At 57.6% G+C, this 57,671-nt stretch carries 43 protein-coding genes and 3 pseudogenes (1 of these 46 running past the window's edge); 29 read left to right on the top strand and 17 right to left on the bottom strand.

What is annotated here, in order from left to right; translation table 11 throughout:
• Positions 1 to 206 carry the start of an IclR family transcriptional regulator gene (locus G9C82_RS19050; RefSeq protein WP_127015034.1) on the bottom strand. The gene continues 565 nt to the left of window position 1, outside the view, so only the first 206 of its 771 coding nucleotides appear in the window; it begins with the start codon at positions 204 to 206; its stop codon lies beyond the left edge, outside the window.
• A gap of 112 nt (positions 207 to 318) precedes the next feature.
• Here G9C82_RS19050 and G9C82_RS19045 point away from each other — a divergent pair, with 112 nt between their 5' ends.
• Entirely contained in the window at positions 319 to 645 is a 327-nt protein-coding gene (locus tag G9C82_RS19045) for an EthD domain-containing protein (RefSeq protein ID WP_004966576.1), read from the top strand.
• A gap of 58 nt (positions 646 to 703) precedes the next feature.
• On the opposite strand, the gene G9C82_RS19040 is transcribed toward G9C82_RS19045, so the two are convergent.
• Entirely contained in the window at positions 704 to 1,174 is a 471-nt protein-coding gene (locus G9C82_RS19040; RefSeq protein WP_127015033.1) for a VOC family protein, read from the bottom strand.
• Between the two features lie 214 nt (positions 1,175 to 1,388).
• On the opposite strand from G9C82_RS19040, the gene paaK reads away from it, so the two are divergent.
• From paaK to G9C82_RS19010, 6 genes are all read left to right on the top strand, one after another.
• Positions 1,389 to 2,675 (top strand): phenylacetate--CoA ligase PaaK, encoded by a 1,287-nt coding sequence (gene paaK / locus G9C82_RS19035; protein WP_127015032.1) that lies wholly within the window; start codon positions 1,389 to 1,391, stop codon positions 2,673 to 2,675.
• A 207-nt stretch (positions 2,676 to 2,882) separates the two neighbouring features.
• Positions 2,883 to 5,732, top strand: coding sequence for a penicillin acylase family protein (locus tag G9C82_RS19030; protein WP_127015031.1), 2,850 nt, complete (start codon positions 2,883 to 2,885; stop codon positions 5,730 to 5,732).
• Positions 5,733 to 5,861: 129 nt separating this feature from the next.
• Positions 5,862 to 7,109, top strand: a complete 1,248-nt coding sequence (locus G9C82_RS19025; RefSeq protein ID WP_011224934.1) for an ABC transporter substrate-binding protein — start codon at positions 5,862 to 5,864, stop codon at positions 7,107 to 7,109.
• A gap of 8 nt (positions 7,110 to 7,117) precedes the next feature.
• Positions 7,118 to 9,142, top strand: a complete 2,025-nt coding sequence (locus G9C82_RS19020; RefSeq protein ID WP_127015030.1) for an ABC transporter permease — start codon at positions 7,118 to 7,120, stop codon at positions 9,140 to 9,142.
• Entirely contained in the window at positions 9,135 to 9,899 is a 765-nt protein-coding gene (locus G9C82_RS19015; protein WP_127015029.1) for an ABC transporter ATP-binding protein, read from the top strand. Before G9C82_RS19020 ends, G9C82_RS19015 begins: the two co-directional genes overlap by 8 nt.
• Positions 9,896 to 10,618: an ABC transporter ATP-binding protein gene (locus G9C82_RS19010; RefSeq protein WP_127015028.1), complete on the top strand. Its 723-nt coding sequence runs from the start codon at positions 9,896 to 9,898 to the stop codon at positions 10,616 to 10,618. The genes G9C82_RS19015 and G9C82_RS19010 overlap by 4 nt, the downstream gene beginning before the upstream one ends.
• Positions 10,619 to 10,875: 257 nt before the next feature.
• Here the strand turns inward: G9C82_RS19010 and G9C82_RS19005 are convergent, their stop codons facing one another.
• The 3 genes from G9C82_RS19005 to G9C82_RS18995 form a co-directional block, all read right to left on the bottom strand.
• Positions 10,876 to 11,628 (bottom strand): IclR family transcriptional regulator, encoded by a 753-nt coding sequence (locus G9C82_RS19005; protein ID WP_004966567.1) that lies wholly within the window; start codon positions 11,626 to 11,628, stop codon positions 10,876 to 10,878.
• Between the two features lie 1,324 nt (positions 11,629 to 12,952).
• Entirely contained in the window at positions 12,953 to 13,537 is a 585-nt protein-coding gene (locus G9C82_RS19000) for an HD domain-containing protein (RefSeq protein ID WP_011224938.1), read from the bottom strand.
• A 1-nt stretch (position 13,538) separates the two neighbouring features.
• Entirely contained in the window at positions 13,539 to 14,258 is a 720-nt protein-coding gene (locus G9C82_RS18995; protein ID WP_004966565.1) for an EthD family reductase, read from the bottom strand.
• 104 nt (positions 14,259 to 14,362) lie between these two features.
• On the opposite strand from G9C82_RS18995, the gene G9C82_RS18990 reads away from it, so the two are divergent.
• Together G9C82_RS18990 and npdG are read left to right on the top strand one after the other, a co-directional pair.
• The gene (locus G9C82_RS18990) at positions 14,363 to 15,724 is read left to right on the top strand and encodes an NAD-dependent succinate-semialdehyde dehydrogenase (protein WP_127015027.1); all 1,362 of its coding nucleotides are present in this window, start codon (positions 14,363 to 14,365) and stop codon (positions 15,722 to 15,724) included.
• A gap of 134 nt (positions 15,725 to 15,858) precedes the next feature.
• Positions 15,859 to 16,530: an NADPH-dependent F420 reductase gene (npdG, locus tag G9C82_RS18985; RefSeq protein WP_127015026.1), complete on the top strand. Its 672-nt coding sequence runs from the start codon at positions 15,859 to 15,861 to the stop codon at positions 16,528 to 16,530.
• Positions 16,531 to 16,643: 113 nt separating this feature from the next.
• Here the strand turns inward: npdG and G9C82_RS18980 are convergent, their stop codons facing one another.
• The 6 genes from G9C82_RS18980 to G9C82_RS18955 form a co-directional block, all read right to left on the bottom strand.
• Positions 16,644 to 18,644 carry an AMP-binding protein gene (locus tag G9C82_RS18980; RefSeq protein WP_127015025.1) on the bottom strand — a complete coding sequence of 667 codons (2,001 nt, stop codon included), beginning with the start codon at positions 18,642 to 18,644 and terminating at the stop codon, positions 16,644 to 16,646.
• Positions 18,645 to 18,697: 53 nt separating this feature from the next.
• Positions 18,698 to 19,081: a PaaI family thioesterase gene (locus G9C82_RS18975; protein ID WP_007188563.1), complete on the bottom strand. Its 384-nt coding sequence runs from the start codon at positions 19,079 to 19,081 to the stop codon at positions 18,698 to 18,700.
• Between the two features lie 164 nt (positions 19,082 to 19,245).
• A complete protein-coding gene (locus G9C82_RS18970) occupies positions 19,246 to 20,250 on the bottom strand; it encodes an LLM class flavin-dependent oxidoreductase (protein WP_127015024.1) in 1,005 nt (334 codons plus the stop codon).
• 91 nt (positions 20,251 to 20,341) lie between these two features.
• Positions 20,342 to 21,610, bottom strand: a complete 1,269-nt coding sequence (locus G9C82_RS18965) for a M24 family peptidase (RefSeq protein WP_127015023.1) — start codon at positions 21,608 to 21,610, stop codon at positions 20,342 to 20,344.
• Between the two features lie 113 nt (positions 21,611 to 21,723).
• Complete coding sequence (locus G9C82_RS18960) at positions 21,724 to 22,686, bottom strand: NAD(P)-dependent oxidoreductase (protein WP_127015022.1); 963 nt, start codon at positions 22,684 to 22,686, stop codon at positions 21,724 to 21,726.
• A gap of 61 nt (positions 22,687 to 22,747) precedes the next feature.
• Positions 22,748 to 24,451, bottom strand: a complete 1,704-nt coding sequence (locus G9C82_RS18955) for a thiamine pyrophosphate-binding protein (protein ID WP_007188559.1) — start codon at positions 24,449 to 24,451, stop codon at positions 22,748 to 22,750.
• 1,260 nt (positions 24,452 to 25,711) lie between these two features.
• Here G9C82_RS18955 and G9C82_RS18950 point away from each other — a divergent pair.
• The 10 genes from G9C82_RS18950 (at position 25,712) to lpdA (ending at position 38,222) form a co-directional block, all read left to right on the top strand.
• Positions 25,712 to 26,911: an ABC transporter substrate-binding protein gene (locus G9C82_RS18950; protein WP_127015087.1), complete on the top strand. Its 1,200-nt coding sequence runs from the start codon at positions 25,712 to 25,714 to the stop codon at positions 26,909 to 26,911.
• Between the two features lie 184 nt (positions 26,912 to 27,095).
• Positions 27,096 to 28,214, top strand: coding sequence for a pyridoxal phosphate-dependent aminotransferase (locus tag G9C82_RS18945; RefSeq protein WP_127015021.1), 1,119 nt, complete (start codon positions 27,096 to 27,098; stop codon positions 28,212 to 28,214).
• A gap of 293 nt (positions 28,215 to 28,507) precedes the next feature.
• Positions 28,508 to 29,605: a branched-chain amino acid ABC transporter permease gene (locus G9C82_RS18940; RefSeq protein WP_004966553.1), complete on the top strand. Its 1,098-nt coding sequence runs from the start codon at positions 28,508 to 28,510 to the stop codon at positions 29,603 to 29,605.
• Positions 29,602 to 30,909, top strand: coding sequence for a branched-chain amino acid ABC transporter permease (locus tag G9C82_RS18935; RefSeq protein WP_127015020.1), 1,308 nt, complete (start codon positions 29,602 to 29,604; stop codon positions 30,907 to 30,909). Before G9C82_RS18940 ends, G9C82_RS18935 begins: the two co-directional genes overlap by 4 nt.
• On the top strand, positions 30,902 to 31,729 hold the full coding sequence (locus G9C82_RS18930) for an ABC transporter ATP-binding protein (protein WP_127015019.1): 828 nt from the start codon (positions 30,902 to 30,904) through the stop codon (positions 31,727 to 31,729). The genes G9C82_RS18935 and G9C82_RS18930 overlap by 8 nt, the downstream gene beginning before the upstream one ends.
• Positions 31,726 to 32,430, top strand: a complete 705-nt coding sequence (locus tag G9C82_RS18925; RefSeq protein ID WP_127015018.1) for an ABC transporter ATP-binding protein — start codon at positions 31,726 to 31,728, stop codon at positions 32,428 to 32,430. Before G9C82_RS18930 ends, G9C82_RS18925 begins: the two co-directional genes overlap by 4 nt.
• A gap of 666 nt (positions 32,431 to 33,096) precedes the next feature.
• Positions 33,097 to 34,245, top strand: a complete 1,149-nt coding sequence (gene pdhA / locus G9C82_RS18920; RefSeq protein ID WP_127015017.1) for a pyruvate dehydrogenase (acetyl-transferring) E1 component subunit alpha — start codon at positions 33,097 to 33,099, stop codon at positions 34,243 to 34,245.
• Entirely contained in the window at positions 34,242 to 35,258 is a 1,017-nt protein-coding gene (locus tag G9C82_RS18915; RefSeq protein ID WP_004966546.1) for an alpha-ketoacid dehydrogenase subunit beta, read from the top strand. The genes pdhA and G9C82_RS18915 overlap by 4 nt, the downstream gene beginning before the upstream one ends.
• Position 35,259: 1 nt before the next feature.
• Positions 35,260 to 36,789 carry a dihydrolipoamide acetyltransferase family protein gene (locus tag G9C82_RS18910; RefSeq protein WP_127015016.1) on the top strand — a complete coding sequence of 510 codons (1,530 nt, stop codon included), beginning with the start codon at positions 35,260 to 35,262 and terminating at the stop codon, positions 36,787 to 36,789.
• On the top strand, positions 36,789 to 38,222 hold the full coding sequence (gene lpdA / locus G9C82_RS18905; protein ID WP_127015015.1) for a dihydrolipoyl dehydrogenase: 1,434 nt from the start codon (positions 36,789 to 36,791) through the stop codon (positions 38,220 to 38,222). The genes G9C82_RS18910 and lpdA overlap by 1 nt, the downstream gene beginning before the upstream one ends.
• Before the next feature lie 201 nt (positions 38,223 to 38,423).
• On the opposite strand, the gene G9C82_RS20970 is transcribed toward lpdA, so the two are convergent.
• The 3 genes from G9C82_RS20970 to G9C82_RS18885 all read right to left on the bottom strand — a co-directional run bounded on the left by G9C82_RS20970 (position 38,424) and on the right by G9C82_RS18885 (position 41,787).
• On the bottom strand, positions 38,424 to 38,555 hold the full coding sequence (locus tag G9C82_RS20970; protein ID WP_255458705.1) for a hypothetical protein: 132 nt from the start codon (positions 38,553 to 38,555) through the stop codon (positions 38,424 to 38,426).
• 1,607 nt (positions 38,556 to 40,162) lie between these two features.
• Positions 40,163 to 40,777 carry a rod-determining factor RdfA gene (rdfA, locus tag G9C82_RS18890; protein ID WP_127015014.1) on the bottom strand — a complete coding sequence of 205 codons (615 nt, stop codon included), beginning with the start codon at positions 40,775 to 40,777 and terminating at the stop codon, positions 40,163 to 40,165.
• A 125-nt stretch (positions 40,778 to 40,902) separates the two neighbouring features.
• Positions 40,903 to 41,787 carry a universal stress protein gene (locus G9C82_RS18885; RefSeq protein ID WP_127015013.1) on the bottom strand — a complete coding sequence of 295 codons (885 nt, stop codon included), beginning with the start codon at positions 41,785 to 41,787 and terminating at the stop codon, positions 40,903 to 40,905.
• A gap of 340 nt (positions 41,788 to 42,127) precedes the next feature.
• Here G9C82_RS18885 and G9C82_RS20625 point away from each other — a divergent pair, with 340 nt between their 5' ends.
• The 3 genes from G9C82_RS20625 to G9C82_RS18875 all read left to right on the top strand — a co-directional run bounded on the left by G9C82_RS20625 (position 42,128) and on the right by G9C82_RS18875 (position 43,471).
• The gene (locus G9C82_RS20625; RefSeq protein WP_007190508.1) at positions 42,128 to 42,418 is read left to right on the top strand and encodes a DUF211 domain-containing protein; all 291 of its coding nucleotides are present in this window, start codon (positions 42,128 to 42,130) and stop codon (positions 42,416 to 42,418) included.
• Between the two features lie 6 nt (positions 42,419 to 42,424).
• Complete coding sequence (locus G9C82_RS18880; RefSeq protein ID WP_049939229.1) at positions 42,425 to 43,006, top strand: VIT1/CCC1 transporter family protein; 582 nt, start codon at positions 42,425 to 42,427, stop codon at positions 43,004 to 43,006.
• Between the two features lie 75 nt (positions 43,007 to 43,081).
• Complete coding sequence (locus G9C82_RS18875; RefSeq protein ID WP_011224959.1) at positions 43,082 to 43,471, top strand: MauE/DoxX family redox-associated membrane protein; 390 nt, start codon at positions 43,082 to 43,084, stop codon at positions 43,469 to 43,471.
• A gap of 106 nt (positions 43,472 to 43,577) precedes the next feature.
• Here the strand turns inward: G9C82_RS18875 and G9C82_RS18870 are convergent.
• Positions 43,578 to 44,198, bottom strand: a pseudogene (locus G9C82_RS18870) (Tm-1-like ATP-binding domain-containing protein); the annotation flags it as partial.
• An 81-nt stretch (positions 44,199 to 44,279) separates the two neighbouring features.
• Between G9C82_RS18870 and G9C82_RS18865 the strand changes: the two are divergent.
• A complete protein-coding gene (locus tag G9C82_RS18865) occupies positions 44,280 to 44,426 on the top strand; it encodes a hypothetical protein (RefSeq protein WP_164734794.1) in 147 nt (48 codons plus the stop codon).
• Positions 44,423 to 44,791: an ASCH domain-containing protein gene (locus G9C82_RS18860; RefSeq protein ID WP_004966685.1), complete on the top strand. Its 369-nt coding sequence runs from the start codon at positions 44,423 to 44,425 to the stop codon at positions 44,789 to 44,791. The genes G9C82_RS18865 and G9C82_RS18860 overlap by 4 nt, the downstream gene beginning before the upstream one ends.
• 643 nt (positions 44,792 to 45,434) lie before the next feature.
• Here G9C82_RS18860 and G9C82_RS18855 read toward each other — a convergent pair.
• Positions 45,435 to 45,986 (bottom strand): annotated as a pseudogene (locus G9C82_RS18855) (transposase); the annotation flags it as partial.
• A gap of 315 nt (positions 45,987 to 46,301) precedes the next feature.
• Here G9C82_RS18855 and G9C82_RS18850 point away from each other — a divergent pair.
• Positions 46,302 to 53,225, top strand: a complete 6,924-nt coding sequence (locus tag G9C82_RS18850) for a PAS domain S-box protein (protein ID WP_127015012.1) — start codon at positions 46,302 to 46,304, stop codon at positions 53,223 to 53,225.
• Between the two features lie 101 nt (positions 53,226 to 53,326).
• Here the strand turns inward: G9C82_RS18850 and G9C82_RS18845 are convergent, their stop codons facing one another.
• On the bottom strand, positions 53,327 to 53,611 hold the full coding sequence (locus tag G9C82_RS18845; RefSeq protein WP_347237912.1) for an ATP-binding protein: 285 nt from the start codon (positions 53,609 to 53,611) through the stop codon (positions 53,327 to 53,329).
• On the opposite strand from G9C82_RS18845, the pseudogene G9C82_RS18840 reads away from it, so the two are divergent.
• The 4 genes and pseudogenes from G9C82_RS18840 to G9C82_RS18820 all read left to right on the top strand — a co-directional run.
• Positions 53,582 to 54,144: pseudogene (locus G9C82_RS18840) on the top strand (tyrosine-type recombinase/integrase); the annotation flags it as partial. The gene G9C82_RS18845 and the pseudogene G9C82_RS18840 overlap by 30 nt on opposite strands.
• An 807-nt stretch (positions 54,145 to 54,951) precedes the next feature.
• Positions 54,952 to 55,809, top strand: coding sequence for a DUF6498-containing protein (locus G9C82_RS18830; protein ID WP_127015011.1), 858 nt, complete (start codon positions 54,952 to 54,954; stop codon positions 55,807 to 55,809).
• A 137-nt stretch (positions 55,810 to 55,946) separates the two neighbouring features.
• Positions 55,947 to 56,591, top strand: a complete 645-nt coding sequence (locus tag G9C82_RS18825; RefSeq protein ID WP_127015010.1) for a hypothetical protein — start codon at positions 55,947 to 55,949, stop codon at positions 56,589 to 56,591.
• 420 nt (positions 56,592 to 57,011) lie between these two features.
• A partial coding sequence (locus tag G9C82_RS18820; protein WP_174790052.1) for a CNNM domain-containing protein occupies positions 57,012 to 57,671 on the top strand: 660 nt, incomplete at its 3' end.

Here is a 57,671-nt window from a genome sequence, read left to right as displayed (position 1 = left end):
CCGAGCTGATACTCGTTATCGTCCTCGACGAGGAGACTGTTGGCCGCGAGTGTCTTCATGTATCTGTGTGTTGTACTCTTCGCACAGTCGAGGTGGGCTGTCATTTCAGACACCGTGGCCGTGTCGTGTTCCTTGAGATACTCCATGATCTCGATTGCTCTCTCGATCGTTCCGACCGGCCTGTTGACAGCGGGCGGGATTGCCATACGTACACACATGACTAATCGGCTTACAAGTGTTTTGTTCGAGTAGCTTGAATCAGTGGTGGCCCTGCCAGATCGGCAGGTAAAAGCCAATCCGTGACGACATGGCGCACGCATGACAAAAATCGTTGATTTGCTCGTCCGGAGAGATGGCTACACTCACGAGGAGTTCGCCGACCGATGGCAAGGCGACCACTCGGAGCTAGCGAAGGATCTGCCGGGGTTGCAGCGCTACGTGACATCCGTGCCAACAGACCCGGAGCGTGCGGCCTACGACGGCGTGCTTGAGCTGTATTTCGAGGACATGGATGCACTCAGCGACGCGTTTGATTCAGACCTTGCCGAAACAGTGCAGGCCGACGCAGCCGAGTTTATCGATCTGGAGGCCGGTCCCCGGCTTATCGTCGAGGAAACGGTCCAGCTCGACGAAAGAGACGACTGATAGCGCTCCACCTGTTTTACCGACCGATGCGTTTTCCCTGAGCAACCTTCTGCAGATATCACCCATCAAGCCGGCTTCCATCGACGTAGAGTTTGCCGGCAGGTGGCCGGTCAGCGTCGTAGCTATCGTGATACTCGAACAATTGAAACAGCGCCCCGGTCGGGTTCGATGGTGGCACAAATGCCTCTGTCCAGTCCTGATACTCGCGGTACTCAATGACGCTGTATCCGTTGCGCTCCAGTACCGCTTTCACTGCGTCGACAGCGGCCACTTCGAGCGTGACGTGGTGTAGGCCCGGACCGTGGTTGTCGAGATACGACGTAAGGAATGTGTCCGATGCCTCCGGTGCGATGAGTTCTAGCCGCGACGCCTCCTGACCGAAATCGTACTGTGCCCAGCGAAACCGCCCCTCGACGGACTCTTCGATGAGCTTCCGACAGCCGAGTGCGAACAGGAACGGTTCAGCGTCGCCGATGTCCTCGACAGCGATTCCGATGTGGTCGACACGGATCGGGGTCTCCTGAGACATGGCAAAGACTGCGTCAGGCTCCCCATTATATGCTCGGGTCGGGAGTACGAGCCATGATTATGTCCGTCTCCGTGGCCGCCCTCGCAGTGGCAGAAAGCGCTACTGAACTGCGAACCAGCCTTCAGCCGTCCTGTTTTGTGCGGTCACCGTATCAACCGTCATCTGCGCTGCTGGTCCCCGAACTTTTTCCCGGTGCTAGTCGAAGCGGCTGCGTATGTACCACAGTAACGAGTGTCTCGACCGCGCCGAGCTTGGGAGCGTGCAGAGCGAGCGGCTCCGGTCAATCGTGAACTACGTGTACGAAAATGTGCTATTTTACCGAGACCGGCTCGATGCCGCAGGGGTCTCTCCGACGGATATTGACGGGATTGCCGACATCAGTTCGCTCCCGATGACAACCAAGGAGGACTTCGAAGACGAATATCCAGACGGACTCTTCGCCGTCGATGACGACGAGGTCAGCCGCTTTCATGCCTCCTCTGGCACGACCGGGAAACCCAAGATCGTCTCCTACGTCGATGCAGATCTGGAGTTGTGGGGCAAGACGATGGCGCGGTCGCTGTCGGCTGCTGGTGTGGAGCCCGACGATACGGTTCAGAACGCCTACGGCTATGGCTTGTTTACCGGTGGGATGGGTTTTCACGAGGGCGCTGAAGAACTCGGAGCGACCGTCGTTCCGACCAGCAGTGGCGGCACGCAGCGGCAGGTCGAACTCGCCGCTGATCTTGGCACCGACGTGCTGGCCTGTACCCCGTCATACGCACTGTACCTCGCCGAAACGGCCGAGGAGATGGGATATGACCCGCAGGCGCTTCCGATTTCGGTTGTCTCCTACGGCGCTGAGACGTGTACAGAGCCGATGCGAATGGAAATCGAGACCGCACTGAACGCCACCGGGATCAACAACTACGGGCTCTCAGAGATTATCGGCCCCGGTGTGGCTGCGGAATGTCACGAAGCACAGGACGGACTCCACATCTGGGAAGACCACTTCTACCCGGAGGTTATCGATCCACGCACGAAAGAGCCACTCGAGGCGGGCAAAGAGGGCGAACTCGTTCTCACGACGCTTACCAAGCAGGCACAGCCGATGATACGATACCGAACGGGTGACCTGACGACGCTAAATTACGACGAGTGTGCGTGTGGGCGGACAATGGTACGGATGGACAACGTCACCGGTCGAACCGACGACCTTCTCATTGTCCGCGGCGTGAACCTCTATCCAAGCGAAATCGAACACGCAGTGCTTGACATCAACGGCGTCGCGCCATACTACCGGATCGACCTCTACGAGGAGGACAATCTCGACGTCATGGAACTCACTGTTGAGCGCGCTGAAGGGTCCAGCAAAGACCACAGCGAACTCCGTGACGACGTTCTGTCTCGCCTGCAATCCGTGCTTTCGTTCACTCCGGACCAGCTTGACCTCGTCAACCCCGGGACTATCGAGCGAACCGAAGTCGGCAAGATTCAGCGGGTCTACGACCATCGCAATTGATTGGCAGTTGCCGACAGCTATCGTCTCAGCTACCCGCTGTTAGGGTATCTTGATACGGTCATTGGGAGAATGGCAGCCGCTGGGCGAATTTGTCCAGCGCGCCACGGGGAGTGACCGACGTTGATACCAGAACTGGAGAGCCATGCTGTCAGTGTGGCCAGACATGTCCCCAAATATTTATTAAATATCCAGACTGTCAACTACGGGATGTCAGCACAGCACCAGCAGTCGTGGCAGCACCTTTCACGACGAACGCTTCTGAAGACAGGCGCGGCGGTTACCGGCATGACCGGTATCGGAGCCGTTGAGACGGAGTTGGCGTACGCGCAGGAGGACGATGCCACGGTCACGATACGACGAGACGACTACGGCGTCCCACACATCTACGCCCGCGACGCTGACAGCCGCGCGCCGGTGTTCTACGGGTTCGGATATGCAACCGCGGCAGACCGGCTCTATCAGCTAGAACTGTACCGGCGGTACTATCACGGGACTGTCGCGGCGGTCCTCGGTTCAGGTGACGGGGACACCGACTGGGTCCAGTTCGATATCGAGGCGCGGCGTAACACCGCCGGCGAGCCATCACTCGACGAGCAGGCTGCTGAACAGTTGACAGCGGACCAGCGAGCGGTCCTGCAGGCGTTTACCGACGGTATCAACCGGTATATTACTGAAGTCCGCGAGAGCGAGGAACTGGAATTCCATCAGGCGTTTCAGGAACACGGGTTCGAGCCTGAGGAATTTACCACGACGGACGCCGCCGGGATGTTCGTCGCCAGTATGGCGTATTTCAGCGGCTTCCAGCTTGAGACGCTCAGTGCGACTGTTCTCGACGCACTCACGCAGGAAACCGGGAGCGAACAACGTGCGATGGAGTTGTTCGAGGACCTGCAGTGGGGCGACGACCCTGGCTGTCCGACCTCGACGGTCCAGCCATCGGATATCTATGCCCCACCCTATACTGACGTGGGCGCAGGGCCGACACCCAATGTGGCCGGGGGACAGCAGACAGACAGGGTGACGCGCGGGGCCAGCGGTCCGTCTGCGACACCGAGCAACCTGGTGACTGGCGGGGACTACACGCCGGCATCTGATGCCGAAGGGATGCACGACGGAGAGATAGAGCGGATGCGAACGCTTGCGTCCGGACTCGACAGTCTTGGCCTCCCGATCAAGTACGGCAGCAACGCCCTCGCTGTCCAGGGTGATATCACGGCCAGTGGCGATGCGCTACTGATGGGTGGGCCCCAGATGGGGTTCAACACTCCCTCGATAATGTACGAGGCAAGCCTGCATGGCCCGGACTTCGACGTCGCCGGTGTCACCGTTACGGGGTATCCGTTCATTATGTTCGGACACAATCGCAACGGGGCAATGACCTCGACTGCCGGGATCGACAACTGCATCCAGATGTTTACGGAATCGATCACGACCAACTCGTCCGGCCCGGACACGTACACTTTCCGTGGTGAGGAGTACGAGGTTGAAACGGCCGAGCAGACAATCACTGTCGCCAATGGCGAGGACGTAACGTATACAGAGCGGTTCACACGCCACGGTGTTGTGACCCAGTGGGACCCCGACAACGGGGAAGCACTGGCGCAGACGAAGTCATACGCCGGCCGGCACATGAACTGCTGGCGAGCCTTCTATGAGTGTCAGTTCGCGACGGACGCCGAGGAGTTCCGGGAGTCAGCACAACGCTGTGACTATGCGCTGAACTTCATGTGGGCCGACAAGGATGGTGACATCGCGTATGTCCATCTGGGTCGGTACCCGGATAGCGAAGCAGTCGACTGGGACACTCGGTTGCCAGCCGATGGAACACAATACGAACTCACGTCGGCGGACTACCTCCGTGCGGCTGACGGTGATGTCCCCTACGCGATCAATCCCAATCCGGGGTACTCGGCACAGTGGAACAACAAACCTGCGCCCGCGTGGAACAACGGTGACCTGAGCTATTCATGGTCGACCGACCACCGCGTGCAACGGATCATCAATCTGCTTGAGCAGCGGCTAGATAAGGAGGGGACAGTCGATTATGACTTCCTGAAGACTGTTATCTACGACATCTCTTTCACCGACCTGCGTTCGATTCGGTACAGAGACCATCTGCTCGACGCGCTTGCAGACGCAGACCTCTCTAATACCGAACAGCAAGCACGCGACGAACTGGCCTCGTGGGACCACTTCGCGCAGGCCGACGGCGAAGACAACGAAGGCCGACACTCTGCTGGCTACACCATCTGGGATGCGACGTTTCCGTACATCCTGGAGGAGGTTTTCAGCGAGACGTTCGGGAGCGCATACGGGCCAGCATCGTATTTCCTTGGCTACGACTACGGTCGCGGCACCCTGATGCGGGTCCTCAACCCGGCGGAGACAGCACTGGCGACACAGGCCGAGTACGCCGATGGAGATATCACGGACGCGCTAATCAGCGCGTTCCGAACCGCCGTGAGCGAACTCGCCGAGCAATACGACGGTGAGCCGGCGACCTGGCGGCGTAAGGCGGCCCTGCACGAGTTCGATAACCTCGCGCTGTTCGGGATGCCTATTGGCGTCACGTCCGCGGGGAACACGGCGCTGCTGAACCGCGGGACTGAGAATCACGTCGTCCGGCTCAGCGACGACCCGAAGGCAGAGAACATCCTCCCGCCCGGAAACGACGGCTATGTCGCTCCGGACGGCACTACTGGCGAGCATTACGACGACCAGCTGGCGATGTTCGAGAATTTTGAGTACAAGCAGTTGTTGTTCGCCGACGCAGATATCGAGTCCGCCACAGCCGAGACCCGAACGCTGTCGAGGCCAGCAAATACAGCTGGTGCTGCTATCGGTGACACGCCGACGAGTGACGGCACTGAGACAGACGAGAATACTGTGGCGAGCGGCCCGACAGCTACCGAAGAAACAGAGAGCACAAACACAGCGACGGAGGCAAACACCGGGACGGACGCCAGTGGGCCCGGCTTTACGACACTCACTGGGGTCACCGCGGTACTCGGGACTGTGCTTGCGTGGCTGTACAGACAGGACGACAGCACCAGCTAGTCACTACGGCACCGGGAAGCGTGAGCGACAGGACGCGATAGCGCGCGACTGAACGCAGCGAACAGCGTGAGACGCGCCGACAGGGGGCAAGGCTTTAATACGATTTGCTTAACAATAGATAATGAACCTATGTCGAGCGAAGGTACCTCACCAGACAGTAGTGTGGGAATCGACCGTTCACGGAGACAGTTCATTGCCGCTGCCGGGGCAGCCGGCGCGCTTGGGCTCGCCGGCTGTCAAGGCGGGTCAACAGGCGGCGAGGCGGCAGTGACTGTTGCGAGCCTGAACCCAATGACTGGCCCGTTCAGTTCTCTTGGACCGGGCCAGCGTACCGGGGCCGAACTCGCTGTAACGGAGATAAACAACAACGACGACTACGACTTCGAGTTCGAGCTAGTGACGGGCGATACAGAAACCGAGGCCGGCGCTGCACAGTCTGAGGCACAGCGCGTCGTTCAGGAAGACGGGGCGGAGTTCGTATTCGGTGCGATTTCCAGCTCCGTGGCGCTCGGGCTGAATGACTTTGCCGCTCAGTCGGAGCACATCTACTTCCCCGGCGGTGCAGCCGTTCCGATCACTGGGTCTGCCTGCAACGAATGGGTGTTCCGCTTTGAAACGAACACTGCACAGATTGCCGAGGCGATATCGTCGTATTCAGTCAACAATCTGGGGAACAACGTCTGGTTCCACTACGCGGACTACGCGTACGGCGATTCGGTGTACAACCGCACGAGCAGGCGTATGGAAAGTGCCAGCGACGACTACACCGAGGTCGGGACATCAACGTCGGAGCTGGGTGCAAGCAACTACGGCTCGTTCATCACGCAGATCAGCAACTCCGACGCTGACGTGGTCGTACTGGGGATGACTGGTGGTGATCTGGTGAACTTCACCAATCAGGCCGCGGATCAGGGTCTCACCGACCAGATCGCTGTTGTCGGGCCGACCCAGACGTTCCAGAGTGTCCGTGCCGGGACTGGGGCAAACAGCGTCGGCACATTCGGCGGCGCTCGGTACGACCCCTCGCTCGAAACGGGAGACAATCAGGCGTTCGTTGAGGCCTACTCCAGCGAGAACGACAGGCAGCCCGGCAACTTCGCCCGCGTCGGCTACGACTCGATGCGGCTGATGGCCAAGGGAATGCACGAGGCTGGGAGCACCGAACCGGGGGATGTCCGAGACGCTCTGGAAGGTGGCACGTTCACGACAGTACTGGGAGACATTACGCTTCGGGAGAGCGACCATCAGGCCACGAATCCGACGTGGATGGCTGAAATCGTCGAAGGCGATGGTGGTTCAGCGGATGTCGAACTCCTCGAGCAGGTCCCGGGTTCGGAGACGCTGCCACCAGCCAGTGACCTCGGCTGTGAGATGTAGGTAGCACAATGGTTGCTGCCGACTTCATCGAACAACTGCTGAATGGCCTCACCCTGGGGATGGTGTATGTCCTGCTAGCCGCCGGACTGTCAGTCATCTTCGGCGTCATGGACGTGATCAACTTCTCCCATGGCGAACTGTTCGCACTCGGTGCGTATTTCGCGCTGACCATCATTGCGCCGTTCGGAGCTGGGACTGGATTCTGGGTCGCGATAGTGGTTGCCCCGGTCGTCGTCGGTCTCATCGGTGCCGCTATTGAGCGAACGACTGTCCGGCCGCTGTATGGCCGCGACCCGCTGTATCACATTCTCCTGACGTTCGGGCTGGTGCTCGTGATCAACGACGGCATCCGTCTTATCTGGGGGACACAGCAACGGCAGCTAGCTGTCCCGGAGTATCTGAGCCAGCCAATATCCATACTGGGTGTCCAAGTGTCTGTGTATAATTATTTCATGATCGTTTTTGCAGCGTTGCTCGCGGTAGTGACGTGGTACCTGCTGAACCGGACAAAGTACGGGATGATCATCCGTGCCGGGTCGCAGGACCGCGAAATGGTTCGGAACGTCGGCATTGACATCGACCAGTACTACACGCTTGTCTTTGGCGTCGGTGCAGCCCTCGCCGCCGTCGCCGGGATTGTCCTTGGCGGCTATCAGAACGTGAACACCGGGATGGGGAACAGCGTCATTATTCCGGCATTCGTTGTCGTCGTCCTCGGAGGCCTCGGTAGCTTCAGAGGGGCCGTCTTCGGCGGGTTGCTCGTCGGTATCGTCCAGACGCTGATGCGGGCCTACAACGGAACTGTCCTGGCCACGTTCGGTGATACGACGCTGAGCGTCCCCAATCTCGAAGGACTGACTGTGTACCTGCTTATGATTGCAGTGTTGCTCGTGAAACCGCAAGGACTGTTCGGAACGCGAGGTGAAGAGTCGGAAGGCGAGGGCGAGATTCTCGTCGGCGGGTACGGCGGGATACTGGCAGACAGCACACGGGTACGGCTCGGCGGTATCGCTGTTGTCGCGCTCGCACTTGCCCCAGTCGCGATTCTGTTCATGGGCGATCAGTACTACCTCGTCGTTCTCAACGAGATCCTCATCTGGGCCATCTTCGCACTGAGTCTGGATATCGTGATGGGGTACGCCGGACTGGTCCCGCTCGGCCACACGATGTTCTACGGCGTCGGCGCGTACACCGCTGCGCTCGTCATGCTGCACTACTCGCAGTCGGTTTTTATCGTGTTACTCGGGGCGATTCTCCTCTGTGCTATCCTGGCCTGGATCGTCGGCAGCCTCTCTATCCGGGTGTCCGGCGTGTACTTCGCGATGATTACGCTGGCGTTTGCGGAGTTGCTCTACAGCGCTGTGTTCAAGTTCGACTTCACCGGCGGGAGCGACGGCTTGCTCGGCTTTGAGGCGTTCATCGGACTCGGGAGCCTCGGGGCGTCACTCTCGAATATCGAGTTCGGGCTCCTCGGGTACGAAATCGGCCAACAGTTCGTGTTCTACTATCTGGCCCTGCTCATTGCGGTACTCTCGTTCCTGTTCGCTCGGCGCATGATGAACGCGCCCTTCGGCAGCGTCTTGCAGTCGATCCGGGAAAGCGAAGAACGGGCGGAGTTCATCGGGTACGACGTCAACAGATACAAACGCCGAGCGTTTGTCATCAGCGGCGGCATGGCTGGACTGGCCGGCGGCCTCCTCGCCGTCAGTCCATCGACTGTCATCATTTCACCAGACCAGACACTCAACTGGATTCACTCAGGGGAGGTCATCGTCATTGCGCTGTTCGGTGGGATGGGTACACTGTACGGTCCCATGATCGGCTCTGGCGTTTTCTTCGGCGCCGAAGAATTCCTCTCGTCGTACACCGACCAGTGGCGGCTTATTATCGGGACGATGTTCATCCTGTTCGTGCTGTTCGTCCCACGCGGTATCGTATCGATTCCGTCTCTCGTCGCACAGCGACTGAAGACGGCCAACAACGCGGATGGGTCCGTAGATATGGATGAGCCGGAAGTGAGAAGCGATGACTGAGACTGTACTCGAAACGGATGGACTGACGAAGCGGTTCGGCAAGCTCACCGCTGTTGACGACGTGTCACTGTCGGTTGCGGATGGTGAGTTCAGGAGCGTTATCGGGCCAAACGGGGCCGGGAAGACAACGACGTTTAATCTCATCACTGGCGCACTATCGCCGTCAGAAGGCGTCGTTCGGTTCAAGGGTGAAGATATTACTAACGTCGCGCCACACGAACGGGTCGGCCGCGGACTGGGGCGGTCGTTCCAGATTACGAATGTTTTCGGCGGCCTCACCGTTCGAGAAAACGTGCGTCTGGCAGCCCAGTCCGTCCACAGTGACGAGATCAACCCCGGCGAGGCACTGTTCCGTGACAAGAACGGCTTCGACGAGATCACGGAGCAAACTGGGACGGTACTGGAGCAGATCGGCCTTCGAGACCGGGCTGACGAGCACGCAGAGGCACTGGCATACGGCGACCAGCGCCGACTTGAACTAGGTCTCGTACTGGCGACAGACCCTGATCTCATCATGCTTGACGAACCAACTGCCGGAATGAGTAGCGAGGAAACACAGGCCACAATGAAGCTTATCGATGACGTCCTCTCAGACCGGTCGCTGATGCTCATCGAACACGATATCGACCTTGTGATGCGTGTCTCGGACCGGATTACCGTCCTTACTCGCGGTGAAGAACTCGCAAGCGGGACACCCGAAGAGATCGCAAACAACGAGGATGTCCGCGATGCGTACCTCGGTGGTGTTCGAGAATGACCGACCCACTGCTCTCTCTTGAAGATGTCCGGGCCGGGTACGGGATGACTGAGGTACTACAGGGCGTCTCAATGGATGTCGAACGCGGAAGCGTTGTGTCGCTGGTCGGGCGAAACGGGGTCGGCAAGACAACGACGCTCCGGTCGATTGTCGGCAACATCACCCCGAACGGAGGGTCAATAACGTTCAACGGCGAGGACATCACGACACTCACTTCCGAGACGACGATCCGGCGCGGTATCGGGTTCGTTCCCGAAGAGCGGCGGATCTTCCCCGAACTGACCGTCCGAGAGAACATCAGAATGGGTGAGATCGGTTCCGAGTCACCTGACGGGCCGTCAGTTGACGACGTACTGGATATGTTCGAGAACCTTGCAGAGCGCGAACACAGAGACGGGTCGGTCCTTTCGGGTGGCGAACAGCAGATGCTCGCAGTCGGTCGTGCCCTGACTGCCGACCCGGATCTGTTGTTGCTTGATGAACCGACCGAAGGACTCGCACCATATGTCGTCCGGCAGATAGAGGACCTCATCCGTGAGCTGAACGAGCAAGGCATCACAGTACTCGTCGTTGAGCAGAACATCCCGGTTGCACTGGAGGTCTCGGAGTATACGTACATCCTCGAAAAGGGCAAGATAGTCCACGAGGGAACTGCGGCGAAGATCCAGGATGACGAGGAAGTACTCGACAGACACCTCGGCGTCGGTGTCACTGACTGATTGCGGCGACAATCGGCAGATATCGATCCAATCTCCGGTCATTGGATCATATGGCGTAGGACCTCGCTCAACGCAAGGCCTCGACCATCATTCGAGTGCCATGCACCGAGCAGTAGCGACTAGTTTGATGTAAACACACCACATGGAACGTTCTATTCTATTGAATATGGAGTTGTCGTGTCAGCGCCCTATTGGATGGGGGAACAAACGGTCTTGCGGATAGATCGCCCAAATCAGCGGTGTTCGAGTTAGTAGAACTATTGGTATGAGAGATTCACCTGTAGTTCGCCGGAGATCCCACGGATGAGGTCGGTCAGTTCGTTCTCGATGCGTTCCGAGTCCAACCGGTTCGCTGGGCCCGAGACACTGATTGCACCGTACGCGTTGCCAGCGTTGTCCACCAGCGGTGCCCCGACACCGGCTACGCCTTCGAGGAACTGGTCAATGCCGTAGGCGACCCCACGGTCCTGAATCTCGTCGAGCTCCGCTTCGAGTTCTTGCCGATTTCGACCGTCCGGAAGGGGGTAGTCGTAGCTTTCGAGGATTGATTCTCGCCGGTGTTTCGGCAACACTGAGAGGATCGCCATTCCACCAGCCAGCCTGTACAGTTCGGTGTACTGGCCGATCTGTGAGTTTGTCTGGATCGCCCGACTGCCGAGTGCTTTGGCCAGGAAGACTGCCTTGCCGTTCTCTTCGACTATCCACCACGCTTTTTCATCAGTTTCGTTGGCTATTTCGTTCAGTTTCGGAGCGACTTCCTGATACATTTCCTGTCGCTCGCGGACTTTCATCCCGATGTCCAGAAACCGTAAGCTCAGCCGATAGGCCTTGTTCTGGTCCTGTACGACGTAGCCTCGACTCTTGAGAGTTGAGAGATGAACGTGGACTGTACTCTTTGGCATCCCCACCCGCTCTGCCAGTTCGGTGACGCCGAGTGACTGCTCCGTTTTCAGTGCTTCAATAATATCCAGCACTCTCCCGGCGGACTCGATTGTGTCTTGTCCTGTCATACACGTATGTTTGGCTAAGTGTTTATAAAATTATTCAACCACATTGAACTCTGACCTCAAGGTGTTCTGCCCGGTGCATTCTCAGTGGCGTCTCGGTGACTGTACTGCGACACGGCCTCCCAGCCTCGCAGACTACTTTCTTGGACTCAGTTCTTTCTGGTGACGTTGTATAGTCACTGAAAACGGAGGAGGACGGTCTCATAGTAGTGTACTAGCTTCGACTGCTGCAGATATTGAAGGCTGGCACGTTTACTGCTCAGTGTCGTGTTCAATCTGACTGAATCTGAACGCAGCATACGAAATGCAGTGAAACCATGCAAAGGATATCAGCGGCAACCGAGACCAGTCCCGCCACCGTATCCCAGTCCGCTTCGGCTGGCCCTGTGCGTACTCACGCTCTCCTTGCACAACTGCAACCGCTTTCTGTAGCGCCTCGATACTGATGAGTTGCTGCAGTCCAACACTGTCACCCGAAATCGGCGATTCTCAGTCCGATACTCAGTTTGAATAATAGCTGTACACCTGTTATGCTATGACCGATACTCTGGAACTTGCGAGTAGTAGTGTCCCACAGTGCAACCATCAGGATTATACTGTGTTGTTCATATCTATTGAATATCAGGCGGGAATAAGTGTGTCTTCCTGCTCCTCTTGTGCGTCTGGTGAGAGATGGAGACCACTCTAATAATACCTGTACGCCTGTTATCTGAACACTCCGCAGATGTCGCATTACGAAACAAAGCAGCGGTGCTATCTTAACAGCTCTCAGCTATGAGAGTTCATTTAGGAAGTGATTCCGCCTTGTTAGCTACTTCTGGCGGTTGTCAGAATAATTTCATATTATGAAACAAACTCTTGTCCTCGCTCGTGGGGAGAGAATATTGAATACTACGCAAGCGCTCACCGAATAACATCAAATCGTACATTGAGTTTAGCACCTGAGTTACAGCACACCCGTTGTACGTGCATATCTGGTCCAAAGAGTTGTATTTTCCCCAGGTACGCGCATTAAAAATAATTTTAATTGTCTTTGAGACAGGTATGAATGGGTCGACCTGTTGTAGAGATATTTATACCAATGGATATCATTCGGTGAACATACTTTCCGTGCGTTTAGGTGTAAATTGCTGCTAAGCAGGTAGAGATAAGCTGCTGATCGCAAAATACGAGTAGGGGAACCCCGGCGTAGTGTCTTCAGTACTGCCAACCTCGAAGCTACCGGGTGACAACGATGCGTTGGATTACGCAGTTACTATCGGTGGGCTACGAGGGACTAACTCCGCCGACCGATTCTTTCGCGGGGCGTTATCGCTTGCGGCAGTGACTACGTCTGGGAGTACTCATCAACCCATTCCTGCAATGTGATACCCATCGTTGACTGCGTAATCGCGTTCGAGGACGCGGAGTTTGCACTCTTGACGAGTTCGGCCTCCAGTGTCCGCGTCGGAATCTCGCCGATAAAGTGCGGAATCGCTCGCTGGACCGCCAGCGGACAGCCGACTTCGTGAGCAAGCGCATAGCCCGACAGGGAGTGTGGGATCTCTTCGGTTGCGTATCTTGGGTCTGGGTCGAGTAGCTTCTCGTCCTCGACAAAGTCAACGTACTCATAGCACTTTCCGACATCGTGGAGTAATGTCGCCGCGACGATGACGTCGATATCGGGGTCGGCTCCGTGGAACTCCTGCTGTTCGATAGCGGATTCCCGCGCAATTTTGGTGACACCGCGGACGTGCCTGACGTTGGTTACCTCGTGGATATTCCACGCATAGGGAATGTCCATAATGTCGCGCCAGCCGCCTCGGTCGAGCGCGAGTGTCCACGCTTCGACGACTTTGCTACGAAGGTCGTCCGATGAGATGTAATCGAGTTCCGGGAACGCCTGCGTGACCTGCTCCTCGTAATCGGGCATACTACCCCTCGTCCTTGACGAGCTGTTCCTGTCCGATAAACCGGGGCCGCTCGTCGATAGCCAGGAAGTTATTCACGTCCTCGCGGGCCGCTTTCGCTTTGCCTCTGTCCGGTGCGTAGTCCCGTGAGCCTTCGCTACCGAGAGCGTCGTATAGCTTCTCAATGTCGTCGAAATAGAGTTCGGCGACACCGTCGAACTCGGCGTTCTCGGGGTCTGTTGGGATGACCGTGTTGTACTTGACGACGCCCTCGATTTCGCGGGCAATCGGCGTATGGTTGGTCTGCCAGTAGTCGACGAACTCCTCATGGGTCATGTCGTCCTGTCGGACGAGAAACGCCGAGTGCTTGTAGAGACCGTCAGTGTCGCCGTCGACCTCGTCTTTCTGGACGATCTCTTCGCCGATAATACGCGGCCGTTCCTCGACAGCGAGGAAGTTGTTCACGTCCTCGCGGGCCTTTGCGGCGATCTCCTTGGTGGGGTCATAGTCCCGGGAGCCGGGGCTACCCAGTGCCTCGTGCAGGTCCTCAAGCGTCTCGAAGTACAGTTCCGCCAATCCGTCAAACTCGGCGTGTGCTGGTTCTGTTGGCAGGACTTGTTGATAGCGAACCACGCCCTCGATGTCCTTTGCAATCGGCGTGTGATTGGCCTGCCAGTAATCAACGAACTCCTCGTGAGACATATCGTCCTGTCTGACTAACAGGGCTACATGCTTGTACATCATCAACACGTTTCTGACCTATGAGTATAAAAGCTAACGTTGTTGCCTGTCAGAATATTTGGGTCACTAAAGATTAATGTATGCATGACGCTGAATATTAAACTGATATGGATGCAGTCAACCCAGCTACGGGCGAGCGGCTAAACGTGTACGACCCTGATGACGACGAGGCAGTCGAACGGAAACTGGACCGTGCCACGTCGACGTTCGAGGACTGGCGTGAGGTCCCATTGCGCGAGCGCGAGCAATTGCTGGTAAACGCCGGTGAGGTTCTACGAGAGAACAAACAGCGGTACGCTGAACTGATGACCCGGGAGATGGGGAAACCAATCACGCAAGCCGTCGCTGAAGTCGAAAAGTGTGCCTGGGCGTGTGACCATTACGCCGAATACGCACACAAGTATCTCTCCGAGGAGCACCACCCCAGTCCACCGGGGACAGAGGTAAAGACAGTCCATGACCCGCTCGGACCAGTGCTTGCAGTGATGCCCTGGAACTACCCCTTCTGGCAGGTCATTCGCTTTGCTGCACCCTATCTCACTGCCGGCAACGTTGGCCTCCTCAAACACGCCTCAAACGTCCCCGGCTGTGCGCTCGCACTTGAGGAAGTGTTTGCTGAAGCCGGCTATCCTGACGGCGCGTTCCAGACGCTGATGGTTGGCTCCAGTAACGTTGACGGCATCCTCGCAGACGACCGTGTCCGTGCGGCGACGTTGACCGGAAGTGGCCCTGCTGGCCGTGCCGTCGCCGAAACCGCCGGCAAACACCTGAAAAAGACCGTACTGGAACTCGGTGGGTCTGACCCGTTTATCGTCCTTGACGACGCAGACCTCGATGCGGCCCTCGAAACTGGGGTGCAAGCACGGACGCTGAACGGTGGCCAATCGTGTATCGCCGCCAAGCGCTTTATTGTTCACACAGACGTCTACGATGAGTACGTTGATCGACTCGTCGCTGCCTTCGAAGACCTCACTGTCGGCGACCCGATGTCCGACGAAACTGATGTCGGTCCACAGGCCGACCCTGGCCTCATGGCCGAACTCCACGACCAGGTACAGGCCAGCGTCGACGCCGGAGCAACGCTGTTGACCGGGGGCGAGCCGCTTGACCAGACCGGCGCGTTCTACCCACCGACAGTACTGACTGATGTCCCTTCAGGATGCCCTGCCGACACAGAGGAGACATTCGGACCAGTGGCGACCGTCTACGAGGTTGCCGATGCGGAGGAAGCAATCGCAGTCGCAAACGACACCCGGTTTGGCCTTGGTGCAAGCCTCTGGACAGCGGACCGAGAACGCGGCCAGCGGCTGGCACGAGATATTTCCGCGGGCTGTGTCTACATCAACGAGATGACCAAATCCGACCCGCGAGTCCCGTTCGGCGGCATCAAGGACGCCGGCTACGGCCGTGAACTCTCGGAGATGGGAATCAAAGAGTTCGTCAACAAAAAGACGGTCTGGGTCGAATAACCACCGCAGTTGATACTGGACGGTACTTCTATTGCTGGTGTGCCCGGTTTTGACGTGATGGCAGCAACGTACGGTCGGTAGCGATCCGTGTGGCAGGACAAAGCTTCTTGTTTCAAGGGGCGTTATGCAGGTGCATGGAGTTAGCTATCCTAGGCGGAACTGGTGACATTGGTGAGGGACTCGCGATGCGGTTTGCCGCCGATACGGACCATGCGATTACGATCGGCTCGCGGGACGCTGCAAAGGCCGGCGAGCGAGCCAGAGCGTACGAAGAACGATTATCCGATCACGGTGTCGAGACTGAAATCGACGGGACGGATAACAGTAGCGCCGCGGCCAGTGCAGACGTGGTTATCTTGGCCATTCCACCACATCACGTCGGCGATACAGTTGAAGGACTGGCAGAAGATGACGTGCTCTCAGACCAACTGCTCATTAGCCCCGCCGTCGGAATGAACGGCGATGGGGATGGACTTCACTACCGACCACCGTCGACAGGGAGCGTTACTGAGTTTGTCGCGGAGCGAGCCCCTGAATCTGTTCCAGTGGCCGGCGCGTTCCACAACCTTGCAGCGGACCGGCTGGCAGATCTAGAGGCCACGCTCGATGTAGATACGCTGGTGGTCGCGGATGACCCGACGATCAGCGAGCGAGTCGTGGCGCTAACTGCTGACCTCGCAGGTATCCGGCCTATCCCTGCTGGGCCGCTATCGAACGCTACGGAGGTCGAGAGTCTGACGCCCTTGCTCATCAATATCGCCCGATACAACGAGGATATGCACGATGTCGGTGTGAGCTTTACGTAGACTCCGGCAGCGGTTCTGTCCTCCGCCGTGATTCAAGTAGTGTCGTCGTGCGGCTGATTGTGTGCTTGTATTGCCTGTGTCCGCAAACAGTCACAAACAGACAGGGAAGTATTTCACCGCGCGTTGTCGATTTCGTCGATCGCGTCGGGGTTCTCGATACTTGAGAGGTCCCCCAGTTCTGCGCCCTCGTAGACATTCTGAATGATTCGCCGTACAATTTTTCCCGACTGGGTCTCCGGAAATTCATCGACGAAGCGGACTTCACGCGGACGGAACGGCTTGCCAAGCGCTCTCCCGACTTGCGCGCGCAGCGCCTCGCGAAGGTCCGCTGACTCCTCGAACCCCTCGTTGAGGATGACATATGTGACAACTGCAGTCCCCTTCGTTTCGTCGTCCGCACCGATCGCAACAGCAGCGTTGACCGCATCGTGTTCGATAAGTGTACTCTCGACCTCGGCCGGGCCGACCTTCCGACCGGCGACGTTGAGGACATCGTCCGAACGACCGTGCAAGAACCAGAACCCGTCTTCGTCTTTCTGTGCCCAGTCACCGTGGTCCCACATATCGCCGAACCGCGACCAGTACTCCGCAAGATACCGCTCGTCACCACTCCACAGCGACTTTGTCATCGACGGCGCTGACGATTGACAGACCAGATACCCCTTCTCGTTGTCTTCGGCAACGGATTCCCCCTGTGCATCGACAACGTCGATGTCCATGCCGAGCGCCGGGCCACCAAGCGTCCCCGGCTTCAGCGAATGCAGCGGCGTCGGCTGGAGGAAACAGCCGAAGATCTCCGTTCCGCCGGAGATGTTCATAATTGGTGTCGTGCCGTCGCCGACGTTCTCCAGAAACCACTCCCAGGAATCTGGGTCCCACGGCTCACCAGTCGAACCCAGCAGGCGCAACGTCGAAAGGTCGTGGCCCTCCAGCCACTCGTCGCCGTGTTTCTGTAGCGAACGGATCGCTGTCGGTGAAATCCCAAACATCGACAGATTGTGGGTGTCGATCATTTCCCAGAACCGGTCCGGCTCGGGATAGTCGGGGGCCCCTTCATACATGAAGACGGTACCACCGTGGGCGTGATTGCCGATCAGCGTCCACGGCCCCATCATCCAGCCGATGTCCGAGACCCAGAAAAACCGGTCTGCGGGCTTGTGGTCGAACGAAAAGAAGATTTCTTTCGCCGGTTGGACGAGCCCGCCAGCGTGTGTGTGGACGATACCCTTCGGTTTGCCTGTTGTCCCGGATGAGTACAGCAGCATCGACTCGTGGTCGGCGGGGAGCGACTGGGTCTCGTACTCATCAGATTGGGACCCGACTGCGTCTGCCCACCATTCGTCACGGTCTGAGTCCCACGAGAGCCCAGACTCCGTAGAACCAAGCCGATTATAGACGATGGTGTGTTCGACGTGGCCGGCCGCTTCGATAGCCTCGACGGCAGCCGATTTCAGGTTGATTTCGCTGCCCCGGCGGTAGAAGCCATCGCCGGTGAACAGGACCGAACACTCGGCGTCTTCGACGCGGGTTGCTGTCGCGTCGACCCCGAAGCCGGAGAAAATAGGGACAGCAATCGCACCGACTTTGAAACAGCCATACAGCAACGGAACGATTTCCGGGACCATCGGCATATACAGCCCGACGGTGTCACCGGGTCCGATACCGCGCGCTTCGAGTGCATTGGCAACGCGATTGGCTTGCTGGTGGAGCTCGTGGTAGGTTATCTCACGGACTGTCCCGTTTTCACCCTCCCAGATTGTCGCGACGGTATTTTGGGTCTCTGAATCTGGGGCCGCGTGACGGTCGACGACGTTGTGCGCGATGTTGAGTTCCCCACCGACGTACCAGTCCGTGAACTGCGGACCGTCTGTGTCATCGCGGACTTGCTCGTACGCCTCGTAAAACTCCAGGTCGAGATAGTCGACTATCTCGTCCCAGAACCAGTCAAGTCCGGACGCCGGCTCACCGTCGATATCGGTGACCGTCCGCCTGTGGAGTTCTTCGAAGGTCTCGATGCCGTGCGCTTGCATGAACGCGTAGACGTTGCTCTCGGTCACGAACGTCTCGCTCGGTTCGTACCGTACCTCGTCGAGTGCTGTGAGTGAATCTGACATTGGGATTAGTGGCTATGACGATGTCCAGAAGCTGTTCAGTTGCTGCAGTCGAGCTACCCCGTCTTGTAGACGCCGCGTGCATCCGCGACCTGTGTATCGTCTTCGGCGTACACTTCGACACTGACGACGCCAACATCACCACCGTGACGAACCACATCCGCTTCCGCTCGGAGGTCCCCTGTCCCGGCTTCGAGGTAATCGATTCGCATATCGATGGTCGGCACCGGCTGGTCGACGAGCGACACCAGAGCGGCCCCACCAACGGTGTCCGCGAGCGTGAACGTAACGCCGCCGTGGGCCATTATCTGCTCTTCGTTCCACGACAGTTCTTCCCGCATCTCGATATGGCCTTCGGCGTGCCCGTTATCGACAGTGGTTATCTCGATATCGAGCAGGTCGGCAAACGGCATGTTCTCGAAGAATGCTTCGATGTCCATACTCATCAATTCGGTTCTTCACCTGGGGAAATAAATATTGGTGTTCACGGGGTCCGAAACACACGGTCGACACTTAGGGGGTCACTGGTGCTCGTGGTGTCTCAGCCCTTCCGGGTTAGACAGCATTTGACGGTTCAACAGTCACCGACACGACGTGCCAGTCCTTAGCTGACCTTCGGCTGCACCTCTTCTCCAAGGCGTCGGATACACTCGGCCATCTCCTGTGTTCCGGTTCCGGGGTGGTACGTCCGGAAGATGAAGTGAATGTCGTCGCCCAGTGCCTCGCGGTACGATTCAAGTTCCTCCGTGACCTGGTCGGGTGTCCCAAAGATAGCCTGTTCTTTGAGTTCCTGTTTGCGCTCTTCGTCGAGTTCTGCAACCGTCTCGCCGGAGAATATCTCCTCGTACCGGCGCTGGATGTAGAGGTAGCCGTCGCGCATCTGCGCCCATGCGTCTTCGCGGGAGTCACCGATGAACCCGTGCTGGAGGACATACACCTGAAAGTCGCCCTCGATATCCTCGTCGTCACGGACGTTTCGGATGTCTTCGACGCGCTTCCGGACGCCATCGACTGACAGCGACGACGGGGCACACCATGCGTCAGCGGTCCGGGCAGCCCGCCGGACGGCAGGCCGAGAGGCCCCACCGAGCATGAGGGGAACGTCGTGTGCAGGTTTCGGTGTCACAGTGACGTCCGACGAGATGTCGTGGAATTCCGGCTCGTAGTCGAGCGGCCCGTCGGACCAGGCACCGCGAAGCGTGTCGACCGCATCGGCTAGCCGTTCAGCCCGTTCGTCGTCGGGAATTCCGAAGGCGTCAAACTCTGAGACGTTGGACCCGATTGCCATCCCGAGCGTCGTTCGGCCACCGGATATCTGGTCCACGGTTGCGATATCTTCGGCGAGTCGGATTGAATCATACAGCGGCGCGAGTGCGATACAGGAGCCGATTTCGATGTTGTCGGTGACTGCAGCTAACGCCCCGAGCGCCGGTGTGACGCCCGACAGATAGTCGTCGTCGAGGAAGTGATGCTCTGAGACCCAGGCGCTATCGAGCCCCGCGTTGTCGATAACTTCTCCCAGTTCGAGCATTTCGTCGTAAATCTCGCTGGTTTCGCGGTCGTCGTCCGGGCGCTGCTGACAGGTAAACAGGCCTGTTCCCAGTTGCATAAATTCCCGTTACGGCGCGACCGACTTAACGGTAGTGGCACTCCAGCAACCTGACAGTGCGTGAGACCGGCCGCGATGCTCGCCAGCCAGTTCAGTAGTCGATCCGCGTGATCTCCGAAACGGGCCATTCGCTGAGGATCTCAACGCCGTTCTCGCGGACAACGACCATCTCTTCGACGCGGACGCCCTGCCGCTCTGCGGGTTGCATCGTCTCGACAGCCATCGTCATACCCTCCTCGATCTCGATCGGGTGGTCCGGGGAAAGTCCACGCCAGATGAGCGGGGTTTCGTAGAGCTGCAGCCCCAGCCCATGGGCCCAGTGGTTGGTCGTCATCTGCCAGAACTCGTCGGCGTCGTACCAGTCCATATGCTCGCCGTCTCTGTCGGGGAAGCCCTTGCATATCTCGTCGGTCGTGGCCCCTGGCTCGATCCGTTCGAGGACGTCATAGAGGTCGTCACGAGCTTTTTCATAGGCGTCTTTCTGTGCCTGCGTCGGTTCGCCCATGCTGAAGGTCCGGTAGTAACAGGAACGATAGCCCAGATACCCGATGTTGTAGAAATCAGCGTACACGAGGTCGTTCGGTCGAATCATCCGGTCGGTCGTGTTCGCCTGATGCTTCGGCCAGGTGTTCGGGCCGGAGGTGACGTAGCCACCCTGGGCCATTGCGCCGTGTCCCCAGAGTTCGCTGACCGCATCGCCCCACACTTCTGACTCGCGCTTGCCTGGCCTGGCACTCTCTGTAATCTTCTGGAAGCCTGCCTCACAGATGGCAGCGACCTGTCGCAGACACTCTATCTCGTCACGGGTTTTGGTCTTCCGCGCGTCGAGCATGATATCGGTCGCCGCGCTGGTGTCGACATCGACGCCGCGGTTTTCGAACTTCTCAATAAGCGTCCCGTTCCCCACGTCGATGCCCATCGGCTCCCGATCGACACCGTACTCCTCCATGGCCGTATACACCGTCTCCGCCATCTTATCCTTGAGCCAGTCGCGTGCAGACGCGCTGCCTGACGCCCGGGGAACGTTGCCGAGTCCCGGACAGGCATACCGGATGTCGTCGAGCCAGGGACAGTTGAACCGCTGGTTCGATGCGTGGTCTGCGGTGTCCCAGTGGACCACATCGCCGTCTTCGGTCAGGAGTGTGTAGTGGTCTGCCCCGCTCCCGCCAGTCATCGCCAGCCCAGTGACATACCGGACATTCGGGTCATTGATCAGCAGCATCGACCCCAGTTTGGAGTCCTGCAGTCGGTCGAGGGCACGTTCTTTTCGCTCGCGTCGCATCCGCTTGACGTCGATCCGTTCTTCCCAGTCGACGGCCATGGTGCCACGCGTTCCTTCCATGAAGTCGCGCTCGTACATCACATATGCGTACAGGCAGGTCCCTAATCAAACACTGGGTTCACTCTGGCCGAGACGAGACAGACGCGACTCTCACCGTACGCACGTCACACAGCGACGGCGGAACTGCTGTATCAGAGCGAGTCGAGCCCGTTCTCTTCCCGGAGAGTGTTGATGTAGGACCGGAACCCGGATTCGAGGTCGTACTCGACCTCGTAACCGAGGTCCTCCTGTGCGGCGGTCATATCGAGGTTCTGGGTCCAGGGGAGTTCGCCCTCATCAGAGACCGCAAGGTCGGCATCCGGGACGATTTCCCGGACAGCGTTGGCGGCTTCACGGATCGTCGCGAGGACGCCGCGGACGTTGTAGATGCGCTGGCTGAGGTCGTCTTCGTCGACAAACGTTGCCTTCCGGAACGCCTGTGCAATATCGCGTGCGTGTTGCCAGTCGATAACCTGGTCGCCGTACTCGACGCTGAACGGTTCGCCGAGTGCCGGCTTCTCGATGATGTTTGCGAGGAACGCCGACCCACCGGTTTCGCGGTAGGGGCCGTACGCGACTGTCGGACGGAGTCCAACGTGGTCAACACCGTAGTCCTCGTGGTAGACACGGGCCTGATGTTCGTTGTACTCCTTGGTCGCGCCGTAGAGCGTGTCAGGATAGACGAGTTCGCTCTCGTCGACGTACTCGGCGGCGTAGTTGTGTGGCGGCGCGTACACCGCCGCGCTGGAGGCCCAGGTGACACGCTCGATCTGGTCGTCGAGGGTGCGTGCGGCCTCGAAGACGTTGTTCGTCCCCCTGATGTTGACATCGAGGCCAGCCCGCGGGTTGTCCCGTGCTGTGTTCGTCAGCAGTGCCGCGAGGTGAACGATGTGTGTCGTCCCCGTCTCCTTGACGGCACGAATCACATCCGTCGCCTCGGAGACATCCCCACGCCGGATGGTCACATCGTTGGCGACACCCAGCTTCGAGAGGATGTGGTCGTCCGTCGAGAGGTCGTAGGCAACGACGTCGTGTCCGTGTTCGATGAGATCCTCGACGACGTACGAGCCGAGGAAGCCGGTTCCGCCAGTGACGAGTACCGTCGTATCTGTCATTGTTATATCAATGTGTGTTGCGTAGTTGATTTATATTCTTTGCTAAACCGTGTCTGGGAGCTCATTCGTGGAGCCCGCCCACTTCTTTGTAGAACGATGACTGGAGGGACTCGACCATCTCTTCGTCACGGTCGATGCGAACGTCGATAACGAAGGGGACATCGGCGCTGGTCCCTTCTTCGAGTGCAGTCGCAAGTTCAGCAGGCGTCACTGCCCGCGTCGCTTCGGCGCCGAACGCCTCGGCTGCTTTTACGAAGTCGGTGTCGTGGAACTCGACGCCAGCGATGTCGCCCTCCTCGTGTTGCATCTGACGAACCATCCCCAGGCTGGTGTCGTTGAGGACGACGAACGTGGGCGCGACGCCGTTCTCGACGGCTGTCTCCACGCTGGTCATCGTCATCGTGAAGCCACCGTCGCCGGCGACGGCGATGATATCTTTCTCCGTCGTAATAGCGGCTGACACCGCGGCCGGTGTTGCCCATCCCATCGCGCCGACGCCACCACTCCCGTAGTAGGTCCCGGTGCCCGGTGTCTGAAGGTAATTGAGTAACCAGAACCGGTTGTTCCCGGAGTCGGCGGTTACAATCGTTTCCGCATCGACGACAGCCTCGATTTCTTTGACTGCACGCTGTGGCTTGATCGGCGACGCATCCGACTCGCATTTGGGAGCATAGAATGACTCCTGCGCTGCGGCCGCACGGTCACGCGCCCAGTCGTTTCCAGCGCTCTCGGGGAGGTTCGCCGCCAGGTCATCGAGACTGTGTGCCGCATCACCGATGAGTGCCACATCTGCGGGGTAAACCCAGCCGGCGTTGCGTGTGTCGATATCTGCGTGGATGATGGTCTGTTCGTCGGGCCGGATGAACTCTGGGGACTGCCAGTTGGTGTCCATTGGGTTCATGCGACAGCCCACGACGAGGAGTACGTCCGCTTCACTGACGACCTGATTTGCACCCTCGTGGCCGAAGGAGCCGATAACACCCGCAGCCAACTCGTGGGTTTCTGGGAACGTCGACTTGCCGAGATAGGAGGTCGTGACGACGGCATCAGTCGCCTCCGCGACAGTTTCAAGCTGGTCGTAGGCGTCGGCGGCGTGAACCCCGTTGCCGGCGATGATAACCGGCCGGTCAGCCTCGCTCAACGCTGTAATCGCTGTTTTGACATCCTCGCGGGCCGGTCGCGATTCCCAGTTTTGTACCTGATCGTGGCCGTCCCAGACCGGCGGGATCGGATCTTCGGGCATCTCCTCGGTGACGGCGTCGCCATCAAGGATAATTGCCGTTGGCCCCGGCCGGCCAGCAGTCGCGTGTTTGAACGCGAGCTGGAGGCTGCGTACTGTCTCCGTTGGTGAGCGCGGGAACCAGTTTTCCTTGGTGTAAGCATCGAGCGCAGACGGAAGGTCCAATCCCCCGTAATCACCGCGAGCCTGCTGGTACGGCGCGAGCGTGGAATAGTCGCCACGCTCGCTGGCCTCGGTGATAACGACCATCGGTGACGAAGCGAGCTTGCCCTCCATCTGGCCGATTGCGCCGAGGCTGCCGATCCAGGGGCCTTGCCCCGCGAGGACCCCGGGGTTGCCGGTGAGTCGCCCGTGCATTTCGGCCATGACGCTGGCTTCGCGCTCATCGCGTGGTCGGACCATCTCGACATCAGCATCCGGGACGTGGTCAAGGATCTCGATGGCACGACCACCGGGATATCCGAAAACGTACTCGACGCCTTGTTCGTCCAGTTCTTCGACAAGGCGCTTTCCTGTTTCAGTCATGGGTAGTGGATTTGGGTGTCATTATCCATTGTCGCGTTACGTCCCACTGTGGGTAACTCCCAAGATATAGAGTTTGGGGTGCAACGTTGCAGTAGTCACGATTGAATAGGCGGATACTCGGGTCCTGTGAACCCAACGGCCCTACTGTGGCGTTCAAGTAAGTCGATTATGCCACAGTGCCTGTTTCCACTGCTTTCAATCGCTCTACTGTCCGTGTTCTGCAGTGTTCCACACGAGGAGCGTTCTAATAGTTGGGACAAAATATATTCCAGAATTGCAGCTGTAATTCTATATCACTATTACTACAACATTTTGTATAGATGCCCGTTATAACCGCTCTGGATGCCTTTTCGTCTTCTGGGCGGTCAGGCTACATCTCGTAAGTTCGGATACAGTCGATGGTGGATTACAGCGTTACTACTGTAACAGATATCGGTCGTGGGGTCGAAATAATGTTACAACCATATAGATGTAACAGCAGCTGTGCCCACAGAACAACCTTGTGGAATAACTACAGTTTTTTAGCAGATGCAGTTACGAATAGAGCCTATCTGTGGTAGAACTGTCCGTTCTTCAACACTGCAATTACAGTGAGGGTTTCGGGGGAGTCAATGGCAGGTGGCATTCCACGATCGAACTACGTAGGAACGGTCGAAGTGGACGTCGCCGGCCCGCCGTTCTAATAATTCGAACTCTCGGACGTTACAACTGGTTTATATATTAGCGGCATCTGAGTGGTCGCCTACATAGACGGGGGTGACAACGGAATTCCGGATCTGAGACTGTCTCCCGGTACGAGAATCATCCGCCTCACACCCGGTGTCGGCGGTCCAGCACTGGCGATCGATGTGACACTCGAATCAGCATCTGCGTCTCCGATAACCGTGCCGATGAGTGGCAGGAGTACGCTGTAGGGACCAGCGGGTACGGACGACGCCCTGTCCTCGGCGCCGTTCGTATGGTTCGAACGGGAATCGGCACTGGCGCGGCACGGACGCAACTGTGGAGAAAATACAGGCAGTTCAGATGCGAGTGGTCTGAACATCAGTGTGGTCGGTGTCCAATAGGGCTCGCCCGCGGTCAGCGACAGTACAGTGAGGTAAGCGCAGCAGCCGGAGTGTTTTCTGCATCCAACTCAGGCCCTCTCCGAGTTCGCTCCGTCGCTGCGTGGAACCGCTACGGTTCATAATAACGTTTATCACGAAAGATTGTGTCATGGGGAGTGTTGCGATGCACGATACAGTCAGCCGTCGAACTGTCATGAAGAGCATTGGTGCCGCAGGCGCTGTCGGACTTGCAGGCTGTTCGACAGACGGTGGTAGTAGTGGGAACACCATCAGCATGGGCATCCTAATGGGGGTAACGGGTGGGTTGTCCGAAGTGGGCCCCGCAATTCGGGATGCAGCAGAACTAGCTGTAAAACAGGTCCGAGACGCGGACAACGGGTTCTCAGTCGATACGCAGTTTGAGAATACGGAGACCAAACCGAGTCGGGGCGTGAGTGGTGCAGAAGCACTCGTGAATGGTGGCTATCCGATTATTTGCGGGGGACTAGCGTCATCAGTGACGCTGCAGGTCGCAGAGAACGTCGCAATTCCGAATCAGACGGTGATGTGCTCACCATCGGCGACGTCGCCGGATGTCTCCTCACTGGAGGATAACGACTTCGTGTACCGGACGCCGCCAACGGACAAGTTGCAGGGATCACTGCTGGCACAGATCGCGTCCGAACGGCTTGAGAAGGAGAGCGCAGCTATCCTCTTTCTCAACAACGCGTACGGGAACGGCCTATCAAACGGATTCACGAAGACATTTGAGGAGGAGTATGGCGGTGAGGTCCTGAATCAGGTCTCGTACTCGGCAGGTCGCTCTTCATACACGTCACAGTTGCAGAACACGCTTGACGGTGACCCAGAGACGCTCGTGATCATCGGCTACCCCGAGAGCGGGAACAAAATCTTCCGGAACTTCTACGAGAACTTCGACAGAGCGGATATGGATATTCTGGTCCCGGACGGACTCAGGGCCGATGACTTGCCCGGGAACGTGGGCCACGACATGACAAACGTCCGCGGGACCAACCCATCCTCAGCCGGACCGGGAATTGAGTACTTCAAATCTGCGTATCAAGACGAGTATGACTCTGCACCGGGGCCGTTCAATCAGCAGTCGTTCGATGCTGCGGCAGTCCTCATGCTGGCACGCGCGGCGGCCGGTGAAGACGACGGGACTGCAATCCGCGATCAGATGCGGGCGGTTACAGGCTCCGGTGGCGAAGCAGTCGGACCTGAAAATCTGGGCGAAGGCGTTTCGCTGGCGGCCGACGGGAACGAAATCAATTATCAGGGCGTCTCGGGCCCAGTTGAGTTTGACGACAATGGTGACCTGGCCAGCGCCGTGTACAATTACTTCAGGTATACAGAGAACGGCACGGAGAATATCGAGCAGGTGGAAGTGTAACGAGAACACTGCGGGCTTCCACACTCCGGATTACGATTACCCCGCATATACAGCAGACTGAATGGCTTTTGTGCCGTGGCCGTAACTCAGGGACCGTGCGCCATGTTGTCTGGCAGAGCTGGTGTTATACTCACTCACGCACAACCCAAAGACTATAATCAAATACTGTTATACTTATGAACTGATGTCTCAGTACGCAGCACGCGTCGAAGAGATGGATATCAGTGGCATCCGAGAAGTCTTCGAAGCGGCAGGCGAAGACGCAATAAATCTAGGTCTCGGTCAGCCTGATTTCCCAACTCCAGAACACGCTCGGGAGGCAGCGATGAGTGCGATTCAGGACGGGATGGGTGACTCATACACGTCCAACAAGGGGATTCCAGAACTCAGAGAGGCCATCAGTGACCGCTATGCTACCGACAACGGGCAGGACATACCAGCTGAAAATATCATTGCGACCGCCGGCGCAAGCGAGGCGATTCACGTCGCAATCGAAGCCCACGTCCAGCCAGGCGACGAAGTACTCTGCCCTGACCCCGGGTTTCTGGCCTATGAACAACTGGTGTTGCTCGCCGGCGGCGAACCAAAACGGGTCGAACTCAGGGACGACCTGACCCTTGACCCCGCTGCTGTCGAGAATGCTATCACAGATAACACGTCGCTGTTTATTGTTAACAGTCCTGCAAACCCCACCGGTGCAGTGCAATCGAAGCAAGATATGGCAGAGTTCGCGCGGATCGCGGATGAGCATGAAGTCATTTGCCTCTCCGATGAGGTCTACGAGAAGATCGTCTTCGATGGTGAACACCACTCACCGGCGGAATTCGCCAACTCTGATAGGGTCATTCAGGCCAGTGCGTGCTCGAAAACGTACTCGATGACAGGCTGGCGGCTCGGCTGGGTGGCGGCCAGTGCAGAGCGAATCGAACGGATGCTTCGGGTGCATCAGTACGTACAGGCGTGTGCCAGTGCCCCCTCACAGTACGCTGCTGAAGCGGCGCTCACCGGTCCACAGGAACCAGTGAGAGAGATGGTGTCAGCCTTCGAGGAGCGTCGGGACGTCCTTCTCGACGGGTTAGCGGATATCGGCCTTGACACGCCAGTGCCGAAGGGAGCGTTCTATGCGATGCCCCACGTCCCGGACGGATGGACCCAGAAGATGCTGGACAACGATGTTATCGTCGTCCCCGGCGAGGCGTTCGGGCCGAGTGGTAAAGGACAGGCGCGCATTTCGTATGCCACGAGTACGGCTGAGCTGAAAGAGGCGCTGGAAGTAATGCGAACGGTCACGAACTCTCTGTAGCGCACCAGCAAGGACTCGCGACTGACTGTTTCGTCCAGCGAGCGGTTTCATCTTCGTCATCCGATGAGTGGTGTCATATTTCTCGTCGCGGGCGCATGCGTACGGAACTGTGCACCGAATCTTGCATTCGACACCGACAGTTGCAAAACCAGTCTGATTTAGCCGTCACGTCTATCATTGTCAACAGATACCGTGTGTAAGACTAGCATGAAATAGGCGCATATCTTCGGTTTCGCGGTATCTATGACTATTTTACATCAAGATTTTTAAGACTGGGTACAGAGCACCAAAGTATGGCGGCACGAGACTACTACAGCCGTGGACAGAATCTGGTATACAACCGCCCAGTACTCGTTATATTCGCAGTTATCGGCGTGTTTCTCGTATTCGATATTCTTCGACAGGTAGGCACTGGAACAGTTGCCATCACAGACCTCATGAGTTATCTCTGGAACGGACTGGTGCTGGGCATGTCGCTTGGACTGGCCGGTGTCGGCCTCTCGATGACATACAGTATCCTCAATTTCGCGAACTTTGCCCACGGTGACTTGATTACGAGCGGTGCGTTCGCCGGATGGGCGACGGCGTTTCTGATTGCCGGGCTGGGAGAGTTCTCTGTCGAATCGCTCATTCTTATCGGCGGCCCAATCGCAGTCGGTTCGAATGAGCTTGGCATCAATGTTGTCAATACCCCGCTGGCGCTTCTGGCTGGCTTACTCGTCGCTGCGGTCCTGACAGCCGCCCTTTCGCTCTTGCTGGATCGAATCGTGTTCAGACCGATGCGCAGCGCTGACGGTGTGACCTTGATGATTGCCAGCGTCGGCGTCGCGCTGTTCCTCCGGAATTTCCTCACCTATTCGTTTCTGACTGACAGCCGTGGGCTGACAGGCGGCAACGTCCCCCAGTTTACTGTTGCGGGCGTCACGTTCGGGGGACACCAGATTACGCTGGTCGTCGTCGCCGCGCTCCTGATGCTTGGGACTCACATCCTGCTCCAGTACACCAAAATCGGCACCGCGATGCGTGCAATGGCTGCGAACAAGGATCTCGCAAAAGTCACGGGCATCCCAACGGAGCGCGTTGTCAAACTCACGTGGATTATCGGCGGCGGGCTTACCGGGTGTGCAGGCTTTCTTATCGCACTACAGCAGGGGACGCTCACAGTGACAATGGGGTGGGACCTGCTGTTACTGGTGTTCGCAGCGGTCATCCTCGGCGGTGTCGGTTCGATCTACGGCGCAATGGTCGGCGGTGTCATTCTCGGTCTCGCGAGTCGACTCGCGCTCGTCTGGATTCCAGCCAGCTTCCTTCTGGTTGCGGCGTTCGTTATCATGATCGTCATGCTGCTCGTGCGTCCATCGGGGCTGTTCAGTGGGAGGACGACGGCATGAGTACAGGCTCTCTTCAGGCGCGGGCTGAGGGTTGGCTTGGCAACAATGACGTCCGCTTGCTCATCGCTCTGGCACTCGCGATCGGGGGATTGTACGCGCTTTTCAGTGTCGTGCTTGGATTCCAGCTGAATGGCACAGTCAACACGCTCCGTCGTGTCGCGTTCCTCTCCGCGATTTATGCCATGTTAGCGCTTGCACTGAACCTCCAGTGGGGATACGCGGGTCTGTTCAACCTCGGTGCGGCCGGGTTCATGGCCATCGGTGTATACACGATGGGGATACTGACCGCTCCAGTGACGGCCAGTCCGCCCGGCTTCGGGCTGCCACTTCTGGTCGCGATTGTGGGTGCTATCCTCGTGACTGGAATCATTGGCGGCCTTGCAGCGTTGCCTGCGATCCGACTTCGTGCCGATTATCTTGCAATCGTCACTGTCGCGTTCTCGGAAATCGTCCGCCTCACACTCCGTGCGCCGGAGTTCGCGAACACTCGCATTGCCGGCGTTGCATTCGGAACGGGCGGTGCGACGGGGCTGTCGTTGCCATCGAACCCGATCCGGATTCTATTTTACACAGACCCGGCCACAACAGCCCCAGCGACAAATGCTCTAGGTGCGGCGATATTCAGCGCCGTGGAACCGCTGGGAATCGAGGAGACGCTGGTCATCGGCTGGGCGTACGTAATTGTGTTGTGTCTCTGTCTCGGCCTCCTGTACTGGTTGATGATCCGCATCGGGAAGTCACCCTTCGGACGGGTGCTCAAGAGTATTCGCGAGGACCAGCAAGTCACGCAGGCGCTGGGGAAAGATACGCGTCTGTTTAAGATCAAGACGTTCGCGCTTGGCTGTGCGCTCATGGGCCTGATTGCCATCTTCTGGCGTCTCTCCGGGGGCTATGCATCGCCACGGATGTTCAAGCCGATACAGACGTTCTACATCTTCATTGCGCTGTTTATCGGTGGAACTGGCTCGCCAACGGGGAGTATCGTTGGCGGTGCTCTGTTCGCGAGCCTGCTCTTCGAGGGCCCCTCGTTCATCCGCCGGGTGGTGGCGGAGTACCTCCAGCTCAGCAACGCTCCCGATACGCTTGTCAGTGCCCTCGCCGAGTTAGGAACTCTCGATGTCACGCCGCTGCTGGCGTACTCCGTGCAGGACGTGAGTATTTCGGCTCTCAGACTCATGCTGCTCGGTATCGTTCTGGTGTATCTCATGCAACGGCACCCGGATGGGCTGCTTGGCCATCGAAAAGCAATCGCATCGAGCGTTGCACTCTCACAGCAGGCGACTCGCGAGGACGATAATGAGTAAGAACGGACATTCAGCACGGAGCGATCAGACCCGGAACGGACAGCAAGAGCAGATACTCAAAGTGGAAAACCTGCGAAAGACATTTGGTGGTATTACCGCTGTCGCTGACGTCTCTTTCCACGTCGAAAAGGGGTCGATCACTGGTCTGATCGGTCCGAACGGTGCCGGCAAGTCGACGACATTCGACCTGATTACCGGTGTGCAACGCCCAGACGGGGGCGCAGTCGAGTTCAATGACACGGAGATAACGGGGTATCGGTCAGATCAGGTCGCAAATCAGGGCCTCGTCCGGACTTTCCAGATAGCACGAGAGCTATCAGAGATGACCGTGCTGGAAAACCTGATGCTGGCACCACAGAACCAGGCCGGCGAAGCAGTCTGGCGAGCGGTCCTCCCGCGAGCCAGAGCACAGGTCGTCGAACAGGAAGAAGAACTTCGAGAACAGGCCTGGGAGATGCTCGAACTGTTTGAGATTGAGCACGTCGCGCACGAATCCGCCGGGAATCTCTCAGGTGGCCAGCGGAAGCTGCTGGAGATGGCGCGCGTGCTCATGACCGATCCCGAGATGGTGCTGCTGGATGAACCGCTTGCGGGAGTCAACCCAACACTTGAGGAGAAACTCATTGACCGGCTGCATACGCTCAAAGAGCAGGGGTACACCTTCCTCTTCGTCGAACACGACATGGACGTTATTATGAATAACTGCGACACGGTCATCGTGATGCACCAGGGGAGTGTTCTTACAGAGGGGCAACCAGACGCAGTGAAAAACAACGAAAAAGTGCTTGATGCATATCTTGGAGAAGAGGTGAAAATATGAGTCTGCTGTCAGTACAGCAACTGGACGCCGGGTACGGTGACTTGCAGATTCTCACAGATGTCGACATGGAAGTCGGACAGGGTGAGTACATCACCATCGTCGGCCCGAACGGTGCAGGCAAGTCCACGGTGATGAAATCAGTGTTTGGACTGACGACGTACATGGGGGGTGAAATCATATTCGACGACAGAGATATCGCCGGCGAACAACCGGAAGATATCATCTCATATGGATTAAGCTTCGTTCCCCAGAGCAACAACGTGTTCGAGCCACTGACCGTCACAGAGAACCTCAAGATGGGCGCATACACGCTGGATCAGTTCCCTGAGGACCGGCTTCAGGCGGTTTATAACAGGTTCCCAATACTGGAAACGCGGTCGGAGCAGAAGGCTGGGACATTGTCTGGAGGGCAACAACAGATGCTGGCGATGGGCCGTGCGCTCATGCTCGATCCAGATCTGTTACTCCTTGACGAGCCCAGTGCTGGCCTTGCACCCGACCTCGTTGACGAGACGTTTGACCGCATTGACGAGATCAACGACGCCGGTACCGCCGTTCTCCTCGTCGAACAAAACGCAAAGGAGGCACTGCGGCGGTGTGACCGCGGTTATGTCCTTGTGCAGGGGCAGAACCGACACGAGGACAGCGGTGAGGCACTTCTCAACGACCAACAGGTGCGGGAGGACTTCCTCGGCGGGTAGCTCCTGTGCCCCAGCACTGGCTTGGTGACTATGCTCTGCCACGGCCATAAGATCGACACAAGACACTGTACTGGTTGCTGAGTCCGTCGTTGATTTCATAACCGGCGAATAGATTTCCACACTACAGACTTGGCTCCAGTGACGTTACAGATAATTGTACACATACAGTTCTTAGCAGCGGTTCGTGAAAGCCATCTGTTAGTGAGAATGTCTGAGTGGCGTCTGTATCAACACTTTCCCAAGACGTAGTGCATAGATATTCTAGTCAATTATGTGTTACTTCCTGTTGCATCTACGCTTCTTCGGGCCAGCAGCGGTCACCATTCGCACCGGACTAGCTACTGTGGCGTGTGAACGGGTGTCGCACAAACAATAAGTATCTACCATGTTAGACTTCATATATGCATCCGGGTTTGAACCCTATCGCCTGCCCTGCAGGTCAGCTGTCCCGGCAGTTAATGGATTGGGCACTGCCCTCTTCCACAGCTACATTTTTTACATTTTCGACATTTAAGCTGGCGTAGACTGCCAGTGCACAGGTGGGCCCTGTGCTCCGGTGGAAAACGCCAGCCTTGAACGCGCTCGAAGAGCCGTAACCAGCGGCTGTTCGGGTTATCAGGGTCTGTTGAGGGAGCGTCTGTTGAATACAAAACATTATCGAAAACAATGAACATGAAAAACGAAGCAGGAAGCACGGACTTGCCAGCGCCCGTTAGAGAAGACTCGGATCTGGTCCAGGTACTGGATGCCGAGGGCAACGTACTGCCACAGGCGTCTGTCCCGGACATTTCAGACAGGCAGTTACTTGAGATGTATGAGACAATCAAGCTTGCTCGGCACTTTGACCAGCGGGCCATCAGCTTCCAACGACAGGGGCGGCTCGCGACGTATGCACCAATGACCGGGCAAGAAGGATCCCAGGTCGCCACGAGCCTGGCACTTGCCGAGCAGGACTGGTTGTTCCCGACCTACAGAGAGCACGCGGCGAAGTACGCCCATGGGATGGATCTGGTATCCCTGTTCGAGCCACTGAGGGGCTATCGAGACGGATACGCGATCCCGGACGATGTCAACGTGATGCCGGAGTATATTCCGATTGCAACGCAGGTTCCACAGGCCATGGGAATGGCGTGGGGACACAAGCTACAGGGAAAGACCGAGACGGCCGTCCTGTGTCACCTCGGTGACGGTGCGACCTCCGAAGGAGATTTCCACGAAGGACTGAATTTCGCCGGGGTGTTCGACGTCCCTGCTGTATTCGTCTGCAACAACAACCAATGGGCGATATCGGTCCCCCGCGAGCGACAGACCGCGAGCGAAACCATCGCTGAAAAGGCACAGGCATATGGTATCGATGGCATCCGGGTTGACGGGCTGGACCCGCTGGCGGTCTACAAAGTCGCCAGCGAGGCACTGGAGAAAGCCCGGAACCCAGGCCCCGGAGAACTACGCCCAACGCTTATCGAGTCTGTGCAGTATCGCTTCGGTGCACACACGACCGCTGATGACCCGTCTGTCTACAGAGACGAATCGGAAGAAGAGGCCTGGCGAGACCGCGACCCCGTAGACCGCATTGAGGCGTATCTGTACAACGAGGGCATCCTCGACTCCGACCTCGAGAGTGAAATCCAGGACAGTGTCGAACAAGAAGTCAGCGAAGCGATAGAAACGGCGGAGCAGACAGAGGCGAGTCCGGACGACATCGTCGCGTATGTGTACGAGGACGTCCCTGCGAGACTCGAAGAACAGCGGGACGAATTGAACCGACTGCGCGAGAAATATGACGACGGCGCGTTCTCGGAGGTGCTGGAATGAGTTCGACAGCCAGCGCGCAGACGGGGCAAAAAGCACAGAGTCTCACCCTTGTGGAGGCGATACAGGACGGACTGTACACGGAAATGTCGCAAGACGACAGCGTCGTCGTTCTGGGCGAAGACGTCGGGAAGAACGGCGGTGTCTTCAGAGCAACTGACCAGCTATACGAAGAGTTCGGCGAAGACCGCGTCATCGACACGCCACTGGCCGAAGCCGGAATCATCGGGGCTTCGATTGGACTCGCACAGACCGGCATGAAGCCTGTTCCCGAGATGCAGTTCATGGGCTTCATGTATCCTGCCTTCGACCAGATTGTCAGTCACGCTGCACGCCTCCGGAGCCGTAGTCAGGGGCAGTATTCAGTGCCGATGGTGATACGGGCTCCATACGGCGGTGGGATCCGGGCCCCGGAACACCACTCCGAGTCAAAGGAAGCGTTCTTCGTGCACGAGCCCGGGCTCAAGGTCGTCTCACCGAGCACGCCCTACGATGCCAAGGGACTGCTAGCGGCGTCGATTCGTGACCCTGACCCAGTTATATTCCTCGAGCCGAAGTTGATCTACCGCGCCTTCCGTGAGGATGTCCCGACGAAACCATACCAAGTGTCGCTGAATGAGGCCGCTATCCGGCGTGAGGGGAGCGACATCTCAGTCTACACCTGGGGCGCAATGACTCGGCCGGCGCTGATCGCTGCGGAGAATCTTAGCCAGTCACACGGCATCGATGTCGAAGTCATCGACCTGCGAACCCTGTCTCCCCTCGATATAGAGACGATCACTGACTCGTTCAAAAAGACCGGAAGAGCTGCGATTGTCCACGAAGCACCGAAGACTGGCGGATTAGGGGCTGAAATCGCAACGACGATTCAGGAAGAAGCACTCGTGCATCAGGAAGCGCCAATTAAACGAATTGCTGGCTTCGATGCCCCCATGCCGCTCCATTCACTGGAGGATTACTACCTGCCACAGGCGGTCCGTATCCAGGACGGCATCCGCGAAACAGTCGATTTCTAACATGGTACGCGAATTCGAACTCCCCGATGTCGGAGAAGGCGTCGCCGAGGGCGAACTGCTTCGCTGGCGTGTTGAGCCGGGTGACGCAGTTTCCGAGGACCAGCCAGTCGCGGAAGTCGAGACCGACAAAGCCGTCGTTGACGTCCCATCCCCTGTCGACGGTGTTGTCGAAGAACTCCGTGCTGCAGAAGGTGAGATGGTCCCAGTCGGTGATGTGATTATCGTTTTCCGGGTCGACGGTGAAGACGGTCCGAAAGCAACTGAAACAGCGCCTGCAGACGACACCACTGCGGGCAGTGGCCAGCAAACCGAAGTTGGAGCCACAGCACAGCCAGCCGAAGAGACGCCGTCAGAACCAGCGATTACACAGCGCGTCCAGGTCCCCGCCCCGCCGTCTGTGCGGCGTCTCGCCCGCGAACTGGGCGTCGATATTTCCAGCGTTGCGGACTCGTCTTCGGGACGTATAACGGAGCCGGATGTCCGCGCGTACGCGAGTCCGGAATCTTCGACTCAGGAGCGTTCAAGCCAACAGACCACTGCTGCCGAGCAACGAACACAGCAGGCAGCCCCGGCGCAGTCTGTCAGTCCGGCACAGACGAGAGAAGTGGTAGACCGGGAGACGACGGTGGCCGTCCCGAAAACGAGACACATCGCAGCGGAGGAGGGAATTGATCTCGATACTGTCCCCACTGATGAACAAAAAGACGGAGAACCGTTTGTCACGCTCGAAGCGGTCCAAGAGTATGCCGAGGCACAGCAGCAGGCACAGCAGACGGATCGAGACGCGGTAGTTGAGAGGGCAGCGGCAGACGAGCCAGCGCGCCCCGAGTCTCGGAAGCCGTACAAGGGGATCAGGCAGACGATTGGAGCGGCGATGACATCGTCGAAATATACGGCCCCACACGTCACTCATCAGGATGAGGTTGATGTTACTGCGCTGGTCGATGCTCGTTCGACCCTCAGACAGGAGGCCGAGGCGCACGATATCCGACTGACGTATATGCCGTTCGTAATGAAAGCGTGTGCCGCGGCTCTACAAGAGAATCCGCAGGTAAATGTCTCTCTCGACGAAGCAAACGAAGAGATAGTCGAAAAGCAGTATTACAACATCGGTGTCGCAACGGCAACTGATGACGGGCTGCTGGTTCCCGTTGTCGAGAATGTTGATGCGAAAGGCCTGCTGGAGGTCGCATCGGAAACCAACGAAAAAACCCAGAAAGCGAGAGAACGCAGTCTTTCGCCGGAGGAAATGCGCGGCGGGACATTTACTATCTCGAACATCGGCGGGATTGGCGGGGAGTATGGAACACCAATCATCAACCAGCCGGAGAGCGCTATCCTGGCACTGGGTGAAATTAAAAAGAAGCCACGGGTCGTCGAAGTGGATGGTGAAGAGACGATAGAACCTCGTCACATCATGACAGTCTCGCTGTCGTTCGATCATCGAGTGCTTGATGGCGCAGACGCCGCACAATTTACAAACTCCATACAGAAGTACCTGCAAAATCCAAACCTGCTACTACTAGAATAATGGTTGTCGGAGATGTAACTACGTCGACTGACGTACTGGTTATTGGCGCGGGCCCCGGCGGATACGTCGCCGCGATTCGCGCTGCACAGCTTGCCCTTGATGTCACGCTTGTTGAAAAAGGAGAGTATGGGGGCGCCTGTCTCAATCGTGGCTGTATCCCCTCTAAGGCCCTGATACACGGTTCAAAACTGGCATCAGAGGCGGGCCAGGCGGAGGAACTGGGGATTTACGCAGACCCAACAGTTGCGCTCGACGAGATGATTAACTGGAAAGACGGCGTTGTCGACCAGTTAACGAGCGGTATCGAGCAACTGTGTACGGCAGCTGGCGTGAACCTGCTGAAAGGGACTGCCGAATTTGCCGACGAAAACAAGGTCAGAATCATCCATCAGGGTGAGGGCCAGGGGTCTGAATCGCTGAAATTCGAAAACTGTATCATCGCGACGGGGTCCAGACCGATTGAAATTCCAGGGTTCGGTTTTGAGGATGAGCGTATTGTTTCGTCAGATGGCGCGCTGAACTTCGACACAGTGCCCGACGAGCTCGTAATCGTTGGAGCCGGATACATCGGCATGGAGCTAGCGACTGTCTATAGCCGACTTGGAAGCGACGTCTCGGTCATTGAGATGCTAGAGCAGGCACTTCCCAGCTATGAGGAAGACATTGCCTCGATAGTCAGGAAGCGAGCAGAGCGTCTCGGTGTGGATTTCCATTTCGGGTACACCGCAGACAGCTGGGCAGCGTCGGATGGTAAGGCCGTCCTGACTGCTGTCCCTGCGGACGAGGCGGCGCATGATAGCGATATAGAACTCACCGCTGACAGAATACTCGTTGCTGTTGGCAGACGCCCGGTGACTGACACGCTCAACATCGACGACGCCGGCGTCGAGACCAATGCTCAGGGATTCATTCCAACAGATAGCACATGCCGGACGAACAAGGAGCACATTTTCGCGGTCGGTGACGTTGCTGGTGAGCCGATGCTCGCACACAAAGGATCGAAAGAAGGGGAGGTTGCAGCGGAGGTCATTGCTGGTGAACCCGCTGCGGTCGATTATCAGGCACTCCCGGCCGCCGTGTTTACCGACCCGGAAATCGGAACTGTCGGGCTGACAGAGAACGAAGCAGCGAACAAGGGTATGACACCTGTCACAGGCGAGTTCCAGTTCCAGGCGTCTGGACGAGCACTAACAGCAAACCAGGCAGAAGGCTTTGTCCGAATTATCGCCACAAAAGAAACCGAACGTGTGATCGGTGCACAGATTGTCGGTCCAGAGGCATCCGAGTTGATTGCAGAAATAGCAGCCATGATAGAGATGGGTGCAAAGCTTGAGGACATCGGCTCAACTGTTCACACACATCCAACATTAAGTGAAGCGATAATGGAAGCTGCACAGAATGCGAGAGGGAAGGCGATACACAGACGAAACTGACCAGGCCATATTGACACCTCAGTCACGGGATACACAACCAAACCGAGCGGATATCTACCCAGTCATCGGCTATCCGATACTGTTTGCCGGTTTGAAGACGCAGCTCCAGAACAAGTCGTTCTCTGACCGGGCTCTCCGCCTTGTGTGGGTCAGACAGACCGTAGTTTGATTCCAGAGTCGGACGTCCGAGACGATCCAGAGTCAGTCGTTTGCGACCGTCTGGGTTGCGCCAGCGTCACTGGCGCTCAGTTTGTTTTCCTCTTCTTCGGGTCTCGGTGCGTCTGTTGGGAGGTTTTCGTACAGAATTCCCTTGCTTGCGTTGTAGCATGTCATACGATGGCATGGATGACAGACGTATATAAATCCGTCCCTTATTCTGTACCACTGAATATTAACATTCCAGGAATGTTTATATATTGAACGATATCTCAGAACAGTATAATAGCGTATCTGTTTCGATTCGGCGAAGATATAGACACATTCGGACCATTTTCTGCGCTGAACACTTTGTCGTTGCATCGTGTGCCAGTCATTCCCATCATTTGCAGTTCTACAATCCTGAGTGTAATCCGAATATTTTGGATTATATACACTCTCGCTGTAGATTCATGACCGGGTCTGCTCCTCGCCGAAACAGGTATGTTAGATATCGGGGTACTGCGATGTCATGCATTCCTCTTCACAGAAGAAATGCTCTGTTATCCCCCCGTCTGAGTTACGTATCGTAACCCCGCTATACCTCATCTGTTCGCTGATCACCTGTCCACAGTAATCACAGCGGTAGTCCGGTGACCCACCGACCAAGATTCGAGTTGACTTGTTCTGGATATTCAGTTCAGTAGCGACTGCGTTGCTGCTGGCTTCCATAGCGCAACGAGCAGTTGTTAGTGATTGCTCCGCCTCAGCTTGTCCATTCATTGTTTGCCTTGGTTGGTTGTTGACAGCGATTGCACTCGTTCCATCTACTGTTACACACGACTCTGGAACCGCTACGGTCGTTTCACCGACGTTTTCCACCTGTGCCGGGTTACGCCCGGACTGTAGTGGTCTACGCAGGCTATCGGGTAGGCAGTGTAAAAAACGGATATCCGGTCGCTATAGCCACTGGTTCCGTCGTTTTCCGGGGCGCTTTTGCCGTCTGGGTACCCGGCTTCATACCTTCGTATACTAAACTATCGTATTTAATCATTTGGTTGGTCTGGTCAGTGTTTTCACTGAGATGGGGCCGTTCACTAGCTCGATTGAGTGCTGGGTGTGAACACCACTCACAAAATGGTTAAGTGTACATCCGTTAAAGATTACCTCATGAACCCGGGCGTCGACTGTATGGCTTGGAACGCAAGCCCGCTGTCCCGGCAGTTGATCAGTGCAGACCCTTCCACATCCGGTTTTACGTTTTTTACATTTTTCAAATTTTAAACTGACGTAGACCACCACAGTGCGGGCAAACGCCGGCACACAGGTGGAAAACGTCAGTCCTGGCTGGTCCCCAAAGCGCCAGCCGACGGTTTTCGGGTCGTGACGACCCACCTCACGAAGCGCTGCGACACCAACGACGAAATCATAATCAGCGACATCATGAACGCACAAAACACGCAGAAGTACTGTAGCCAACAATCAGCAGACATCGCAAACGCAGACCAAGCGCGGAGGGCGGTCCCTGAAAGCGTTGAGAGCCAATCTATCCGGGTCGTAGTTAGCTCGATTGCAACGCGACACTGCGACCACTGCGGAACGCCGATCGATGAAAACGTCCGGTATCGAAATGTCACGACCAGAGATAGTGCCGGCAACGTCACGGAATACGCGTTCTGCGGTGTCGATTGTAAGACGGCTCGGTTCCCGCGGCTCGGCTGAGCGCTGGCTGTCGTGGGGGAATGTCCGCGTACCGGACCGCTAGCTGGGCTACTAGCTTCTTTTTGACAATACGGACAGATACCTCATTTGGATTGACAGTCACAGCCATCCTGTTCCAGAAACGCGACAATATCGTAGCTACGGCCACAGTCCTCACACAGCACCTGTACTTCGTTGATGATGTTGAAATCGCCGACCGAGATGGCATCGTTTTTGTCCAGACTCTCGATAGTTTGTCTCGTGACAGCGGTGGTTCGGCCCCGGAGGCGCTGTATTGAGTCGATGGCGCTCTCTTTTCGTTCTGCGGGCGTCTGCTCAGGTCGGGCCGCGCCACGGTCGTTCTTGAGATAGCGATACACCGTCTGGTGGGAGATAAAATCAGCCATCACGGATTCGACATCGATCCCGCTCTGTTCAAGCCGAGAGCGTATGAGCGGGGCGTCCGCATCATCTTCGTGCAGTGACTGATAGACCTGCTGGATGTCGCCACTCAATGTCGGAGCGTCACTCCCATCGATGGCGGACTCAAGCACCGACCGGTTGAAGTAGTCAGCAAGGTCGCGAGTACTTTCTTTCTCTCCGTCAGCACCAACCCACCGATTTTCGAGTTCTGCACCCATCCCGACAAGATCGTATTTTTGAATTACGGCATCGACCTTGCTCGTTCCCCCATCGGACTGTGAGTCGTCTGCGGTCATGATCCGATTTAAGAGCCCCATGGTTACTAAACACTCTCGCATATCGAGAGCCCTGCCGGGGCCTTCACACGCAGAGTTGTATCGGGCCTGTACGCTGGTATGCGTTGACCGATTCACAAACCGAACTACTCATCTGACGCAGATTCGGGCTCGCGAACCCACGTCACCGGGACCGGGGACTTTCGGACGAGTTTGGCGCTGACGCCTCCCATGACGTACCTGCTGAAATCAGTCTGCCCGTGTGTCCCCATAACCGCGAGATCGACTTCATTCTCGTCGATGTAGTCACAAATCACCTTCGAGGGGTCACCGTGCTCAATGACACTGGTGACCGTGTCAAGCGAGGTGTCGTCGATCTTCTCGGTCGCCCCGGCCATAATTTCGTTCGCTCGCTCAGTCAGCTCCCCCTCTTTCAGAACGGAGCGTGCATCCGGCCCGAGGCCACCAGTCTCGACAACGTGAAGCAAATGGAGTGTTGCGTCCGTCGCCCTCGCGACAGCAATCCCCTCTGTCAGTGCGAGATCTGCGCCACGGCTCCCATCCGTCGGGACGAGGACGTGCTGTGGCGGATACACGAGTGGCCGATCTCTGTCAGGGTTGACCGCAATGACAGGAACTTCCGCTGTGTTGATGACGCGTTCAGTGACGCTCCCGAGCAGGATTCGCTGGATCCCACGCTGTCCGTGTGTCGGCATAACGATGCAATCACTGTCGGACTGTTGGCTGTAGTCGGCGATCGTCTTGTGCGGGTCACCCTGAAGGACCGCAGAGACAACGGGAACGCCCTCATCTTTCGCATATTGTGTGGCTTCCGCCACGATGCGCTCTCCTTCTGTTTCGAGCACGTCGATGACCTCTCCACGAATCGTAGTGACGCTGTCTCGGCCAGTGTCGGCGACGTTGAGGATGTGCATCGTCGCCTCATGTTCGGATGCGATCTGTAGCGCGTATTCAAGGACCGATTCTGCGGCGTTGCTTCCGTCGGTCGGGAACAGGATGGTGTCGTACATACTGGTAGTCGCGTGTTTGCATGTCAGTCAGCTATCTGGGCAACGGCGGACGTAGCGCGGTACTCGAGGACGGGTCCCTGTTTGTTCCTCGTTGAGCGTGGCTTCTGTGTCGTTGCCTGCGTCTCAAACTGTTGGCCTCGGTGTCTTTTCAGATACATGGTACTTCAGAGACGCTGTTCGAAGAACTACACAGGGGTATCTAATAACATCTCGCCTGCTGCAGTCCTCTGTATCCGGATAGTGAACGGACAGCACCGCCGTTAGACGCCTCAATACGTTTAGCGCGGTAACAGTGTAGTGTTGGCACACATTTTTACCATAACCCCTCACGTGTTGGGATATGGCAGCAGTCCGACGACTGGTCATCGATGTACTGAAACCACACGACCCGCCGCTGCTGACGTTCACCAAGCAACTGGCCGAAATTGAAAGCGTCGAGGGCGTAACATCGTCTCTGATCGAACTAGATCAGGAAGTGCAAAACATCAAGCTCACCTTTGAAAGCGACGATCTGGACTTCGAGGCGATCGATGAAACGATCGAAAACCTCGGTGGGTCGGTACACTCTGTAGATCAGGTTGCCTGCGGTGACTCCGTTGTTACGGATCGACGGACGTTACAGGATGGCTGAGACGCCGTGGCGTCCATTCGACAACTCTTCAGGCGGCTTCTCGGGAAGGAAGATGTCCTTGCGATCTCTCGTCGGTACTTCATCTCGAACGGCTTCGACGGGACGCTCACGAGCATTGGTATCATCGTTGGTGCTGTCCTTTCCGGGGTCCCTGATGGGTACACTGTGATCAAAATCGGACTGGGCGCGGCAGTCGGTCTCGGGACCTCTGCGGTCTGGAGCGTCTGGGAAATCGAACGTGCCGAAACCCGGGCCGAAATCAGACGTATCGAACAAGCGATGCTCACGGACCTTGACGATACCCGCGTTCAGCGGAACCAGCGCGGTGTCCGCTTCGTCCACGCCACGATGAGCGGGCTGGGGCCACTTATCGGGGTTCTGATTCCGCTGACCCCGTTCCTCGTAGCGGGGACCGTCGTCACAATGGCAGAGGCGGCACTCATTGCGGTCGGCCTGGGTATCGGTGTGTTAGGTGTGTTCGGTGCCTACATGGGCTCTATTTCGGACCAGCGGTGGTACGTTGCTGCCGTTCGGATGGGACTTGCCGGATTGGTCGTTGCGATCCTCAACCTCTTTCTTCCAGGGTGAGTGGCCGCTCCTCTGTTTCCGGGCTGGAGCACAAATCCCAACTTGCTTTTCACTGGCCGCCATACCCGATAGTAGATGCGTGTTGGCTTGCGGCAGTTCAAACGGCCCTTGTGCTATGTGATGGCGCTCCTGTACGTCGTTGCTGGAATATTGCATTTCATCGTGCCGGAACTATACGTCCAGATCGTGCCACCGGTCTTGCCGGCGGCACTTGCGCTGGTGTATCTATCCGGCGTCGCCGAGGTCGCAGTCGGGCTCGGCCTGCTGGTACCGCGGACGCGATCGCACGCCGCCTGGGCGACGATCGCATTGCTCGTCGCGATCTTTCCCGCGAACGTCTACATGGCTGTCTCCATGGTCACCATTGAGGGGACGGGTGGCGGCGATCCATCTGCGCTGGTCCGCTGGGCACGGCTGCCAGTTCAGGGCGTGTTGATCCTCTGGGCGTACTGGTACACTGACTGAGTGGGGGAACTCCTCCGAGTGACCGGGCTCGGCCCCTCCTTCGACGGACCGGCCCTATTCCGCTTATCACAAGTCTCGAACGTCGAGCACATGGTATCGGGTTCGTTCAGGGACCGACGCCGGCGGCACGCATGTACTCGTCCAGTTTCTCCGCCAGCGCCCGTGCGAACGCTTCGTCGTTGATTGGGGCCTCCATTTCGAACAGTTCGACCGCCGGGTCGATGTGCTTGTGGATGGCGTCGAACAGCGCTGCATCCGCCTCGGGGTCGTAGAAGTCTTCACCCTCGACATCTAGCACCGAGACCCCGCCGAGCGGAAGTGCCACTGCCGCTGGGCCAGTCGCGGCATTCAGCTTTGTTGCGAGGATTTCGCCCAGCTCCGCACATTCCTCGGGCGTGGTTCGCATCAGCGTCACCTGCGGGTTGTGGACGTGGAACTGTCGCCCCTCGAACTCATCGGGGACCGAATCACGCGGGCCGAAGTTTACCATGTCGAGCGCCCCCGTCGAGACAACCTGCGGAACGCCCGTCTGGGCTGCGGCGTCCAGTCGCTCTGGCCCGGCGTTGAGCACACCGCCGACGAGTTCGTCCGCCCACTCCGTCGTCGTTATGTCGAGCACGCCGTCGATGATACCTTCCCGGATCAGCCGCTCCATCGCCTGCCCGCCAGTGCCGGTGGCGTGGAAGACGATGGTCTCGTATCCCCATTCTTCGAGGTGTTCTCTGGCCCGGTAATATCTAATCGGGCTGAGGACCAGACACGTAAACTGACCAGGTCTTTTTTAGGTAGACGTGGCAGACGTAGCATAATGGTCCGCAAAATTCTCTTTGCCGGCCTGATCGGATTCGTGTTTGTCTGCAAGATCGACGTGCTCAAAGCCATCATTCTGGCCGCTAACGACGAATCCCGAACTGTTGTGGACAAGCGGCAGAAGATGAGAACCGGGATGAAATGACACTTCTGTTCAAACCCCGCCACATTGCGGCGATTCGAGACGGCACGAAGACGGCGACCCGCCGTGACTGGGCTGACAACTACCCGCGACCGTCCGAGGGCGACATCCGAATGGCTGTGACAGAGATGTTCACCAGCGACGAAGCGTGTGACTGCTATCTTCGTATCACTAACCTGTATCAAGAACCGCTCGGCGAGATGAGCCACGAGGACGCTCGAAAGGAAGGTGGCTATGACATGGCCGAGTTCCGCAAGGCATGGACGCAGATCAACGGCGACTGGGACCCGGAACTTGTCGTTGACGTCGTTGAGTTCGAATACGTCGGCAGAGAGCGGCCGAGCAAGTCCGCAGCAAGTGGTGCCTGAACCTTTCCGGCAGTAGCAAACCGCCTGCTTTTGGTTTCAGACACTCTCTGGGCCCATATTTGTTCGAGAGAAAGTACGGACAGATTTGAGACTGAGGAACGCAACGTATCAACGTCGACTGCCGGTTGGAGGTGTCGTGGTCTGGAGCGCATCCACACCAGTTCTCATATCTCCTCCTATGACCAATACTTTCGAGAAAAGTACGCTATAACGTTCACCAGAGACAAGGTGTGTGCTTGGTTTGACTCAGAAGCGGTTCACCAGCCAATTAACGGTGGAACGTATTTTTGAGAAGGTACTTATGAAAACAAACACACACACACACACATCATCTCAGTGCTCCGAAGGAACCTTCTCATACTATGCGCCTCCACCTGTGGTTGTCTGGCAGGCTGTGCTTCGTCGCCGGGCAGTACAAGCACCCCTCTACGATGACTGGCGACCCTGAAGACTTTGACGAACAGTATCTTGAAATTCGTAATCGGGCCGAAAATAAAGAGAGTATCTCTCTCATCGTACAGGGGTCGGATTCAGTTATAACGCAGGGAGAATATGAGGTAGCGGCTGACCAAACAATATCTGTCCCACTCCAGATCACTGAGAAGGGCAATTACGAATTGACAGTTTCCCGTTCAGGGGGTATTGAGTCCGCAGGAACACCTACCTCTTCTTCCAGTTCCGTGACCATCTCCCGGGAAAGATCGTACTTCGTCTCGTCTGCGTCATCCTGATCCTCGTCGTCAGCTTTCTTGTACTGGCGAAACACGAGCGGATAGGACGTTTTGTCGTCGGTATAGAACGAGTAAACGAGATCCTGCCCCCAGACGGGTTCGCCTTCGGTGTGATCGTAGAACTTGCCAGCACCGGGAAGTTCCTTCCCGGTTCGCTGGAACACCGAATCGTCGATGACGATGTAGCCGTCCTGTGACCACCGCGTTTCACCGTGTTTTTGCAGCTCCTCTAACCGCTCATGGTTGAGCTGGTCTTCGTCCCAGTCATACTCGGTGGGGAACTTGTTGAGTGTTCGGTCACTCCCTGCCGGAAGGACCTCTCGTGCGATCCCAGTCACGGTCCTGCTGCGGGCTGCAGCAAGACCTGTCACGTACGTCTTGGCGTGACGTGTCTGGTGATACGACAACGAATCGAACTCGTCCAGTGGGTCAGTACACGAGAGGAAGTCCGTTATTGGCAGCATCGGCCGTTAGACGGCATACATCGTGCGCCGAATTAAACGTGCAGAGCCGAGCAGATAGTAGAACCAGTGGAATCACCGGGCAGCTCGAAGAGAGAATCTAGTCGTCAGGTACAACGGATATCGCGGCCGGTATCGTGTTGTGTCAAAAGCGACAATGGGGTGGACGAATCGCAAACTGCGGGCTGTCGGATGTGCACTTACCTGGAAGTGTGTTTCACCGCTACTGCGCGGTTAGGTAGAATATAAATAGCTATTACACTTACTTAATTGGTATGTTAGACGCGAGTTCGACTGATTCTGGGGTGGGCTGCTCGTATGAATGGTAGCGCACGCGGAGGCCTGTGCCCGGACCCTGACGACGACGAAGGGTTGATTGTGAGTGACTCTGATGGCATGATTGTCGACGTAACCGAACCCCTTCCCCGGGTGACCGGCTACTCGAAATCGGAGTTACTTGGGATGGAGACGGCTGCCCTGTTCTGGCTTCGAGACGGTGACAACCACAGCGGACATACCCGGGCTCCGGTATCTGAGACGGAGGGCCGCTCTCACGGACTTCTCGAGTGCGCAGATGGATCACGAATCACCGTCGAACAACGGAGCTACACGGTTCGCCCGGAGGCAGAAACACACGTCTGCACGACGGTGCTGTTTCCGGGTGACGGCGAGGCGGCGGCGTCAGCGACGAGCCGTGACGAGCCGCCGATGTCTACAGTGGACGCCCTCAGCCGACTACAACGAACGGCCATGGACGACGACAGCGTCGAAGACACTGTGGAGCGACTGCTCGCGCTGGGCTGTGAGTACCTCGGAGCGAGCGCCGGTGCGGTCGCACGTGTCGACGACGACACGTACGTTGTCGAGCACACCACCGGCGAGACTGACGTGTACGAGCAGGGACGGGCCGTGCCATTTGAAGAAACTATTATTGACGAGCACGTCACCGGGGGTGCATCTGAGCGGCGCGCGTTCACCGTCGCCAAGGGCCAGCGTGAGTCCCCCGATTCGGACGTGCGTGGAGCGACTATGTGTGTGCCCGTCATCGTCGGAGATGACAACTATGGCGTCGTCGAGTTCACCGGACCGGCCACACGCGAGCGGCCGTTCGGCCAGCGGGAACGGGAGTTCGTCGAACTCCTCGCGCAGTGGCTCGGAAACGAACTCGGGCGTCGTCGCCGAGTCGAGGACTTGGAGCGGTACGAAAGCATTGTCGAGGCTGTCGACGACCCCATGTACGCGCTCGACACCGACGGGTGCTTCACCTTCGTCAACGACGCCGCGAAACGCGAGTTCGGCTACGGCGAGGAGATCATCGGCGAACACGTTTCCATCGGGATGGAAGCAGCGGACATCGAACGGATTCAGGGACAGATCAAGAAACTGCTTGGCACGGATGAGCGGTCGGCCACTGCCGAGTTCGAACTGCAGGTAGAAGACGGAGAGCGCCGTATCGTGGAGAACCGCCTCGCCCTGATCGGGGACGACGAGTTCCGCGGGACTGCAGGGGTCCTCCGGGATGTCACTGCTCGACAGGAGCGCAAGCGCGAACTCGAACAGTACGAGACGGTCGCGCAAACTGCTTCGGACGTAATCATCACAATCGACACGGACAGCGTCGTCCAGAACGTGAACCCCGCCGTGTCGGCCGTCTTCGGGTACGAACCCGAAGAACTGATTGGTCAGCCGATGACAGCCCTGATTCCCGAGCGGTTACGGGCCGGCCACGCCGCCGGCATCAGTCGCTATCTCAGTACCGGCGAGCGGGCGCTGGACTGGGAGTACATCGAAATTCCTGGCTGCCGCGCCGACGGGACGGAAGTCCCCCTCGGTGTCTCCTTCAGCGAATACGAGTTCCAGGGCGAGCAGTACTTCACCGGTATCATCAGGGACATCAGCGAGCGAAAGGAGAGCGAGCGCGAACTCGAATCATTCCAGCGGGCGATCGAGGAGGCGGCCGACGGCGTGGCGATTCTGGCGGACGGCGAGTACGAGTACGTCGACCAGACCCACGTCGACATGTACGGCTTCGACGAAAAAGACCAGTTGCTCGGCGAGTCGTGGCGGAAACTGTACGACGACGAGGAGACGGCCCGCCTCGAAGCGGAGGCCTTCCCGGCGCTCGAAGCCGACGGCCACTGGCAGGGAATGGTAACTGGAACACGGCCGGACGAGTCGACGTTCCCGGCCGAACTATCTCTGACCATCATCGACGATGGCAGGCTCGTCTGTACGGTCCGTGACGAGACTGAGCGCAAGGCTCGGGAACGCGAACTCGCATTGAAAAACCGAGCGATGGACGAGGCTACCGTCGGCATCCAGATCACCGACCCGACACAGGCAGACAACCCGCTGGTCTACGTCAACGACGGCTTTGAGCGGATGACCGGCTACACTGCTGAGGACGCCCTCGGTCGGAATCCACGATTCCTCCAGGGTGCGGACACCGACCCCGAGCAGGTGGCACGACTCCGGGAGGCAATCGATGCAGACGAGCCGGTCTCGGTCGAACTGAAGAACTACCGCAAGGACGGGACGCCATACTGGGCACGGCTCTCTATTACGCCGGTGACTGGCGAGAACGGAACGGTGACGAACTACGTCGGCATTCAACAGGATGTCACCGAGCGGAGAGAGCGAAAACGGCAGGCAGATGCGCGGGTCGACTTCCTCGAACGCATGTACGAAGTGACGACTGATCCGGAGACGGGATTCGAAGAGAAGATTTCCGGTCTGTTGGAAGCAGGGTGTGAGCATCTGGACCTTTCGTACGGGTACTTGAGCCGCATCGACATGGACGACGACCCAACCCCCGGAATCCATGTTATCAGCGCAGTCGGCTCTCACGAACGCATCCAGCCGGGCGAATCGGGGCTGCTCTCGGAGTCGTACTGTCATCGGACAATCGACCATGAGGGTGCGCTGGCACTCACAGACGCTGCCGAGAGCGAGTTGATAAGCGACGTAGCGTACGAGACCTTCGGACTCGATACGTATATCGGGGGGAACGTCGTTGCCGGCGACGAACTGTACGGGACATTATGTTTCGCCTCGAACGAGTCACGAGACGCTTTGTTCGGGCAGTTTGAGCGCTCGCTCGTCAGTCTGCTCGGCCGATGGGTGGGCTACGAAATCGAGCAGCGTGACGCTCGCGAGAAACTGCGTCAACAGCAGGAGCGACTCGAACTGACGCTGTCGGGAACGAACACCGGAATCACGGAGTGGAACTTGGAGACGGACGCGTTGAACTCGGACGATACCTTCATCGACCTTGTCGGCCAAGACGTAGACACTGCCGAGGAGTATTTCGAGTGCGTCATCCACCCTGACGACAGAAAACACGTCCGGGAGACGCTGGAAGCGAACCTTGCTGCGAGAGCGCCGACCAAAATCGAGTACCGCGTACAAACCGACGACGACGACACGCGATGGCTGCAGAGCCGGGCGGTCCCGACCTACGACGACGACGACGGGAATCAGGAGAGCGTGCTCGCTATCGTAACGGACATTTCGACGCGAAAAGCCAAAGAATGCGAGCGGCAACGCAACGAGCGACGGTTCAAGTCGTTGTTCGCGGACCCAGGGATGCTCGTCGGGTTGCTCGACACCGACGGCACGCTCTTGGAGATAAACGAGACGGCACTGGAGTACGTCGAGCAGACGGCAGCGGAACTGGCGGGCCAACCGTTCCCGGAGACCCCGTGGTGGAGCCACTCCGAAGCGCTGCAGCAAGACCTCCGCGAGTGGATTCGGCGCGCCGCCGACGGGGAGTACGTCGAGTACAGTGCGATTCACCCCGGACCCGATGGGGACCGAAGCCACATCGAGGGAGTAATCCGTCCAGTGACCGATACCGACGGGACAGTCACGTCACTGCTCATCTCCGGACGGGACGTGACAGAGCGCGAGCGACAGCGGAGCGAACTCCGGGACCGACAGCGAAAGCTCGACCTCGTCTTATCGAACACCGACACGACGTTTGCCGAATTTGATTTCGCCGCCGGGTCAGTCCAGTGGGACGAGGCGATGGGCAGCAGCGAGTTCGGCTCGCCGGAGACGCTCGACGAGTTTTTCGAAACGATTCACCCTGATGACCGCGAGCGCATCCGTTCCGAAATCGAGACCGCTGGAGACAGCGGCGAACCGAACAGCGTCGAATTCCGCTTCGTCGAACCGGACGGCACGGTCGTATGGGTCGTTGGACAGGCTGTACCGGTCACGGACGACGAAGGTAACCTGACAGAGAGAGTCGTGGGAATCGCGACGGACATCACCGACCTCAAGCAGCGTGAGCAAGCACTCGAAGACAGCCGGCAACGGTACCAGACGCTCCTGCAGGCCGCCCCGGACCCGATATTCGTCGCGGACGCCGAGACCGGCGAGATAGTCGAAGCGAATGCGGCCGCCGAGGAGCTACGGGGACAGCCACGGGACGACATCATCGGACGACACCAGACCGAGCTCCATCCCGAAGAGGCCGGGGGCCTGTACGAGGACGTCTTCGAGCAAGCCTTCGACGATGCGTCGACAATCACGGAACTCCCAGACGGGACCCAACCGGAGTTAGCTACTCCCGACGGCGAGACCGTTCCCATCGAAATCAGCGCCGCCGCCGTCTCACTTCCCGACGGCCCCGTTCTGTTCGGTGTGTTCCGCGACGTGTCCGACCGGGAAGAGCGAAAACGCGAACTCGAACTGAAAGAGCGAGCGATGGACGAGGCGAACGTCGGAATCACCATCAGCGACCCCGACCGGGAGGGCAACCCGTTGGTGTATGTAAACGACGGGTTCGTCGACCAGACCGGCTACTCCCGCGAAGAAGCACTCGGACGGAACTGTCGGTTCCTGCAACGCGACGACAGGGATCAGTCGGCACTCGATGAGCTTCGGAAGGCGATTGCCAGCGAGGAGCCATCCATCGTCGAGCTACGGAACTATCGGAAGGACGGCGAGCAGTTCTGGAACCGCCTCTCTGTGACCCCCATCTACGACGATGTCGGCACGCTGGCGAACTACATCGGCATCCAGCAGGACGTGTCCGACGAGAAGACCAGAGAGCAACGGATACGAGCGCTCCACGGAACGACGAGGGAACTCCTCGAAGCCGACGACAAGGACGAGGCAGTGGCGAAGGCGCTCGACACTCTGTCGGAGGAGCTCGACTTCCAACTCGCTGGCGTCTACCTGCGCGAAGGGGACGAACTCGTCCACGCAGGGACAGTCGGTGCGACTCCGGACGCAACGCCTAATCGAATCGAACGCGGACGAACGCCTCTGTGGGACGCTATAGAGAGCGGCGAATCAATGATGATTGAGGACTACGGGTCACTTTGGGGCGATATCGAGCGCGGGGATGTGTCCAAGGGCCTGTACATCCCGGTCGGTGAGCAGGGTGTCTTCGTCGTTGGAGCCGCCGATAGTACCCGCCTCGACGAGAGCGAACAGCGACTCGTCGAGGTCTTGGCCGGGAACTTCGCGTCGGTACTCGACACGCTCGTCCGCCAGGACGAACTGTTCGAGGAACGTGAACGGTTCCAGTTGCTGACCGAGAGCATCGAGGAGTACGCGTTCCTCGTCGTCGACGACGACGGGACGATACAGACCTGGAACAGCGGCGCGGAGACGCTGTTCGGGTACGACGCCGACACTGCTGTCGGCATGTCGATGGGGCAGCTCCATCGCGAATCGGACCGCGAGTCGGGGGTTCCCGATCGTCTGCTCCAACAAGCCCGAATCGGCAGCGAGAGCAGCCACGAAGGCTGGCGGGTCCGCGCTGACGGGTCGGAGTTCTACGCCGATGTCCGGTACGCGAAACTCGAGACTGACGACGGCGAGTCCCGCGGCTACGCGAAAATCGTCCGCGATATGACCGACGAGCGGCGTCAGCGACGCCGGACCGAGCGGTTCGTCGAGGAGTCAGAGGACGTGGTGACAGTCGTCGACCCGGACGGCACCGTCACCTACGCCAGCGGGTCCGCAAAGGGGGTGTTCGGTTACGAGCCCGATTCGCTCGCCGGAGAGAATATCTTCGACTATCTCCACCCGGACGGGCGTGAGCACGCGATGGAGACGTTCTTTAGCTGTGTCGAAAATTCTGAGAGCACCACAGCGGAGTGTCGGCTCCGGGCACCAGATGGCGGCTGGTTCAATGTCGAAGGGCGATGCCGGAACATGCTCGACGACGACGCCATCGATGGCATTCTCGTCTATCTCCGCAACGTGACAGAACAGAGAGAACGCGCCCGGCGATTCGAGGGCATCTTCAATCAGACCTACCAGTTTACCGGACTGTTGAACCCGGACGGGACAGTCATCGAGGCCAACGACGCCGCACTGGACTTCGGCGGGCTGGACCGAGACGAGATAGTCGGGAAACACTTCGCCGACATTCCGTGGTGGAGTCACTCCGACACCGAACGAGACAATGTCCGAGACGCCCTAGAGCGGGCCGCAAGCGGTGAGTTCGTCCGGTACGAAACAGAGGTGCGCGGCGTCGACGGACTCGGGACAATCGATTTCTCGGTGAAACCCGTCACCGACCAGGATGAGAACGTCACGCTGCTGGTCGTCGAAGGACGCGATATCACGGCCCGCCAGCAGCGACGCCAGCACCTGCAGGTCATGCAGCGCGTGTTCCGGCACAACATCCGAAACGACCTGACGGTACTCCGTGGCCGGACAGAGGCACTCGCCGACGAGTCGGACCCAGACAAGCGCGCTCAGATGGTGGCGACAGTCGAGAAAACCCTCGACAAGTGGGAACGGATGACGACTCGGATGAAACAGGTCCGTGAGGTCCTCGACTCCCGGCAGCATCACGAAACTGCCACCGAGGTGCCGGTACTCGTCGAACGCGCAATCACCGAAACGACTGCCATGTACCCCGACGCGGCAATCGAGACGGCCCTCGACGGCGTCGACTCGGTCACTGCTCCAGCGGTTCTCAGCGAGGCCGTCACTGAACTTCTCAAAAACGCCGTCGAAGTGAGCGCTCCCGAAAGCGTGGAACTTGGCTGCACTCGACCGAACGAGGACTGGCTCGAGCTAACCATTACCGACTGCGGGCCGGGAATGCCGGAGACGGAAATCGACGTCATCGAGACCGGCGAAGAGACGCCGTTGACTCACGGCCAGGGGCTCGGTCTCTGGATGGTCAGAATGGTTATCAAACAGGTCGGTGGCGAGGTATCGGCCGACGTCACGGACAACGGGACGACCGTTCGGCTCCGGATTCCGCTCTGAGCGCACGCGAAGCGACAACCTTCGCTCGAAAGCCGACTCTCATACGGTCTATTGTAGATTACGTCGGACCCTGGGGTTGGCGGCTGCCACAATAATCCGTATCAGGCCCGCTGTAACGTCACGCTGAACACGCTGCCCTCGAGTTCCGGTTCGTCGAGCCACACCCCGCGGTCCTCGACGGTGACCTCGCCCTCGTATATGTTTACGAGCGTGTTCACGAGGTAGAGCCCGATACCGGACCCGTGGCTCTTTGCCCCCATCTCGCCGCGACCGAATATCTCCGCCTTCTGACTGTCGGGCACGCCCGGACCGTTGTCGGCGACGTGAACGGTGACAGTCTCGGTCGCTGCCTCAACGTCGACCGCATGGCGGCCTACCGTGACCAGACACTCGTCTTCCTGCTCGCCTACTCCGGTGCTCGCAGCGCGGAACTCGTCGCTGTTTCTGATGATGAGGAACGAAACGGCCTGCGGTGGCGACACGTCAACCTCGAAGCCGGTACAATGCAGGTGTTCGTCAAGAACCGTACCCGCGAGTCTGCGCCGATCCTCGACGATGCACTTCGCCCGCTTCGGCGCTGGAAGCAACTTCGAGAGCCTGACGAGAACGAGGCCGTCTTCCCCAGACTCGACAACGCGGCAAAGGCACTGGATCCGTCGCCGTCGATCACCACGCAGTCGGCCCGGAACATCTTGGCAGACCTGTGTGAGTGGTCTGAGTACGAGTTCGAAGACCCGCTGAAACCCCACGGTGCTCGCCGCGGCCTTGGCGAGAAATCTATCGCGAGAACCCGCAGCTGGCACAGGACGTGCTCCGGCACAAATCCATCGAGACAACCCACGAAGGCTACGCTCAGGAGGCTGCGAAACGGACTTGTGACGAGGCGAACGACATCATCTCTGGTAAGGAGACTAACTGACGCGGACTATGCTGGTATACATCAGTTCAAAAAGTAGTTTATTTCATGACTTTTGGAAGGAACCATCCACTCAGTAAGTGTGCAAATGTATCGAAGATATATTGTTCACTGGTATTACTACTCTCTACAACGGCTATGCAACGCCTCTATATCTATAACGCCGCACTCGCGATAGTCGGAGCCTCACTGGGAGGCCCAGCAGTGCGCTCAATTATTGCTGGAGACTGGGGTATCTCAATATTGCTTATGACTATTGGTGGGTGCGGACTGGTTCTTGGCGCTGTGTATCAGTCGCTTCAAACCGACCCTGATGATTTTAATCTTTCTACCAGTATGCTGGTTCTAAATATCGGTGCTGCCTGTCTGGCTCTTTTCGGAACGCTTCTCTTTGCAGCTTCCAGTTAGTAACCTCACTGGACACAGAAGCGCATGAAGTGGTGTTTGATGCCCGACACCGATCTGATGAAGCACACCACCGTCTCTTTCGGTTTCAACATAGAGGTCACCGACTCCTCCTGCAGGTACGTTCGTCTTCTCTATTTGGACACCACACTCCGGACAATGACGTCCAGTTATTGGTTCTCCGTTCGCTTGTGTTTCCGATGGCTAAAGAACTCAGATCACAGTTTTCTGCCAAAAATACCAATTCCAACACACGTATTTGCTGGCTACTCAATTGCATCTCGCTCGGCCATACCGACTCCGAACCCCGCTTTGGATTCCGCTCTGGGATCGGTAAATGGAAACATCGTTGATTCAGCGATACAGACACACACCTGAATGTCTCCAACGACCCTCCAACGCTCTATGGACCGAGAGTGGTCCACACTGATGTTTGTCATCGTGTCGAATACGCTCCCGGCCGCGGGGGTCGTCTTTTTTCGATGGCGTGCGTCTGAGATATTGGTTCTATACTGGATTGAGGTCGTCGTGATGGTCGCGGCTTACAGCGTGGCGGCACTATTCGCGAAACAACCAATCGTACTGGAGGACCGGGACTTCTACATTGTTGGATACGGGAAACGCGAAGAGCTTAACGAGGACCGTTGGAGTGGCGACCCCGAACCGGTTAACAGGATCAAGAGTTTCCTTCCGGACGTAGTCAGGTCACGCCTGCCACCGATATATCGACGGAATTTCCGCGTCGTCGGACGGTCGCTGACCATCATGCTGTTTCTCGCCGTGCTATGGGCGTATCTGGGCGACATTGTCTCGAACCCAGTGGCTGCCCTTGGTTCACCGGCAGTCATCCTCGGATCACTGGCAGTTTGTACGTCGCAATTGGTTGAGCTCCGACGGGAATACTTCGTCCCGAATACGTACGAAGACTGGTCAGCGTATATGACGGTAGAGGCCGCACAGCGAGTCGTTGCTTTTTATATTATGCTCGGCGTGGCTGTGGTTCCTATGACTATTATCAGCCTGCTGGTATTCGGACTGCTGCTGGATCTGGTTTCGGGTGGGTTTGTCACTTCTGCCTCAATCAGTGGATCGGCCGGAATCGATCTATCAATCCTCGCTCCCGTCGTCATTTTTTCAGCGGGGAAGGCCGTAGTTGACTGGTCACGCCGGACCGTCGGAATAAGAACGGATACAGACGGCCTTGTAGGCTGGTTTACCCCGGAGAACCCACACCTGCGTGAGTGGGAACAGGAACGTCGATGAACCCTTTGCTGGATTTCGACTTGTCGTGGGAAATATGAGGAGAGGGTATGGAGCGTGTGCTGAGCTTTTTCCATTATCCCACGCCCGACGGAAATGAAAAAGTGACCTGAAACGTTTGGTACTGGTATCCCGCCAGTATGAATCTCTCCGTTCAAGACGATACCCTCCGAACATTCGTCGGCGCAGCAGGCGTGTTTACAGCCCTCGTGGTATTCACCGAGAACACAATCAGATCGTTAGCACCTGTTTTGATCCTCTCAGCAGGAATGCTAGCGTACAGCGTTGTGGACGAGACGTACGGTCTCCCGAACGGGATGAACGGGCTGGTATACGGTATAGGGCTGGTTGCTGCAGGGGTGTTCTTGACCCTCAATTACACGACTTGGATTGGAGGTGTGGTGACACTCGTCGGTCTCTGGTTTGTGCTTGACGGCGCGACCACGATTCGATATGGCTCCGCCCGGACACCACACGAGTTCGTTTCGGGACCGGAATCCGAGGCGATGCTCCGGATGCAGATTCTGAACACAGTGCACCGGACCCTTCGTGAAAGCAACCAGCCGCACACCCCTGCGGAACTTGCCGAAGTTTGCGACCTGACTGAGTCACGGGTCAGATCAGCCCTCGAGTACTTAGAACAGCGAGATCAGGTTACCAAGACAGAGGAAGAATACCGAGCAGTACCGCAGAATTGGGGTCGGCTGACACCTCTTGTAAGGTTCGTCGCTTGGTTACCACGCCGAATACTTCGTCCGTTTCTTCAGGTCAGCAATAATCGATAGGTAAGATCCAACACGTAAGCTGCACTTGGCGGAACGATGTCGACTGCTCTCTGCGGGAAGGTCCCGTAGAAGCCCTCCCTCGTCAGGCAGAATCGGTTTGTATAGCGACTGTACTGACCGGGCGGCGACTTGTGTAAGAAGGCGTTACTGTTGGTGTCGGTTTATTTCAGAGTTGGATGGGTGACTACAGCGTGTCATATAATACGTCTCACGCCCTCTACCTGTCGGTTATACAGCCCCAACCTCGCGCTTAAGTCCGTGGTTTCGCCATCAACTAGTTCTGTTCAACACAGAAGATGTGAACTATATATGTTGAGAACTATTGTATGACAGGCTCTGGGTGACTATACTGTTCGGTAGATTCGCTTACTGATCTTGAACTGCGCACTATTTTCTGTCTGGTATTGGTACGGCGGGATGATGGAGCCGCTTGAGATCGGATTACGGATTCTCGGTGGTATTATTCTCATCGGGGTGAACGCGTATTTCGTCGCGATCGAGTTCGCGCTGACCCGTGTCAGACAGTATTCCAAATCGGAATTCGATACGCCTGGGCTTGAGCTCGCTTGGGAAATGACCACTGATCTGGAATTTTACTTAACCACTTGCCAGGTCTGGATCTCCGCAACGAGTATCGCACTAGGGATTATTGCCGAACCTGGACTAGCGGCTCTGATTGAACCGGTGTTTGAGAACACCACGTTCGCATCGGTTGGGGCTGGCTCGTTACTCGGCTTTCTTATTATCAATTTGGTCCACCTGACACACGGAGAACAGACGCCTACCTACCTTGGTGTCGAACGCTCCAAACAGGTCGCCCGGTATGGATCACGGCCGCTGTACTGGTTTGCCAAGATACTCGCTCCAGCTATCTGGGTCGGTGATTCGGTTGCAAAGGGAACACTGGGCCTGTTCGGCATCGAGATGACTCAGGCATGGACAGAAACCGAGAAAGAAGTCATCGAAACTCGTGCCGACCTTCGGAACCGACTTGGATCGGTACTCGAAGAGGGTGAATTGCCTGCGGAGCGCCGTGAAGAGATCATGAACGCGTTGACGATTGGTGAACAGTCGGTGAGA

It is taken from the genome of Haloarcula sp. R1-2, from assembly GCF_011627385.1.
In the GTDB taxonomy this organism is placed as follows: Archaea; Halobacteriota; Halobacteria; order Halobacteriales; family Haloarculaceae; genus Haloarcula; species Haloarcula marismortui.
This window is presented reverse-complemented; position numbering and strand designations above follow the sequence as displayed.

Bases quoted from the DNA above. Each gene is read 5' to 3' on its own strand.
- G9C82_RS19045 (WP_004966576.1), top strand. From the start codon at position 319: ATGACAAAAATCGTTGATTTGCTCGTCCGGAGAGATGGCTACACTCAC.
- G9C82_RS19040 (WP_127015033.1), bottom strand. From the start codon at position 1,174: ATGTCTCAGGAGACCCCGATCCGTGTCGACCACATCGGAATCGCTGTC.
- paaK (WP_127015032.1), top strand. From the start codon at position 1,389: ATGTACCACAGTAACGAGTGTCTCGACCGCGCCGAGCTTGGGAGCGTG.
- G9C82_RS19030 (WP_127015031.1), top strand. From the start codon at position 2,883: ATGTCAGCACAGCACCAGCAGTCGTGGCAGCACCTTTCACGACGAACG.
- G9C82_RS19025 (WP_011224934.1), top strand. From the start codon at position 5,862: ATGTCGAGCGAAGGTACCTCACCAGACAGTAGTGTGGGAATCGACCGT.
- G9C82_RS19020 (WP_127015030.1), top strand. From the start codon at position 7,118: ATGGTTGCTGCCGACTTCATCGAACAACTGCTGAATGGCCTCACCCTG.
- G9C82_RS19015 (WP_127015029.1), top strand. From the start codon at position 9,135: ATGACTGAGACTGTACTCGAAACGGATGGACTGACGAAGCGGTTCGGC.
- G9C82_RS19010 (WP_127015028.1), top strand. From the start codon at position 9,896: ATGACCGACCCACTGCTCTCTCTTGAAGATGTCCGGGCCGGGTACGGG.
- G9C82_RS19005 (WP_004966567.1), bottom strand. From the start codon at position 11,628: ATGACAGGACAAGACACAATCGAGTCCGCCGGGAGAGTGCTGGATATT.
- G9C82_RS19000 (WP_011224938.1), bottom strand. From the start codon at position 13,537: ATGCCCGATTACGAGGAGCAGGTCACGCAGGCGTTCCCGGAACTCGAT.
- G9C82_RS18995 (WP_004966565.1), bottom strand. From the start codon at position 14,258: ATGATGTACAAGCATGTAGCCCTGTTAGTCAGACAGGACGATATGTCT.
- G9C82_RS18990 (WP_127015027.1), top strand. From the start codon at position 14,363: ATGGATGCAGTCAACCCAGCTACGGGCGAGCGGCTAAACGTGTACGAC.
- npdG (WP_127015026.1), top strand. From the start codon at position 15,859: ATGGAGTTAGCTATCCTAGGCGGAACTGGTGACATTGGTGAGGGACTC.
- G9C82_RS18980 (WP_127015025.1), bottom strand. From the start codon at position 18,644: ATGTCAGATTCACTCACAGCACTCGACGAGGTACGGTACGAACCGAGC.
- G9C82_RS18975 (WP_007188563.1), bottom strand. From the start codon at position 19,081: ATGGACATCGAAGCATTCTTCGAGAACATGCCGTTTGCCGACCTGCTC.
- G9C82_RS18970 (WP_127015024.1), bottom strand. From the start codon at position 20,250: ATGCAACTGGGAACAGGCCTGTTTACCTGTCAGCAGCGCCCGGACGAC.
- G9C82_RS18965 (WP_127015023.1), bottom strand. From the start codon at position 21,610: ATGTACGAGCGCGACTTCATGGAAGGAACGCGTGGCACCATGGCCGTC.
- G9C82_RS18960 (WP_127015022.1), bottom strand. From the start codon at position 22,686: ATGACAGATACGACGGTACTCGTCACTGGCGGAACCGGCTTCCTCGGC.
- G9C82_RS18955 (WP_007188559.1), bottom strand. From the start codon at position 24,451: ATGACTGAAACAGGAAAGCGCCTTGTCGAAGAACTGGACGAACAAGGC.
- G9C82_RS18950 (WP_127015087.1), top strand. From the start codon at position 25,712: ATGAAGAGCATTGGTGCCGCAGGCGCTGTCGGACTTGCAGGCTGTTCG.
- G9C82_RS18945 (WP_127015021.1), top strand. From the start codon at position 27,096: ATGTCTCAGTACGCAGCACGCGTCGAAGAGATGGATATCAGTGGCATC.
- G9C82_RS18940 (WP_004966553.1), top strand. From the start codon at position 28,508: ATGGCGGCACGAGACTACTACAGCCGTGGACAGAATCTGGTATACAAC.
- G9C82_RS18935 (WP_127015020.1), top strand. From the start codon at position 29,602: ATGAGTACAGGCTCTCTTCAGGCGCGGGCTGAGGGTTGGCTTGGCAAC.
- G9C82_RS18930 (WP_127015019.1), top strand. From the start codon at position 30,902: ATGAGTAAGAACGGACATTCAGCACGGAGCGATCAGACCCGGAACGGA.
- G9C82_RS18925 (WP_127015018.1), top strand. From the start codon at position 31,726: ATGAGTCTGCTGTCAGTACAGCAACTGGACGCCGGGTACGGTGACTTG.
- pdhA (WP_127015017.1), top strand. From the start codon at position 33,097: ATGAACATGAAAAACGAAGCAGGAAGCACGGACTTGCCAGCGCCCGTT.
- G9C82_RS18915 (WP_004966546.1), top strand. From the start codon at position 34,242: ATGAGTTCGACAGCCAGCGCGCAGACGGGGCAAAAAGCACAGAGTCTC.
- G9C82_RS18910 (WP_127015016.1), top strand. From the start codon at position 35,260: ATGGTACGCGAATTCGAACTCCCCGATGTCGGAGAAGGCGTCGCCGAG.
- lpdA (WP_127015015.1), top strand. From the start codon at position 36,789: ATGGTTGTCGGAGATGTAACTACGTCGACTGACGTACTGGTTATTGGC.
- G9C82_RS20970 (WP_255458705.1), bottom strand. From the start codon at position 38,555: ATGACATGCTACAACGCAAGCAAGGGAATTCTGTACGAAAACCTCCCA.
- rdfA (WP_127015014.1), bottom strand. From the start codon at position 40,777: ATGACCGCAGACGACTCACAGTCCGATGGGGGAACGAGCAAGGTCGAT.
- G9C82_RS18885 (WP_127015013.1), bottom strand. From the start codon at position 41,787: ATGTACGACACCATCCTGTTCCCGACCGACGGAAGCAACGCCGCAGAA.
- G9C82_RS20625 (WP_007190508.1), top strand. From the start codon at position 42,128: ATGGCAGCAGTCCGACGACTGGTCATCGATGTACTGAAACCACACGAC.
- G9C82_RS18875 (WP_011224959.1), top strand. From the start codon at position 43,082: ATGCGTGTTGGCTTGCGGCAGTTCAAACGGCCCTTGTGCTATGTGATG.
- G9C82_RS18865 (WP_164734794.1), top strand. From the start codon at position 44,280: ATGGTCCGCAAAATTCTCTTTGCCGGCCTGATCGGATTCGTGTTTGTC.
- G9C82_RS18860 (WP_004966685.1), top strand. From the start codon at position 44,423: ATGACACTTCTGTTCAAACCCCGCCACATTGCGGCGATTCGAGACGGC.
- G9C82_RS18850 (WP_127015012.1), top strand. From the start codon at position 46,302: ATGAATGGTAGCGCACGCGGAGGCCTGTGCCCGGACCCTGACGACGAC.
- G9C82_RS18830 (WP_127015011.1), top strand. From the start codon at position 54,952: ATGGACCGAGAGTGGTCCACACTGATGTTTGTCATCGTGTCGAATACG.
- G9C82_RS18825 (WP_127015010.1), top strand. From the start codon at position 55,947: ATGAATCTCTCCGTTCAAGACGATACCCTCCGAACATTCGTCGGCGCA.